At 74.7% G+C, this 50,703-nt stretch carries 42 protein-coding genes, 1 tRNA gene and 1 riboswitch; of the genes, 22 read left to right on the top strand and 21 right to left on the bottom strand.

Annotated elements, in window-relative coordinates; genetic code table 11:
• The 4 genes from ABD254_RS03745 to ABD254_RS03730 all read left to right on the top strand — a co-directional run.
• A partial coding sequence (locus tag ABD254_RS03745) for an arabinan endo-1,5-alpha-L-arabinosidase (RefSeq protein WP_344245796.1) occupies positions 1 to 980 on the top strand: 980 nt, incomplete at its 5' end.
• A gap of 88 nt (positions 981 to 1,068) precedes the next feature.
• Positions 1,069 to 1,156: riboswitch (ZMP/ZTP riboswitch) on the top strand.
• An 80-nt stretch (positions 1,157 to 1,236) separates the two neighbouring features.
• A complete protein-coding gene (gene glyA, locus ABD254_RS03740) occupies positions 1,237 to 2,517 on the top strand; it encodes a serine hydroxymethyltransferase (protein WP_344245794.1) in 1,281 nt (426 codons plus the stop codon).
• Positions 2,514 to 3,395 carry a bifunctional methylenetetrahydrofolate dehydrogenase/methenyltetrahydrofolate cyclohydrolase gene (locus ABD254_RS03735; RefSeq protein ID WP_344245792.1) on the top strand — a complete coding sequence of 294 codons (882 nt, stop codon included), beginning with the start codon at positions 2,514 to 2,516 and terminating at the stop codon, positions 3,393 to 3,395. Before glyA ends, ABD254_RS03735 begins: the two co-directional genes overlap by 4 nt.
• Before the next feature lie 84 nt (positions 3,396 to 3,479).
• Entirely contained in the window at positions 3,480 to 4,343 is an 864-nt protein-coding gene (locus ABD254_RS03730; RefSeq protein ID WP_344245790.1) for a PPK2 family polyphosphate kinase, read from the top strand.
• An 11-nt stretch (positions 4,344 to 4,354) separates the two neighbouring features.
• Here ABD254_RS03730 and ABD254_RS03725 read toward each other — a convergent pair whose 3' ends face one another.
• Positions 4,355 to 5,752, bottom strand: a complete 1,398-nt coding sequence (locus ABD254_RS03725) for a glycosyltransferase family 2 protein (protein ID WP_344245788.1) — start codon at positions 5,750 to 5,752, stop codon at positions 4,355 to 4,357.
• On the bottom strand, positions 5,749 to 7,128 hold the full coding sequence (gene wecB / locus ABD254_RS03720; protein WP_344245786.1) for a non-hydrolyzing UDP-N-acetylglucosamine 2-epimerase: 1,380 nt from the start codon (positions 7,126 to 7,128) through the stop codon (positions 5,749 to 5,751). The genes ABD254_RS03725 and wecB overlap by 4 nt, the downstream gene beginning before the upstream one ends.
• A gap of 136 nt (positions 7,129 to 7,264) precedes the next feature.
• Between wecB and ABD254_RS03715 the strand changes: the two genes are divergently transcribed.
• Both ABD254_RS03715 and ABD254_RS03710 read left to right on the top strand, forming a co-directional pair.
• Positions 7,265 to 7,747, top strand: coding sequence for a VOC family protein (locus tag ABD254_RS03715; RefSeq protein WP_344245784.1), 483 nt, complete (start codon positions 7,265 to 7,267; stop codon positions 7,745 to 7,747).
• 129 nt (positions 7,748 to 7,876) lie between these two features.
• The gene (locus tag ABD254_RS03710; protein WP_344245782.1) at positions 7,877 to 8,698 is read left to right on the top strand and encodes an exodeoxyribonuclease III; all 822 of its coding nucleotides are present in this window, start codon (positions 7,877 to 7,879) and stop codon (positions 8,696 to 8,698) included.
• A 101-nt stretch (positions 8,699 to 8,799) separates the two neighbouring features.
• On the opposite strand, the gene ABD254_RS03705 is transcribed toward ABD254_RS03710, so the two are convergent.
• The 3 genes from ABD254_RS03705 to ABD254_RS03695 all read right to left on the bottom strand — a co-directional run bounded on the left by ABD254_RS03705 (position 8,800) and on the right by ABD254_RS03695 (position 12,757).
• Positions 8,800 to 10,131 carry an alkaline phosphatase gene (locus ABD254_RS03705; RefSeq protein ID WP_344245780.1) on the bottom strand — a complete coding sequence of 444 codons (1,332 nt, stop codon included), beginning with the start codon at positions 10,129 to 10,131 and terminating at the stop codon, positions 8,800 to 8,802.
• Positions 10,132 to 10,250: 119 nt separating this feature from the next.
• Complete coding sequence (gene galK / locus ABD254_RS03700) at positions 10,251 to 11,486, bottom strand: galactokinase (protein WP_344245778.1); 1,236 nt, start codon at positions 11,484 to 11,486, stop codon at positions 10,251 to 10,253.
• Between the two features lie 125 nt (positions 11,487 to 11,611).
• Positions 11,612 to 12,757, bottom strand: a complete 1,146-nt coding sequence (locus ABD254_RS03695; protein ID WP_344245776.1) for a P-loop NTPase — start codon at positions 12,755 to 12,757, stop codon at positions 11,612 to 11,614.
• A gap of 78 nt (positions 12,758 to 12,835) precedes the next feature.
• On the opposite strand from ABD254_RS03695, the gene ABD254_RS03690 reads away from it, so the two are divergent.
• On the top strand, positions 12,836 to 13,513 hold the full coding sequence (locus ABD254_RS03690; protein WP_344248482.1) for an MOSC domain-containing protein: 678 nt from the start codon (positions 12,836 to 12,838) through the stop codon (positions 13,511 to 13,513).
• Here ABD254_RS03690 and ABD254_RS03685 read toward each other — a convergent pair.
• From ABD254_RS03685 to ABD254_RS03675, 3 genes are all read right to left on the bottom strand, one after another.
• Positions 13,500 to 14,054: a P-loop nucleotide/nucleoside kinase family protein gene (locus tag ABD254_RS03685; protein ID WP_344245774.1), complete on the bottom strand. Its 555-nt coding sequence runs from the start codon at positions 14,052 to 14,054 to the stop codon at positions 13,500 to 13,502. The two genes, ABD254_RS03690 and ABD254_RS03685, sit on opposite strands and share 14 nt — an antisense overlap.
• A 76-nt stretch (positions 14,055 to 14,130) precedes the next feature.
• Positions 14,131 to 14,637 carry a DUF1003 domain-containing protein gene (locus ABD254_RS03680; protein ID WP_344245772.1) on the bottom strand — a complete coding sequence of 169 codons (507 nt, stop codon included), beginning with the start codon at positions 14,635 to 14,637 and terminating at the stop codon, positions 14,131 to 14,133.
• Positions 14,630 to 15,901 carry a magnesium transporter MgtE N-terminal domain-containing protein gene (locus tag ABD254_RS03675; RefSeq protein ID WP_344245770.1) on the bottom strand — a complete coding sequence of 424 codons (1,272 nt, stop codon included), beginning with the start codon at positions 15,899 to 15,901 and terminating at the stop codon, positions 14,630 to 14,632. Before ABD254_RS03675 ends, ABD254_RS03680 begins: the two co-directional genes overlap by 8 nt.
• A 202-nt stretch (positions 15,902 to 16,103) precedes the next feature.
• Here ABD254_RS03675 and ABD254_RS03670 point away from each other — a divergent pair, with 202 nt between their 5' ends.
• Positions 16,104 to 16,952: a YflT domain-containing protein gene (locus tag ABD254_RS03670; RefSeq protein ID WP_344245768.1), complete on the top strand. Its 849-nt coding sequence runs from the start codon at positions 16,104 to 16,106 to the stop codon at positions 16,950 to 16,952.
• Between the two features lie 55 nt (positions 16,953 to 17,007).
• Here the strand turns inward: ABD254_RS03670 and ABD254_RS03665 are convergent, their stop codons facing one another.
• The 3 genes from ABD254_RS03665 to ABD254_RS03655 all read right to left on the bottom strand — a co-directional run bounded on the left by ABD254_RS03665 (position 17,008) and on the right by ABD254_RS03655 (position 20,622).
• Entirely contained in the window at positions 17,008 to 17,994 is a 987-nt protein-coding gene (locus tag ABD254_RS03665) for a type IV toxin-antitoxin system AbiEi family antitoxin domain-containing protein (RefSeq protein ID WP_344245766.1), read from the bottom strand.
• Between the two features lie 158 nt (positions 17,995 to 18,152).
• Positions 18,153 to 19,751, bottom strand: a complete 1,599-nt coding sequence (locus tag ABD254_RS03660) for an aminopeptidase P family protein (RefSeq protein ID WP_344245764.1) — start codon at positions 19,749 to 19,751, stop codon at positions 18,153 to 18,155.
• Positions 19,752 to 19,782: 31 nt separating this feature from the next.
• A complete protein-coding gene (locus tag ABD254_RS03655; protein ID WP_344245762.1) occupies positions 19,783 to 20,622 on the bottom strand; it encodes an alpha/beta fold hydrolase in 840 nt (279 codons plus the stop codon).
• Between the two features lie 104 nt (positions 20,623 to 20,726).
• On the opposite strand from ABD254_RS03655, the gene ABD254_RS03650 reads away from it, so the two are divergent.
• From ABD254_RS03650 to ABD254_RS03640, 3 genes are all read left to right on the top strand, one after another.
• Complete coding sequence (locus ABD254_RS03650; protein WP_344245760.1) at positions 20,727 to 21,578, top strand: PHP domain-containing protein; 852 nt, start codon at positions 20,727 to 20,729, stop codon at positions 21,576 to 21,578.
• A 159-nt stretch (positions 21,579 to 21,737) separates the two neighbouring features.
• On the top strand, positions 21,738 to 22,457 hold the full coding sequence (locus tag ABD254_RS03645; protein ID WP_344245758.1) for a FadR/GntR family transcriptional regulator: 720 nt from the start codon (positions 21,738 to 21,740) through the stop codon (positions 22,455 to 22,457).
• On the top strand, positions 22,454 to 23,650 hold the full coding sequence (locus ABD254_RS03640; RefSeq protein ID WP_344245756.1) for a CynX/NimT family MFS transporter: 1,197 nt from the start codon (positions 22,454 to 22,456) through the stop codon (positions 23,648 to 23,650). Before ABD254_RS03645 ends, ABD254_RS03640 begins: the two co-directional genes overlap by 4 nt.
• 18 nt (positions 23,651 to 23,668) lie before the next feature.
• Here the strand turns inward: ABD254_RS03640 and ABD254_RS03635 are convergent, their stop codons facing one another.
• On the bottom strand, positions 23,669 to 23,968 hold the full coding sequence (locus tag ABD254_RS03635) for a DUF1905 domain-containing protein (protein WP_344245754.1): 300 nt from the start codon (positions 23,966 to 23,968) through the stop codon (positions 23,669 to 23,671).
• Between the two features lie 152 nt (positions 23,969 to 24,120).
• Positions 24,121 to 25,782: a DEAD/DEAH box helicase gene (locus ABD254_RS03630; RefSeq protein ID WP_344245752.1), complete on the bottom strand. Its 1,662-nt coding sequence runs from the start codon at positions 25,780 to 25,782 to the stop codon at positions 24,121 to 24,123.
• A gap of 304 nt (positions 25,783 to 26,086) precedes the next feature.
• Here ABD254_RS03630 and ABD254_RS03625 point away from each other — a divergent pair, with 304 nt between their 5' ends.
• A complete protein-coding gene (locus ABD254_RS03625) occupies positions 26,087 to 26,845 on the top strand; it encodes a ferritin-like fold-containing protein (RefSeq protein WP_344245750.1) in 759 nt (252 codons plus the stop codon).
• Between the two features lie 81 nt (positions 26,846 to 26,926).
• Here ABD254_RS03625 and ABD254_RS03620 read toward each other — a convergent pair whose 3' ends face one another.
• On the bottom strand, positions 26,927 to 27,151 hold the full coding sequence (locus tag ABD254_RS03620) for a DUF3107 domain-containing protein (RefSeq protein ID WP_344245748.1): 225 nt from the start codon (positions 27,149 to 27,151) through the stop codon (positions 26,927 to 26,929).
• 373 nt (positions 27,152 to 27,524) lie between these two features.
• Between ABD254_RS03620 and ABD254_RS03615 the strand changes: the two genes are divergently transcribed.
• Together ABD254_RS03615 and ABD254_RS03610 are read left to right on the top strand one after the other, a co-directional pair.
• Entirely contained in the window at positions 27,525 to 30,920 is a 3,396-nt protein-coding gene (locus ABD254_RS03615) for a PD-(D/E)XK nuclease family protein (protein ID WP_344248481.1), read from the top strand.
• The gene (locus ABD254_RS03610) at positions 30,917 to 34,564 is read left to right on the top strand and encodes an ATP-dependent helicase (protein WP_344245746.1); all 3,648 of its coding nucleotides are present in this window, start codon (positions 30,917 to 30,919) and stop codon (positions 34,562 to 34,564) included. The genes ABD254_RS03615 and ABD254_RS03610 overlap by 4 nt, the downstream gene beginning before the upstream one ends.
• Positions 34,565 to 34,625: 61 nt before the next feature.
• Here the strand turns inward: ABD254_RS03610 and cynS are convergent, their stop codons facing one another.
• From cynS to ABD254_RS03595, 3 genes are all read right to left on the bottom strand, one after another.
• Positions 34,626 to 35,075, bottom strand: a complete 450-nt coding sequence (gene cynS, locus ABD254_RS03605; RefSeq protein WP_344245744.1) for a cyanase — start codon at positions 35,073 to 35,075, stop codon at positions 34,626 to 34,628.
• A 156-nt stretch (positions 35,076 to 35,231) separates the two neighbouring features.
• Complete coding sequence (locus tag ABD254_RS03600) at positions 35,232 to 36,092, bottom strand: formate/nitrite transporter family protein (protein WP_344245742.1); 861 nt, start codon at positions 36,090 to 36,092, stop codon at positions 35,232 to 35,234.
• Between the two features lie 191 nt (positions 36,093 to 36,283).
• On the bottom strand, positions 36,284 to 37,207 hold the full coding sequence (locus ABD254_RS03595; RefSeq protein ID WP_344245740.1) for a macrolide 2'-phosphotransferase: 924 nt from the start codon (positions 37,205 to 37,207) through the stop codon (positions 36,284 to 36,286).
• A 190-nt stretch (positions 37,208 to 37,397) separates the two neighbouring features.
• On the opposite strand from ABD254_RS03595, the gene nudC reads away from it, so the two are divergent.
• Positions 37,398 to 38,426: an NAD(+) diphosphatase gene (gene nudC, locus ABD254_RS03590; protein WP_344245738.1), complete on the top strand. Its 1,029-nt coding sequence runs from the start codon at positions 37,398 to 37,400 to the stop codon at positions 38,424 to 38,426.
• Between the two features lie 92 nt (positions 38,427 to 38,518).
• Here the strand turns inward: nudC and ABD254_RS03585 are convergent, their stop codons facing one another.
• On the bottom strand, positions 38,519 to 38,788 hold the full coding sequence (locus tag ABD254_RS03585; RefSeq protein WP_344245736.1) for a mycoredoxin: 270 nt from the start codon (positions 38,786 to 38,788) through the stop codon (positions 38,519 to 38,521).
• A gap of 62 nt (positions 38,789 to 38,850) precedes the next feature.
• On the opposite strand from ABD254_RS03585, the gene ABD254_RS03580 reads away from it, so the two are divergent.
• The 3 genes from ABD254_RS03580 to ABD254_RS03570 all read left to right on the top strand — a co-directional run bounded on the left by ABD254_RS03580 (position 38,851) and on the right by ABD254_RS03570 (position 41,880).
• On the top strand, positions 38,851 to 40,908 hold the full coding sequence (locus ABD254_RS03580) for an ATP-dependent helicase (RefSeq protein WP_344245734.1): 2,058 nt from the start codon (positions 38,851 to 38,853) through the stop codon (positions 40,906 to 40,908).
• A gap of 262 nt (positions 40,909 to 41,170) precedes the next feature.
• The gene (locus tag ABD254_RS03575; protein WP_344245732.1) at positions 41,171 to 41,344 is read left to right on the top strand and encodes a hypothetical protein; all 174 of its coding nucleotides are present in this window, start codon (positions 41,171 to 41,173) and stop codon (positions 41,342 to 41,344) included.
• A 164-nt stretch (positions 41,345 to 41,508) separates the two neighbouring features.
• A complete protein-coding gene (locus ABD254_RS03570; protein ID WP_344245730.1) occupies positions 41,509 to 41,880 on the top strand; it encodes a WhiB family transcriptional regulator in 372 nt (123 codons plus the stop codon).
• A gap of 113 nt (positions 41,881 to 41,993) precedes the next feature.
• Here the strand turns inward: ABD254_RS03570 and ABD254_RS03565 are convergent, their stop codons facing one another.
• On the bottom strand, positions 41,994 to 43,115 hold the full coding sequence (locus tag ABD254_RS03565; protein ID WP_344245728.1) for a ThiF family adenylyltransferase: 1,122 nt from the start codon (positions 43,113 to 43,115) through the stop codon (positions 41,994 to 41,996).
• Between the two features lie 101 nt (positions 43,116 to 43,216).
• Here ABD254_RS03565 and ABD254_RS03560 point away from each other — a divergent pair, with 101 nt between their 5' ends.
• A complete protein-coding gene (locus ABD254_RS03560) occupies positions 43,217 to 43,792 on the top strand; it encodes a SprT-like domain-containing protein (protein ID WP_344245726.1) in 576 nt (191 codons plus the stop codon).
• A 73-nt stretch (positions 43,793 to 43,865) separates the two neighbouring features.
• Here ABD254_RS03560 and ABD254_RS03555 read toward each other — a convergent pair whose 3' ends face one another.
• Complete coding sequence (locus tag ABD254_RS03555; RefSeq protein ID WP_344245724.1) at positions 43,866 to 45,323, bottom strand: zinc-dependent metalloprotease; 1,458 nt, start codon at positions 45,321 to 45,323, stop codon at positions 43,866 to 43,868.
• 158 nt (positions 45,324 to 45,481) lie between these two features.
• On the opposite strand from ABD254_RS03555, the gene ABD254_RS03550 reads away from it, so the two are divergent.
• The 3 genes from ABD254_RS03550 (at position 45,482) to ABD254_RS03540 (ending at position 50,101) form a co-directional block, all read left to right on the top strand.
• Positions 45,482 to 46,654, top strand: coding sequence for a YlbL family protein (locus ABD254_RS03550; protein ID WP_344245722.1), 1,173 nt, complete (start codon positions 45,482 to 45,484; stop codon positions 46,652 to 46,654).
• A 171-nt stretch (positions 46,655 to 46,825) separates the two neighbouring features.
• Positions 46,826 to 49,858 carry a UPF0182 family membrane protein gene (locus tag ABD254_RS03545; RefSeq protein WP_344245720.1) on the top strand — a complete coding sequence of 1,011 codons (3,033 nt, stop codon included), beginning with the start codon at positions 46,826 to 46,828 and terminating at the stop codon, positions 49,856 to 49,858.
• A gap of 166 nt (positions 49,859 to 50,024) precedes the next feature.
• Positions 50,025 to 50,101, top strand: a tRNA-Met gene (locus tag ABD254_RS03540).
• Positions 50,102 to 50,313: 212 nt separating this feature from the next.
• Here the strand turns inward: ABD254_RS03540 and ABD254_RS03535 are convergent.
• A partial coding sequence (locus tag ABD254_RS03535; RefSeq protein WP_344245718.1) for a TetR/AcrR family transcriptional regulator C-terminal ligand-binding domain-containing protein occupies positions 50,314 to 50,703 on the bottom strand: 390 nt, incomplete at its 5' end.

Raw genomic sequence — 50,703 nt, 5'->3', positions numbered from 1 at the left:
CGCTCGGCGTCGCCCGGCCGTGGGTCGCGGCGCCCGAGGCGCTGGAGCTGACGGGCGACCTCGCCGCCCACGACCCGGCGCTCGTCGTCGGGGACGACGGCGAGCCGTGGTTCGTGTACTCCACCGGCGACGTGCGGGTGAGCTTCGGGGCGCCGCAGATCCGGCGGTCCGACGACGGCGGTCGGACCTGGGAGATGGTCGGCACCGCCTGGGACGCCTCCGGCGACCCGGCGTGGGTGCGCGACGAGATCGACGGCGTCGAGAACTTCTGGGCGCCGGAGCTCGTGGAGCACGACGGCACCTGGTACCTGTACTACTCCGCGTCGACGTTCGGCTCGAACGACTCGGCGATCGGGCTGGCCACCGCGACGATGCTGGACCCCGACGACCCGGACTTCGGCTGGACCGACCGGGGCATGGTGATCCGCTCGCACGCGGGCGAGGACCACTTCAACGCCATCGACCCCGCGGTCGTCACCGGCGCCGACGGCAACCCGTGGCTGTTCTTCGGGTCGTTCTGGGGCGGCATCCAGATGGTGCCGCTGGAGTGGCCGAGCGGGAAGGTCGCGCCCACCGGACGCGCGGCCGCAGAGCCCGTCACGGTCGCCACCCGGTCCGGCGTGCCGGACCCGGCGATCGAGGCGCCGTACGTCGTGGAGCGGGACGGCTGGTACTACCTGTTCGTGTCGTGGGACCGGTGCTGCTCCGGCGTCGACTCGACGTACTCCGTCCAGGTGGGTCGCTCCCGCGACGTCACCGGGCCCTACCTCGACCGGGACGGGGTGGACATGGCGCTCGGCGGCGGCTCGCCGGTGCTCGCGTCGTCGGGGTCGATGATCGGCCCGGGCGGGCAGTCGCTCTCGAAGGGCTGGCTGGGCTACCACTTCTACGACGGCGACGACGGCGGCGCGCACCGGCTGGCGATCCAGCGTCTGGCGTGGCAGGACGGCTGGCCGGTCGCGACCCCCACCGCCGGTTGAGCTCGTCGAAACCAAGGACCCTGGTCTCGACAAGCTCGACCGACGGACGCCGCACCATCGACCGGCGGCGTCGTGCCGCTGTTAGGATCGCGAGGGTCGCGACTGGCGTACAGGTGGATCACCACCGGGGAGCGGCACGCTGTGCAGACGACGGGTCGTTCGCCTGGGCCCGTTCGCTCGCTGACGACATTGCCCGACCACTCGATGGCCGGCCATTGCCGGCCGACCGCCGTCCGACACAGCAGGAGAACGCCGCATGAGCACTCCCGACCCCATGAACGCGCCCCTCGCGGAGCTCGACCCCGAGATCGCCGCAGTCCTCGACGGTGAGCTGGCCCGCCAGCGCGACACCCTCGAGATGATCGCGTCGGAGAACTTCGTCCCGCGCGCGGTGCTGCAGGCGCAGGGCTCCGTCCTGACGAACAAGTACGCCGAGGGCTACCCGGGCCGCCGCTACTACGGGGGCTGCGAGCAGGTCGACATCGCGGAGAACCTCGCGATCGCGCGGGCCCAGGAGCTGTTCGGGGCGGAGGCCGTGAACGTCCAGCCGCACTCGGGCGCTCAGGCCAACGCCGCCGTGCTGCACGCGCTCATCAACGCGGGCGACAAGATCCTCGGCCTCGAGCTGGCGCACGGCGGCCACCTCACGCACGGCATGAAGATCAACTTCTCCGGCAAGCTCTACGACGTCGGCGCGTACGGTGTCGACCCGACGACGCACCGCATCGAGATGGACGAGGTGCGCAAGCGCGCCCTCGAGCACCGCCCGGACGTCATCATCGCCGGCTGGTCCGCGTACCCGCGCCAGCTCGACTTCGCCGCGTTCCGCGAGGTCGCGGACGAGGTCGGCGCCAAGCTGTGGGTCGACATGGCGCACTTCGCCGGACTGGTGGCCGCGGGCCTGCACCCGAGCCCCGTGCCGCACGCCGACGTCACCTCCTCCACCGTGCACAAGACCATCGGCGGCCCGCGCTCCGGCTTCATCCTGAGCAAGGAGGAGTACGCCAAGAAGATCAACTCGGCCGTGTTCCCGGGCCAGCAGGGCGGTCCGCTCATGCACGTCATCGCGGCCAAGGCGGTGGCGTTCAAGATCGCCGGCACGCAGGAGTTCCGCGACCGTCAGGAGCGCACGCTGCGCGGCGCGCAGATCATCGCGGAGCGCCTGTCCCAGGCCGACGTCACCTCCCAGGGGGTCTCGGTGCTCACCGGCGGCACCGACGTGCACCTGGTGCTCGTCGACCTGCGGAACTCGTCGCTCGACGGCCAGCAGGCCGAGGACCTCCTGCACGACGCCGGCATCACCGTGAACCGCAACGCCGTGCCGTTCGACCCGCGCCCGCCGCGCGTCACGTCGGGCCTGCGCATCGGCACGCCGGCGCTCGCCACGCGCGGGTTCGGCGACGCCGAGTTCACCGAGGTCGCGGACATCATCGCGGTCGCGCTGCGCGACGGAGCGTCCGCCGACGTCGACGCGCTCGCGGCGCGCGTCGCGAAGCTCACCGCCGACTTCCCGCTCTACCCCGGCCTGCAGCAGTGACGGCCCGCGTCCTGGACGGCAAGGCGACCGCGGCCGCGATCAAGGCGGAGCTGCGTGAGCGCGTCACGGCGCTGCGCGAGCGGGGCGTCGTCCCCGGCCTCGGCACGTTGCTCGTGGGCGAGGACCCGGGCTCGCAGTGGTACGTCGCGGGCAAGCACCGCGACTGCGCCGAGGTGGGGATCTCCTCCCTCCGGGAGGACCTGCCGGCGGACGCCTCGCAGGCCGACATCGAGGCGGCCGTGCGCCGCCTCAACGACGACCCCGCGTGCACCGGCTTCATCGTCCAGCTCCCGCTCCCGAAGGGCATCGACACCAACCGCGTGCTCGAGCTGGTCGACCCCGACAAGGACGCCGACGGCCTGCACCCGACGAACCTCGGGCGTCTCGTCCTGCGCGTCAACGAGGAGGTCACGTCGCCGCTGCCCTGCACGCCGCGCGGCATCATCGACCTGCTGCTGCGGCACGACGTCGACCTCGCGGGCAAGGAGGTCGTGGTGCTGGGCCGCGGCGTCACCGTGGGGCGGCCCATCGGGCTGCTGCTCACGCGCCGCGCCGTCAACGCGACGGTCACGCTCACGCACACGGGCACGCGCGACCTGGAGGCCCTGGTCCGGCGGGCCGACGTCGTCGTCGCGGCGGCCGGGGTGAAGGGCATCGTCCGCGCCGACATGGTCAAGCCCGGCGCCGTGCTCATCGACGTCGGCGTCTCGCGCGAGACCGACCCCGAGACGGGGAAGTCCCGCGTCGTCGGCGACATCGACCCGGCGGCCCGCGAGGTCGCGTCCTGGTACTCGCCCAACCCGGGCGGCGTCGGGCCGATGACGCGCGCGATGCTGCTGGCCAACGTCGTGGACACCGCGGAGCGTCAGGCCGGCTGACCGGCCCCGCCGGTCGTCCCGCCGAGCCCGGGCCCGTCGTCCCTCCGGGGCGCCGGGCCCGGGCTCGTCCGTCATCATGAGCCCATGACCGCGAAGAGCCAGCAGGGATGGACGGGCGAGCCGGGCGAGCTGCTCCGGGTGGGTGCGGGGTTCCGGCTGGCGGACGTCGACCCGGACGCCACGCCCGGGTACGACGGGAAGAAGCCGGACGGCGCTGCCGACCTCCGCGCCGGCGCCCAGCAGCTCGACGACCTGCAGGAGCGCCTCTACGCCCAGAGCGTCGAGGACCCCTCCGCGCCGTCGGTGCTGCTGATCCTCCAGGCCATGGACTCGGCCGGCAAGGGTGGCATCGTGCGCCACGTCATCGGCGCGACCGACCCGCAGGGCATCCGTCTGAAGGCCTTCAAGAAGCCGACCCCCGAAGAGCTCGGCCACGACTTCCTGTGGCGGGTCGAGAAGGAGGTTCCCGAGGCCGGGTACATCGGCGTCTTCGACCGGTCGCACTACGAGGACGTCCTCATCGGGACGGTCCGCGAGCTCGCCCCCGCCGACGAGATCGAGCGCCGCTACGGCGCGATCAACGCGTTCGAGGAGGGGCTGGCGGCGCGCGGCGTCCGCATCCTCAAGGTCATGCTCCACATCTCGTACTCCGAGCAGAAGTCGCGGCTCATGAAGCGCCTCGAGCGGCCCGACAAGCACTGGAAGTACACGCCGGGGGACGTCGACGAGCGTCTGCTGTGGCCGCGGTACATGGACGCGTACCAGACCGTCCTCGACCGGACGTCGACCGGCCACGCGCCCTGGCACGTGGTGCCCGCGAACGCGAAGTGGTACGCGCGGCTCGCCGTGCAGGCGCTGCTCCTGGACGCCCTGGAGGAGATCGACCCGCAGTGGCCCGCCGCCACCTACGACGTCGCGAAGGAGAAGGAGCGCCTCGCGGCCACGTGACGGCCGCGTCGCTACGTCGCCGGCTCGGGCTCGACGTCGTCGGGCAGGTTGGCGTCCAGCGGCTCGCGGTCGGTCTTGGTCCATCCGCGCTGCCCCCTCAGCTCACGGATGAGCGAGACGGTGATGACCGGCCAGAGCAGCCACGTGTAGAACATGTACGGGAACAGCCCGAAGACGGCGCGCAGCAGCGGGCGGCGCCCCGGCTCGGTCGTCATGAGCAGGGACAGGAAGCTCGGCACGAGAGTCAGGGTCGCGAAGAACACCAGGGACGGCCACCAGCCCGAGTAGAACGGCACGTCGCCGAACAGCCAGAACACGAGCGACAGCACCAGGCCGAGCCCCATGAGCAGCTGCAGCAGGGGCATGAGCAGGTAGGCGAGGTGGTCGAGCTTCGCGCCGATCGACACGGGCGCGCGGAACGCCCGGCCGACCAGGCTGAACGCCTGCCAGTTGCCCTGCGCCCAGCGGACGCGCTGCTTGAACAGCCGGCGCAGCTGCGTGACGCCCTGCTGGTCCACGCTGGTGAGCACCGTCTGGCCGCCGCGCCAGCCCGCGTGGATCATCCGCACCCCGATGTCCTGGTCCTCGGTGAGCCGGTCGCGCCAGGGGCCGCGCTCGATCCCGGCGGGCAGCTTCTCGGTGACGACGACGTCGTCCAGCGCCGCGAGCCGCACGTACTGGCCGTTGCCGCCCATGTTGGCCGTGCCCCACGCGGCGCGGCCGAGCTGGTAGACGTACGCCATGACGCCGAACTCGACGTCCTGGGCCCAGGTGAGGTAGTGCCGCCGGTTGTAGATGCGCACCAGCGCCTGAACGCCGCCGACCCGCTCGTCGGTGAAGTTGCCGGCCAGGGCCGCCGGTGCGTCCGGCGGGATGCGGCCGTCGGCGTCGACGACGCCGACGATCACCTGCGTCGTCGGCCAGTCGGCGTACCGGCCGGAGAGGACCTCGTCGTGCACGAACTCCCAGGCGTCGTCGAGCCCTGCCGACTTGCCCACCCGGGCGTTCGGGAGCTCGCGGCGCAGCACCTGCAGCTCGGGCACCTCGGCACGCAGCGCGGCGAGGACCTCGGGAGTGCGGTCGTCCGACCCGTCGTCGATCACGACGATCGCCTTGTGCGTGGCCTCGACGGCGACGAGCCGGCTCACGCTGTCGGCGATCGTCACCTCCTCGTTCAGCGCCGGGACGACGAAGACCCACAGGTAGTCCGACTCGTGGGCCCGCTCGACGGCCCTGCGCTGCCGGCGGCGCTCGAACCAGGCGCGCACCACGAGCCAGACGATCATCACGACCGTGACCAGCGTCAGGGCGAGCAGGAACCACATGAGCACCTGCACCGCAGGCGGCATGCCGCGGTACGGGTCCCACCAGGGTGCGGTCGTCGCGACGGTGCTCGCAGCGAGGGTCACTCGGCCACCACGTCGGTCGGGCCGTCGGACGTGAGCGGCTGGAGGACCACGTCCTCGAGCTCGGCCCGGTCGTGCTCGAGCGTCACGTCGTCGCGCTCGAACGTCGGTCCGTCGAGGGCGTCCGTGCGGTGGAAGCCGGCCCACTCCAGCACCTCGGACCGGACGAAACCGGGCCCCGAGCTGCGGGGCACGGGCGAGTTGAAGACGAGGTGCTCGACGGCGGCGACGATGCGCTCTGCGGCGTGGCCGTCGCCGTACGGGTTCGGCTGCCGGGAGAACGCGGCCCGGGCCTCCGGGTCGTCGAGCACCCTGGTGGCCGACGCCACGATCCTCTCGGTGTCGGTGCCCACCAGCTCGAGCGTGCCCGCCTCGACGCCCTCGGTGCGCTCCGTCGTCGCCCGGGTCACCAGCACGGGCACGCCCAGCGCCGGGGCCTCCTCCTGGATGCCGCCGGAGTCGGTGATCACCAGGGTCGACCGGGCGAGCAGCCGGCCGAACGGCTTGGCCTCCATGGGGCTGGTGAGCGTCACGGCGGGGAGGCCTTCCAAGACCTCCCGGACCGTCGCCGCGACCGTCGGGTTCGGGTGCACCGGGATGACGAACCGCACCTCGGGGTGCGTCTCGGTGAGGCGCCGCACCGCCCGGGCGATGTTCGCGATCCCCTCGCCCCAGTTCTCCCGGCGGTGCGCGGTGACCGTGATGACGGGGGACGTCGTGTCGGTCTCCAGCCAGTCCAGCTCCGGCCGGTCGTAGGGGACGCTCCGCTTCGCCGTCCACTGCAGGGCGTCGATGCCGGTGTTGCCCGTGACGAAGGTCCGTCCGATCTCGACGCCCTCGCGCACGAGGTTCTGCACGTTGGCGCGCGTGGGTGCCGCGTGGAACGACGCAACGCGACCGATGAGCTGGCGGTTGAGCTCCTCGGGGAAGGGCTCCAGCGTGGTGCCCGTCCGGAGGCCCGCCTCGACGTGCAGCACGGGGATGCGCAGGTGGAACGCCGTGATGGCGGCGGCCGCGGCGCTGGAGGTGTCCCCGTGCACGATGCAGCCCGCGGGGTAGTGGTCGACCTTGACCCGGCCGGTGATGTGCGCGGGGGGAGGTCCGTATCGCCGGAGGATGAACTCGTCCAGGCCCGCGACGACGCTGGAGGTGAGCTGGTTGAGGGTGAGGCCGGGCCGGCCGACGCCCAGGTCGGCCGCGACCTCGCATCCCGTGGTCTCGAGGACGTAGTCGACGAGCTCCTTGTGCTGCCCGGTGGTGACGACGACCGGCCGGAGGCGCGGGTGCTCCTGCAGGCGCTGGATCAGGGGGAAGAGCTTGATCGCCTCGGGGCGGGTGCCCAGCACGACCAGGATCTCGGGGCTGACGGGAAGCGGCATGTCATCTACCTTCGTCGAACGCGGTCGGAGCGGGGCGCACCGACACCGATGAATTTCCACCGGCCCGGGCGTCGCTAGGGATGACCCGCCGTCCGGCCCGTGGCCGGGCGGTCAGCGCATCCGAGGAGGCACCGCCATGGCGACCGCACGCGCGCACCTGTGGTTCGGCAACAACCAGGCCCACGAGGCCGCTCGGTTCTACGCCGAGCACATCCCGGGATCGACGGTGGAGTCGGAGCTCGTCGCCCCGGAGGGCGTCCCCGGCGCCGAGCCGGGCGCGCCCTTCATCGTCGAGTTCACCGTAGCCGGGCTTCCTGTGACCGGCCTGAACGCCGGCCCGGAGTTCCACCTGAACGAGGCCTTCAGCTTCTACCTGCGGGTCGACTCCCAGGAGGAGGTGGACCGCTACTGGGAGATCCTCACGGCCGACGGCGGCGAGCCCGGCCCCTGCGGGTGGTGCAAGGACCGGTTCGGCATCTCGTGGCAGGTGATCCCCAAGCAGCTCGAGGAGCTCTGCGGCGACTACACCACCGATGCCAACAAGCGCGCGATGGACGCGATGCTGAAGATGGGCAAGATCGAGGTCCCGGTGCTGGAGGCCGCCTACCGCGGCCAATGACGACGGTGGGCGGGTCGTGACGACTCTCACGCGCCGTCTCGCGCCCGGCTCCGCAGGGACCGATGGCGGCATGTGATGGGCGTCGTGGACGCGACCGAAGGTCGATGGCGGGTGTGATGAGATTGCGGCGTGCTGACCGTCGCCACCGCCAACGTCAACGGCATCCGTGCCGCCTTCCGCCGTCGCATGGACACCTGGATCGCCACCCGCACGCCCGACGTCCTGCTGCTGCAGGAGGTCCGCGCCCCCGAGGAGCTGACGCGCGAGCACCTCGACGGCTGGCACGTCGCCCAGCAGGTCAGCGAGCTCAAGGGGCGCGCTGGCGTCGCCGTCGCGTCGCGCCTGCCGCTGCACGCGGTGCGCGTCGGTCTCGCGGCGCACGGCCCGGCGGGGGAGCCGGAGCCGCCGGTGGACACGGGCCGGTGGGTCGAGGCCGACGTCGAGCTCCCCGGCGGCGGCCTCCTCACCGTCGTCTCGGCGTACCTGCACTCCGGGTCCACCGGCCCGGGCCAGGAGCACACGATGGCGGCGAAGTACGCGCACCTCGACAAGGTCACGGCGCGCCTCGCGGAGCTCGCCGTCGTCGACCACCCGGTGCTGGTGGCCGGCGACCTCAACATCGCCCACCGGAACGTGGACATCGCGAACTGGAAGGGCAACCTCAAGAACGCGGGCTTCCTGCCGGCCGAGCGGGCGTACGTCGACCGCTGGCTCGACGAGCAGGGCTGGGCCGACCTCGGCCGCGCGCACGGCGGCGAGGGCCCCGGCCCGTTCACGTGGTGGTCGTGGCGCGGGCAGTCGTACGTCGGTGACCGGGGGTGGCGCATCGACTACCAGCTTGCCAACCCGGCCCTCGCGCCGCGCGCCGTCAAGGTCGAGGTCGACCGCGCGCCCACGTACGACGAGCGGTGGAGCGACCACGCGCCCGTTGTCGCCACCTACGACCTGTAGCTCCCCGGTGTTGGGAGAGCGTGTTGTGAGCATGATTTTGGCCCTGTTCCGGGACCGGAACAGGGCCAAAATCATGCTCACAACACGCCCAGGGGGACGGCTCAGCCGCGGCCGCGCGGGAACATGGCCCGCAGCACGGCGTCGTGCACGTCAGTGTTGAGCTGCGCGCCACCGAGCCGCTCAGCGCCCGGGCCCTGGGCCGTCAGCGGGGTCGCCTCGCCCGTGTGCCCGCCGGTCGTCCAGTCGACGGTGAACTCGAGGTCCGTGCCGGGGATCGGGAACGGCCCGTCCTCCGCCGTCGCCCCCGCGCCGGACTCGTCCTCGGCGTCGACGTTCTCGATGGCCAGCCCGCCCGTCGCGTGGTCGCCCACCACGAGCACCAGCGTGTCGGGGTGCTCGCGCTGGAACTCCAGGGCCAGCGCCACCGTGTCGTCGAGCGCCTGCCCCGCCTCGATGGTGCGGGTCGCGTTGCTGCGGTGCGCGAACTCGTCGATCGCCTCCTCCTCGAGCAGGAGGAAGAACCCGTCGCGGTCGCGTGACAGGACGTCCAGGGCCGTCGCGGCCATGTCCACGAGCGGGACCTCGGGGGAGTACAGGTCGCCCTCGCCCTCGTTGCGCTGCTCGAACATCTCCTCGTTCGCGAACAGGCCGAGCAGCCGGCGCCCTTCGGCGTCCGCGAGCCCGTCGGCGTCGCTCACGTAGGTGTAGCCGAGCCGCTGCGCCCGCTCCACGAGGTTGCCCTCGGTGCCCTTGCTCTGCTCCGTCGGGTCCTTCGCCGGGTTGTCCGCCCACGCCCCCGGCTCGCCGGCCGGGAACCACCAGTCCTCGCCGCCGCCGAGGAGGACCTCCGGCCGGGGGCCGTCGAGGAACTGCCGTGCGATCTCGCTCTGGTCGGCGCGGTCCGGCACGTGCGCACCGAAGGCGGCGGGGCTGGCGTCGGTGATCTGGGCGGTGGTCACGAGACCCGTGGCCTTGCCCGCGCGCTCCGCCCGCTCCAGCAGGGTGGGCACCGGGTCGCCGTCCGCGTCGACGCCGACGGCGCCGTTGTACGTCCGCACGCCGCTCGCGAAGGCCGTCGCGCCGGCGGCGGAGTCGGTGACCGCGTCCTCGGGGTCCGCCGAGTCCGTGGCCGTCCAGCCCGCGTGCTCCAACGAGTCCATGACGAGCTGGTCGTCCTTGCCCACTGTGGCGACCCGGACCAGCTCCCGGGCCGACAGGCCCATCCCGTCGCCCTGGATGAAGATGACGTTGCGGGCACGGTCGCGATGGCCGTGCCCGTCGTCCCGGTCTCCGTAGCGTGCCGCGGACCGGTCTCCCGCGCCGTCGTGCTGCGCGGCGTCGTACGACAGCGTCGACCCGACCGCCGCGCCCGCGGCGGCCAGGATCGTCGCGCCCGCGGCCCCGGCCCTGAGCAAACCCTTGCGTGCAGCCATCGCCCCTCCTCGAAGGATCGGGCCGACGGCTCCGGTGCCGCCGGACCACGGGCACCGTAAGCACGCCCGGGGGATGCACGCCCGGCGGTCGAGTCCTGCTCGACCGCCGGGTAGGGGTGTCAGGCGGTACGGCCCGCCGCCGCGGACGGCGGGGCCAGCAGGAAGCCGGGCGCGCGCAGGCCGGCGTCCTCGAACGCCCGCTGGACGCCGGCGACGACCCGCTCGACCTCGCCGGCGCGCACGAGCGCGATGGTGGAGCCGCCGAAGCCGCCGCCGGTCATGCGCGCGCCGAGCGCGCCGGCCGCGAGCGACGCGTCGACGGACAGGTCCGTCTCGGTGACGGTGACGTCGTAGTCGTCGCGCAGCGAGGCGTGGGAGGCGTTCATGAGCGGGCCGACGTCGGCCACGCGGCTGCCGCGCACGAGGTCCGCGAACTCGGCCGTGCGGGCGGTCTCCGTGACGACGTGGCGCACGCGGCGGCGCAGCACGTCGTGCGGGTCGTGGGGTGCGAGGGCGGCGAGAGCGTCGTCCAGACCCTCGGGGGCGATCGCCCGGAGGTTCGGCACACCCAGCAGGCGGGCCGCCTCCTCGCACGACGCGCGGCGCTCGGCGTACTGACCGTCGACGAGCTGGTGCGGGGCACGAGTGTCGATGACGAGCAGCTCCAGGCCCTCGGACGCGAGGTCGAAGGGGATAGCCGACGCGTTCTCGAGGGCGGTGAGCTCCGGCCGGCAGTCCAACAGCAGCGCGTGGCCGGGCCCGCAGCGCAGCGACGCCGCCTGGTCCAGCCCGCCCGTGGCGGCCCCCGCGATCTCGTTCTCCGCGCGCACGCACGCGGCGGCGAGCTCGACCCGCCCCGCGTCGTGGCCCAGGCCCAGGCCCAGCAGCTCGTCGAGCGCCACGGCGAACGCGCACTCGAGGGACGCCGAGCTGGACAGGCTCGCGCCGAACGGCACGCACGAGTCGACGACGGCGTCGAATCCGCGCACGTCGTGCCCGGCCTGCGCCAGCGCCCACGCGACGCCCGCCACGTACGAGCCCCAGCCCGTCACCGCGCCCGGTGCGACGTCGCGCAGCCGCGCCTGCCACGGCTCGTCGGTCTGCGCCGACGCCACCCGCACGGTGTCGTCGTCGCGCAGGCGGACCGCGACGTAGGTGCGGTGCGGCAGCGCGGTCGGCAGGCACAGCCCGGCGTTGTAGTCCGTGTGCTCGCCGATGAGGTTCACGCGGCCCGGCGCGGACCAGACGCCGGCGGGCTCCCCGCCGTCCGGCCCGAAGGTCCGGGCGAACAGGTCGCGGACGCGCCGCGCGCCGTCGTCGTCGGACCAGGACTCGAGCCACTCGGGCGTGCTCATGGCAGGGCAGCTCCTTCGCGAGCGAGGGTGGGAGGGCACCGTCGTGCCACGGGCGAGGGTATCGCGGCCGGTGCGCGGCCGGTGCGCGGCGCGGCGCGAGGTCCGTTCCTGCGCGCGGCCCCGCCTCAGCCCGAGACGGGAGTGAGGCCGAGGTTCATGCCGGCCAGCCCGCGGGTGCGCCGCGCGAGCGACCGGGCGACGTCGCGCAGCACGAGGGCGCCGGGGGAGTCCGGGTCGGACAGGACGACGGGCGTGCCGTCGTCGCCCGCGGCGCGGACGGCGACGTCGAGCGGGACCTGGCCGAGCAGCGGCACGTCCGATCCGACGACGGCGGTGAGGCGGTCGGCCACACGCTGGCCGCCGCCGGAGCCGAAGACCTCCAGCCGCGAACCGTCCGGCTGCTCCAGCCACGACATGTTCTCCACGACCCCGACCACGCCCTGGGACGTCTGCGTCGCGATGGACCCGGCCCGCTCGGCGACCTCGGCGGCGGCGGCCTGGGGCGTCGTGACGACCACGATCTCGCTGCCGGGCAGGAGCTGCGCCACCGAGATCGCGATGTCGCCGGTGCCGGGCGGCAGGTCGAGCAGGAGCACGTCGAGGTCGCCCCAGAACACGTCGGCGAGGAACTGCTCGAGCGCGCGGTGCAGCATCGGCCCGCGCCACACGACCGGCTGGCCCGCGGGCACGAACATCCCGATAGAGACGACCTTGACGCCGTGCTCGATGGGCGGCAGCAGCATCGAGTCCACGCGGGTGGGCTGCCGGTCGACGCCGAGCATGCGGGGGATGGAGAAGCCGTAGATGTCGGCGTCCACCACGCCGACGGACAGGCCGTCGGCCGCCATCGCCGCCGCCAGGTTGGCCGTCACCGACGACTTGCCGACACCACCCTTGCCCGACGCGATCGCGTACACCTTGGTGAGCGACCCGGGCTGGGCGAACGGGATCACGGGGTCGCCGGTGCCGCCGCGCAGGCGGGAGCGCAGCGCCGCGCGCTGCTCGGGGGTCATGACGCCGAGCTCGACGTCCGCGCCCGTTACGCCCTCGACCGCCTCCGTCGCCGCCGTGACCTCACGCACCAGCGTGCTCTTCATCGGACACCCCGCGACGGTGAGGTCGATGCCGACGGTGACGCGAGCGCCGTCGTGCACCTCGACCGAGCGCACCATGTCCAGCTCGGTGATGGGGCGGCGGATCTCCGGGTCCACGACGGACGCGAGCGCCGCGCGCACGCGGTCGACCAGGTCGGTCGGGGTGGGGTTGCTCATGGGTCGATCCTACGAGCGAGCCGGCGGCGGCCGGCCCGCCCTGGCGGCGGCCCCGTCGGCTAGCGTCGGTCCGTGGCCATGACGATCGCGACGATCCGCCGATACCCGGTCAAGTCGATGGGCGGCGAGGCGCTGGACGCCGTGCTCGTCGACGAGCGCGGGCTCGAGGGCGACCGCTGGTTCGCCGTCGAGGACGACGACGGGCGCTTCGCGTCCGCGAAGAGCACGCGGCGCTTCCGCCGGCGGGACGCCGTCCTCGACTACGCGGCGGCGACGTCGCCGGGCGGCGGCGTCGTGGTGACCGGCGGCGCGGGGCGTTGGGAGGTCGGCGACCCGCGGCTGGACGCGGCGCTGTCCGCGGCCACGGAGGTGGCGGTGCGGGTGACGCCGGAGTCGGGCGTCCCGCACCAGGACGGCGGCGGCGTGTCCCTCGTCGGATCCGCGACGCTGGCGTGGTGCGCGGAGCGCTGGGGCCTCGATGCCGACCCCCGCCGCCTGCGCGTCAACCTCGTGGTCGCCACGTCCGAGCCGTTCGTCGAGGAGTCCTGGGTCGGGCGCGACGTGGCCGTCGGCGCCGCCGTGCTGCGGGTCGCCGAGCGCGTGGAGCGCTGCCGCACCGTGGACCTCGACCAGGACGGCGCCCGGGCGCGGGGCCGGTGGCTCGCGCCGCTCGGCCGGGAACGCGACACGTGCCTTGCCGTCTACGCCGACGTCCTCGGGACCGTGCGAGTCGGCGACGCCGTCAGCGTGCCCTGACCCCTCCCGGTTCGGCCGCGCCCGTGAGCAGCGTGCTGGCGCGTCGCGCCACGTCGCCGACGTCCGCCGGCAACGAGGTGTCCACCCGGAGCACGGGCCCGAGGCCCAGGGGCTCGGGGTCGATGCCCCACGCCGCCCAGTCGGCGGTCCTGTCACGCCCGTCGTCGTGCACGGCGTGCCGCCGCGGGCGCGCCCGGTAGCGCCGCTCGGCGAGCGCCGGCGGGACGTCGCACCACACCTCGACGACGGCCCCCGCACCGGCGGTCGCCAGGCCACGCCGGGCGTGCTCCAGGTCGCGCGGACGGAACCACCACGACTCGACGACGACGCACGGCAACGGCGCCGCCGCGAGCCGCCACACGGCCTCCATCGCGGCTGCCCCGAGGAGCGCCCCGGCGCGGCGGTCGACGGCATCGGCGAGCGCCTCCTTGACGGTGTCCTTCGAGAGGCACGGCACGCCGAGGCGCTCGCTGAGCGGCCGCGCGAGCGTCGTCTTGCCCGACCCCGGCAGCCCGTTCACCAGCACGACCTGCTGCGACATGCCGTCTCCATCCGTTTCTCGGGGCGTGCGATCGCGGCCGGCGCGGTTGCGCTGAGCCCGCCGAAGGCTGCGCCCGTCAGGACGGCGACTGCTCGCGGCCTCGCCCGCCGTCCTTCTCCTCGAGCTCCTCGAGGAGGTTGCGGATCTCCGAGCGGACGAAGTCGCGGGTGGCGACCTCGCCCAGCGCGGTCCGCAGGGCCGCCATCTCGCGGGCCAGGTACTCCGTGTCGGCGAGGTTGCGCTCGGCGCGCTGCCGGTCCTGCTCGGCGGTGACCCGGTCGCGGTCGTCCTGCCGGTTCTGCGCGAGCAGGATCAGCGGCGCCGCGTAGCTGGCCTGCAGCGACAGCATGAGGGTCAGCGCGGTGAACCCGTTCGCGGCGCTGTCGAAGCGCAGCGCCTCCGGCCCCCACGAGTTCCACGCGAGCCAGACGATGCAGAACACCGTGAGGTAGATGAGGAACCGCGGGGTGCCGAGGAAGCGGGCGATCCCTTCGGTGGCCTTGCCGACGGCGTCCTGGTCCATCTGCGGGCGCGGGATGAACGAGCGGCGGAACTCCTTCGGCTGGTCGAGGCGGTCAGCCACGCGGCACCTCCTCGAGGTCCTCGTCGACGTGCTCGCGCCAGTCGTCGGGGAGGATGTGGTCGAGCACGTCGTCCACCGAGACCGCGCCGAGCAGGCGCTTCTCGCCGTCGAGCACCGGCAGCGCGAGCAGGTCGTAGGCGGCGAGCAGGCGCGTCACCCGGCCCACGGGCGCCTCGGGCGTGAGCCACTCCGTGTCCCGGTCGAGCACCGACCCGACCGACTCGTGCGGCGGCTCGCGCAGCAGCCGCTGGAAGTGCGCGACGCCGAGGAACCGGCCCGTCGGGGTCTCCAGCGGCGGCCGCGCCACGAACACCATCGAGGCCAGCGCCGGGGGCAGGTCCTGCCTGCGGATCTGCGCGAGCGCCGTCGCGATCGTCGTCTCCGGGCCGAGGATCACCGGCTCGGTCGTCATGAGGCCGCCCGCGGTGTCCTCGTCGTAGCTGAGCAGGCGGCGCACGTCCTTCGCCTCCTCCGGCTCCATGAGCTCCAGGAGGCGCGCGGCCTGCTCGTCGGGCAGCTCGTTCAGCAGGTCGGCGGCGTCGTCGGGCTGCATGGCCTCCAGGACGTCGGCCGCGCGGGGGGCCTCTAGGCGGGACAGGATCGCGACCTGGTCGTCCTCCGGGAGCTCCTCGAGGACGTCGGCGAGGCGCTCGTCGTCGAGGGCCGTCGCGACCTCCTGGCGGCGGGCGTCGCCCAGCTCGTGGAGGGCGTCGGCCAGGTCGGCCGGGCGCATGTCCTCGTAGGCCTCGAGCAGCTTGGCGGCCCCCTGCTCCTGCGTGGATCCGGCGAGCCCGGTCACGGCGCCCACCGGCACGACGAGCGTCTCGCCGCGCCGTCGCAGCGTCAGGCCCCGGGCGTGCTGGCCGCGCCGGACGAAGAGCTGGTCCACCAGCCAGTCGCCCGTGCGCTGCCGGATGATCGACAGGTCCTCGACGGTGGCCTCGCCCGAGCCGTCCGTGAGCCGCACGCGGCGGTCCAGCAGCTCGCCCAGCACCAGCGACTCCATCGCCCGCTGCTCGAAGCGGCGCATGTTGAGCAGCCCGGTGGAGATCACCTGACCGGCGTCGATGCTCGTGACCCTGGTCAGGGGCAGGAAGACGCGCCGCCTGCCGGGCACCTCGACGACGAGCCCGACCGCCCGCGGGGCGCCCTTGGCGCGGACGAGGACGACGACGTCGCGCACCCGCCCCACCTCGTCCCCGATCGGGTCGAAGACCTGGGTGCCGGCGAGGCGTGCCACGAAGACCCTGGTTGCCGCGCTCACTGCGTCCCCTCCTTGCGAGTTCGCTGCGGTGCCTCGCTGCGGCACACCTCGTTCCTCGGCGTACCTCCGCGGGGGCTCCTCGCGTCCACGCGGGTCAGCCTACGCGGGACGGCGCCGTCGGTCCTGGTAGGCGGGCTGCGCGCGGGGCGTGCGGCCCGCTGATGTGGTGGTGCCGCCGGTCGGGGTGGTACAGACTGTGCGAATGACCTTCAGCAGGCCGAACGCTGTGCCCCGCGTCCCCACCCCGCCGCGCGGCGACGAGGTCGCCGCCTTCGACACTTACCTCGAGGCCCAGCAGGCGGTCGACTACCTGTCGGACAACAAGTTCCCCGTCGAGCACGTGACGATCGTCGGCACGGACCTGCGCATGGTGGAGCGCGTCACCGGCCGGCTCAGCTACGGGCGCGTGGCGCTCGCGGGCGCGCTGTCCGGCGCGTGGTTCGGCTTCTTCGTCGGGCTGCTGCTGTCGCTCTTCGGCGGGGCCGGGAACAGCGGGGTGCTGTTCGTCGGCATCGCGCTCGGTGCCGGGTTCGGCCTGATGTTCTCGGTGCTGTCGTACGCGTTCACGGGCGGCCGGCGCGACTTCACGTCGTCGTCGCAGATCGTGGCGTCGACGTACGCGATCCTCTGCGCCACCGAGCAGGCGGGCGACGCGCGCTCGATGCTGCTGAAGTCGCCCAACGGGCTGGGCAAGGCGCGCCGGGGCACCGCGACCGGGGCCGTGCACCCGCAGGCGACCGCCGCCGCCGGCCCGCCGTCCGTCGCGGCTCCGACCGCCGTGCCGCCGACCGGCGCCGCGCCGGCGGCTCCCCGCACCCCCGACCCCCGGTGGACGACGCCCAGCGGCGAGCCGCGCTACGGCGCCATGCGCCCGGCGTCCGACACCCCAGCCCCGGACGCCCCCGCCGCGCCGGCGGAACCGGAGCAGTCCGGTCGTCCGGCCGACCCTGCCCCGCCGGCCCAGGCGACGCCCCCGGAGCAGCCCGCGCCGTCCGACGCGCCCGGGAAGTCGGCGGAGCCCGACGACCCGTACCGGCCCCCGCAGCCGTAACCGATCAGTTCGGCAGGAACTAGATCAGTTCGGTAGACATACCTACCGAACTGATCTAGTTCTTGCCGAACTGATCGGTCGAGAGGTCTCGCATCGGCGGTAGCGGCAGCAGCGGGTCGGCGCGGAACGTCCGTCGCAGGTGGTCGGGAAATCTCGCGGCGAGGGCGTCGATCACCTTCGCCAGCCGTGCGTTGCTGGTCGCCACGACCCGGACCGGGTTGACACCCGTGGCGCGGATGGCGTCGAATCGCTCCTTCTCGCGCAGCAGCTCCTGGCGCGGGTCGTGCCCGGGACGGACGCCCCCGGCGCGGTACTTCGCCAGCCCGTCGAACTCGGCGTATACGTTCCACGCGGGCCAGCCGAGGTCGCAGTGGTAGACCCGGGCCGCAGTGGGGATCGCTGCCTGAGTGACCGGTCGGGGCAGCCCGGCACGCAGGGAGACGTAGCGCAGCCAGGTCTCCCAGGCGGAGTCGGAGCCGTCGTCGGCGTGCTCGAGGATCCATCGTGCCCGTGCGACGCCGTTGCGACGTCGGGTGCGCCCGAGGAGTTCCCGGCACGCGTCGAGGTCGAGCCCTCGCGCGAGCGCATGGTCCGAGATCACCAGCGCCTCGAGAGGATGCATCGTCAGGGCGCAGTCGACGACCGTGCGCTCGAGCGAGGTGACTGGCAGGCGGTCGACGGTGGTCCGCTGGCCGGGCTCCAGACGCATCCTGTGCCGGGTGAGGTCCCCGGCGGCGGCCCCCGAACGCCGGTAGCCCTGGATGACGTGTGTGGTGCCGGGCGGAGCCCAGAGGCGGAACCCGTGGACGAGCGCCGCCGTCTCGTGGCTGAAGACGTGGTCGGCACCGAGCTGGCGATGCACGGCCCGGACGACCGTCTTCGCCCGCCGTCGCGCGGTCTCGGCGGCATGTTCGTCCTGACGTGCAGGCGGCACCGGTCGGTAGGCACCGTGGCGCAGACGTTCCAGCTCGCCGTCACGCCGGGAGCGGTCGAGCGCGCGGCGAGGCAGGTCGCGCGCGATCACGATCTCGTCGTCGTCCACCCCAGGAGGGTGCCGCACCGGAGGTCGGTAAGGACGGCGGCCTGTGGACAATGAGGCGTCAAGGAAATCAGTTCGGCAGAGGGTGGATCGGTTCGGCAGGGAATACTGCCGAACCGATCCACCCTCTGCCGAACTGATCGAGGCGAGCCGCGCGACGCTCAGTCGCGGAGGTTCGCCATCCAGGCCTCGAGGTCCTCGGGACGGCGGGGGAGCGCGGCGGACAGGTTCTCGTGGCCGTCCGCGGTGACGAGCACGTCGTCCTCGATGCGCACGCCCATGCCGCGGTACTCCTCGGGCACGGCGAGGTCGTCGGCCTTGAAGTACAGGCCCGGCTCGATGGTGAACACCATGCCAGGCTCGAGGACGCCGTCGAGGTACAGGTCGCGGCGGGCCTGCGCGCAGTCGTGCACGTCGAGCCCGAGGTGGTGCGACGTGCCGTGCACCATCCAGCGGCGGTGCTGCTGGCCCTCGGTGGACAGCGACACCTCGGCGGTCACGCCGTCCGGCAGCAGGCCCCACTCCTCGAGCCGCGCGGCGATGACCTCCATCGCGGCGGCGTGCAGGTCGCGGAACTTCGTCCCGGGTCGCGCGACGGCGAACGCGGCGTCGGCCGCGTCGAGCACGGCCTGGTAGACGCGGCGCTGCACGTCGGTGAACTCGCCGTCCACCGGCAGGGTGCGGGTGATGTCCGCGGTGTACAGGGAGTCGACCTCGACGCCCGCGTCGACGAGCACGAGCTCCCCGGTGCGCACGACGCCGTCGTTGGTGATCCAGTGCAGCGTGGTGGCGTGCTCGCCGGCCGCGGCGATGGTCTCGTAGCCGACGGTGTTGCCCTCGAGGCGCGCGTGGGCGTCGAACGTCGTCTCGATGACGCGCTCCCCGCGGCGGTGCGCGACCGCCTGGGGCAGCGCGCGCACGACCTGCTCGAAGCCCTCGATGGTGCGGGCCACGGCCTCGCGCATGTGCTCGATCTCGAGCTCGTCCTTGACGAGGCGCAGCTCGGAGGCGGCCTCGGCGAGCTGGGCGTCGGTCGCGGCGTCCTCCTGGGACTCGACGCCGGCCTCGGTGCGGATCGCCTCGACCAGGGTCTCGACGGCCTCGTCCGCGCCGGTCACGACGAGCACCCGCACGCCGTCCGCGCCGACGTCCTTGGCGAGGGCGTCGCGCAGCTCGTCGACGTGGCGCGCCTCGATGCCGGTGAGCGTCGTGACGTCGTCCAGCGACGGCCGCGCGCCCACCCAGAACTCGCCGTACCGGGCGTCGGCGTAGAACTCCTCGGTGTCGCGCGCCGCGAGCGGGCGCACGTAGAGGACGGCGTGGTGGTCGGTGCCCGTGCCGTCAGCGGCGGGGTCGCCCTCACCCGCTGCGGTGGGGTGCAGCACCAGGACGGCGTCCGGCTCCTGGTCGGTGCCCAGGCCCGTGAGGTGCGCGAACGCCGAGTGGGGCCGGAACCGGTAGTCCGTGTCGTTCGAGCGGACCTTCAGCGGACCCGCCGGGACGACGAGCCGTGCGCCCGGGAAGCGGGCGGACAGCCCGGCGCGACGCGCGGCGGTGAAGGGGGCGGCCGTCCCGGCCTCCACCTCGAGCTCGGGGCGCGGACCCCAGTGCGAGGTGATGAACGCCTTGAAGGCGGCCGAGTCGGGGCGCTGGGAGCGGTTGTTCACCCGCTCGGACAGCTCCTCGGCGGGCTGCTCCGCGGGCTGCTCGGCAGGCGTGGCGGCGGGCACGGTCTCGTCGACAGGGGTTGCGTCGGTCATGCTGCTCAGTCTCCCACCGGATCGGGGACCCTCACGCGCGGGAGAAGTCCGCCAGCGCGCGGGTCAGGACGTGGTTGAACGCGTCGGGGGCGTCGGTGTTGACGTCGTGCCCGGCCTGCGGGACGACGACGAGGGCCCCGCGCTCGGCTGCCCTCAGGTGCCGCGACTCCTCGAGGCGCATCTGGTCGCGTGCGCCGTTGACCAGCCAGACGGGCACGCGGATGGAGCGCAGGTGCCCCACCGACGAGCGACCCGCGAGGTGGGTGAGAGCGTCGGTGACGACGTCCCAGCCGGGCCGGTGCGCGCCGGACCCGGTGTGGCTCGCGCGGCCCGCCGCCGGGCCGAGCAGCGCGGCCAGGTCGGCGCCGCCCGCGGGCCCGCCGCCCCCGACGAGCGCCGTCCGCCACGCCAGGGCCAGGTCGGTCGCCCCGCGTCGCAGGGCGTCCCGGCCGGCGACGGTCGCGCGCGCCACGTCCCGGAAGAGCGCCACCGGCTTGCCCTTCGGGTCCGCGGTGCAGGCGGCGGCGACCACGCCGGCGAGTCGTGTCCCGCCGGCTCCCGCCGCGCCGAGCGCGTGCCGCGCCGCCCACGCGAGCGAGGTGTAGCCGCCGAGGGAGAGCCCGACCACGACGACCGGGGTGCCCGGAGCGAACGACCGGGCGGCGTCGTCGATGACCTCGAACGCGGCGGGCATGGAGAACCGCTCCGTGTGCCTGGCCCCGTGCGCCGGGAGGTCCACCGCGACGGCGTCGTGCCCGGCGTCGCGCACGTGGTCGAGCTGGTGGTGCCAGATCGCCGACGACGTGCGCATGCCGTGCACGAAGACGACGCCGACGGGAGGCAGGGGCGAGGGGCGGGTCCGGGAGGGCATCCCCACGATGGTCGCGCACCCGTCGGGCCGTCCGGCGCGCGCGGGTGGCGGGGCCGGTGGAGAGGTTGTGCCGTCTCCTTCACGAGCCTCCCTACACTGGGCGCGTGATCGATCTCCACGCCCACTCGCGGGCCTCCGACGGGACGGACCGGCCCGCGCGGGTGCTGGAGGCGGCCGCGGCCGCGGGGCTGAGCGTGGTGGCGCTCACCGACCACGACACCACCGCCGGCTGGCGGGAGGCGGCCGCCGCCGTCGGCCCCACCGGTGTGGCGCTCGTGCGCGGCACAGAGGTCTCCACCCGGGTGAGCACCAGCTCCGGCGGCATCAGCGTGCACGTGCTGAGCTACCTGCACGACCCCGACGACGCCGGCCTGCGCGCGGAGTGCGAGCACACCCGCGACTCGCGCCTCACGCGGGCCCGCCGGATGGCGGACCGCCTCGCCCAGGACTTCCCGGTCACGTGGGACGACGTCGTCGCCCAGACCGGCACGGGCGCCACCGTCGGGCGCCCGCACCTGGCGGACGCGCTCGTCGCGGCAGGCGTCGTCGCCTCCCGCGACGAGGCCTTCGCGACGATGCTGCACCCTGGCGCCCCCTACTACGTGCCGCACTACGCGCCCGAGGCAGCCGATGCCGTCCGCGCGGTCCTGGCCGCCGGAGGCGTGCCGGTGATGGCGCACCCCGGGGCGGGCGCCCGGGGGCGCGTCGTGAGCGACGAGACGATCGCGGAGCTCGCCGAGGCGGGGCTCGCGGGGCTCGAGGTCGACCACCGCGACCACGACGCAGCCACGCGCGACCGGCTGCGGGGGCTGGCGGGCGAGCTGGGGCTGCTGGTCACCGGCTCGAGCGACTACCACGGGACGGGGAAGCTCAACCTGATCGGGGAGCACACCACGTCGCCCGAGGTGCTGGAGAGCATCGAGGACCGCGGGGTGCTGGACGTGCTGCGGCCGTAGCCTTCGGCCCGCGCGCCCCGTGCCCGACGGCGGCGGCGCGCGGGGCCGCAGCCTTCCGTGCGTCCCGCGGTCCCGCGTCGGCGGTGGCGAGCGCCCTGGACGGTGCGCCGTCGCGCGCGGGGGCCGTTGCGCTCAAACATGGGATGTTAGGGTCTTTCGGTGCCCGAGTCTCCCGCGCCCCCGATCGTCCCGCCCCGCCGGGTCTCCGAGCTCGTCGTCGAGCGCCTCAGCGAGCTGATCGAGGGCGGCCGCTGGCCGGTCGGCACCCGCATCCCCGCCGAGCCGGAGCTCGTCGCGGCGCTCGGCGTCGGGCGCAACACCGTGCGCGAGGCCGTGCGGGCGCTGGAGCACGCCGGCATCCTCGAGCCGCGGCGCGGGGACGGGACGTACGTGCGCGCGGTCACGGGGCTCGACGCCGCGCTCGGGCGCCGGGCGCGCACCGCCGACGCGCTGCACGTGCTCGAGGTGCGCTCGATCCTCGAGCGGGGCGCGGCGCGGGTCGCCGCCGACCGGCGCGACGAGGCGGCCGTCCGCGTCCTGCGGGCCGCCCTCGCCGACCAGGAGCGCGCAGCCCGCGACGGCGACGAGCAGGCTTTCCGCGCGGCCGACGTCGCCTTCCACGCCGAGCTCGTGCGGTCCGCGGGGAACCGGCTGCTCTCCGAGCTGTACGACGGGATCGACCACGTGCTGCTGCGCACGCTGGCCACCGACGCGCACGGCCGCCACCACCGCGACGTCCCCGGCCACCGGGAGGTCGTCGACGCCGTCGCGGACGGTGACGCCGACGCCGCCGAGCGGGCCGTTGGCGCGACGATCGAGGCCGTGCGCGCGTACCTGGTGTCCGACGGTGCCGGGTCGACGGCGGAGGCGGGCGCATGACCGGGCGACGCACCCGGCTCGGGGCGGGCGCGGTGATCGCCATCCTCCTCGCCGCGCTCAACCTGCGGCCGGGGGTCGTGGCGGTGTCCCCGCTGCTGGGCGAGATCCTTGCGGACGAGAACCTCAGCGCCACCGCGGGCGGCATCCTCACGACGCTCCCCGTGCTCTGCTTCGGGCTGCTCGCGCCGGCGGCGCCCGGCCTGGCCCGACGGTTCGGGCTGGAGCGTGCGCTGTTCGCCAGCCTCGTGCTGCTCTGCGCGGGATTCGCCCTGCGGCTCGTGCCGGGACTGGCGACGCTGCTGCTGGGCACGCTCGCGGTCGGCTGTGCCATCGGTCTCGGCAACGTGCTGCTGCCCGCCCTGATCAAGCGCGACTTCGCCGACCGCGTCGGGCTGATGACCGGCCTGTACTCGATGGCGCTGTCCGGCGGGGCGGCGCTGGCGGCGGGGCTGACCGTGCCGCTCGCCACCGCCGCAGGCCTCGACTGGCGGGCCGCGCTCGCCTCCTGGGGGCTGCTCGCCGTCCTGGGGGCGGCCGTGTGGGCCCCGCGCGGCCTGCACCCCGCGGGGGGCGTGCTCGGGCCGGTGCGGCCGGCCGGGGCCCAGCAGCACGACAACGCCGTCCGGTCGGTGTGGCGCAGCCCGCTGGCCTGGGCGGTGACCGTGCTCATGGGCACGCAGTCCCTGTCCTTCTACGCCGTCAACGCGTGGCTGCCCGAGATCTTCGTCGCGGCCGGGCGCAGCGTGGTCGTGGGCGGGTGGCTCCTGGCCCTGACGAACCTGCTCGGCATCGTCGGGTCGTTCGTCACGCCGGTGCTCGCCGGGCGGATGCGCCGGCAGCGGGCGATCGGCGTCGTCGTCGTCGCCCTCATCACGACCGGGCTGCTCGGCCTGATCCTCGCCCCCGACGCGGCGATCCTGTGGGTGGTGCTGCTCGGCCTCGGCCAGGGCGGCGGCATCAGCCTCGCGCTCACCCTCATGGCCCTGCGGACCGACTCCGCCGCGCGCACCTCGGAGCTGTCGGGGATGGCGCAGAGCGCCGGCTACGTGCTGGCGGCCTGCGGCCCGCTGGGGCTCGGCATCGCGCACGACGCCACCGGGTCGTGGACCGTACCGCTGCTGGTGCTCGTGGCCGCGTCGCTGGTGCAGGGGGTGGCCGCCTGGTTCGCCGGGCGCGACGAGATCGTGCGGTGAGCCGAGGGCCGGGGCGGGTCAGAGCCCGACCGGTTCGAGGGTGACCCGGACGGTGCCGCCCGGCTCGATGCCCTCGGCCAGCCGCACCGCCTTCTTCAGCGGCAGGATGTAGCCCTTCTGCTCGTCGCTGGGGAACACCGACGTCGACCACGTGGTGGCGCCGATCGTGGCCGTCACCTTGATCGAGCCGAACCCGCGCGGCGGCAGCGGAAGGTCCGCCAGGGTGTCCGACTCGTCGGGCGGTACGGTCAGGAACCACCATTGCGAGTCCGTGCGCACCTGCCACAGCCAGGACCGCGCGGAGAACGTCATGCGCATAGCGGCAGGGTACGGCCGGCCACCGACGCGACGGGCCGCAGACCTGGGGGCGCTCGCCGGCCGCGGAACCTCGGACGCACGAACGGCTGCGGCCCGTCGGACGGATCCGACGGGCCGCAGCCGTTCGTGCGTCAGTGACGTGCCGGGGAGGATCAGCCCTCGGCCGGGGCCTGGGCGCCCGGGGTGCCGCCCTCGGCGGGGCGCCCGCCGCGGGTCCGGCGGCGGTTGCGGCTGCGCCGGCGACGCTCCCCGCCGTCGGGCTGCTCACCGCCCGCCGGGGCGTCCCCGGCCGGGGCACCGTCGCGGCGCTCGGGCCGCGAGCCGTCCCGACGCTCGGGGCGCGAGCCGTCCCGGCCGCCGCGCGAGCGGTCGCCGTCGCGCTGCTCGCCGCCGCGGCCCCCGCGGTCGCCGCCGCGACCCCCGCGGTCGCCGCCGCCCGTCCGCTTGCCGGTCTCGCCGAGGTCCTCGAGCTCCTCGGCCTCGAGGCCGGCGAGCTTGCGCGCCTCCTTGGGCAGACGGCCCTTGGTGCCCTCGGGGATGCCGAGGTCGGTGTACAGGTGCGGCGAGCTGGAGTACGTCTCGACCGGCTCCGGGAAGCCCAGGTCGAGCGTGCGGTCGATGAGCTGCCAGCGCGGGATGTCGTCCCAGTCGACGAACGTCACGGCCGTGCCCTTGTTGCCCGCACGGCCGGTGCGGCCGATGCGGTGCAGGTACGTGCGCTCGTCCTCGGGGCACTGGTAGTTGACGACGTGCGTGACGTCGTCGACGTCGATGCCCCGCGCGGCGACGTCGGTCGCGACGAGGACGTCGATGTGGCCGTGCCGGAACGCGCGCAGGGCTTGCTCGCGGGCGCCCTGGCCGAGGTCGCCGTGGATGGCGCCGGCGGCGAACCCGCGGTCGCGGAGCTCGTCGGAGACCTTGGCCGCGGTGCGCTTGGTGCGGGCGAAGACGATGGTGCGGCCACGGCCCTCGGCCTGGAGCAGGCGCGCCAGCACCTCGACCTTGTCCAGCGCGTGCGCGCGGTAGATCACCTGGCGCGTGTCCTTGACCGTGGCGCCGGCGTCGTCCGGCTCGGCGGCACGGATGTGGGTGGGCTGCGACATGTAGCGGCGAGCCATCGAGACCACCGGGCCGGGCATCGTCGCCGAGAACAGCATGGTGTGCCGGACGGCGGGGGTGCGCGACAGGATCTTCTCGACGTCGGGCAGGAAGCCGAGGTCGAGCATCTCGTCGGCCTCGTCGAGCACGACGGTCGCCGCGCGCGTGAGGTTGAGGTGGCCCTGGTTGAGCAGGTCGACCATGCGGCCCGGGGTGCCGACGACGACCTCGACGCCGGTGTTCAGCATCTCGATCTGGGGCTCGTAGGCGCGGCCGCCGTAGATCTGCGCGATCCGCACGGAGCGACGCTTCGACGCGGTGGCCAGGTCGTTCGCGACCTGGACGGCGAGCTCGCGGGTCGGGGCGACGACCAGGGCCTGCGGCTTGCCCGGGGCGGGCAGCTCGTCGAAGCCGGGCTCGCCCGGGGCGACGACGCGGTGCAGCAGCGGGACGCCGAAGCCGAGGGTCTTGCCCGTGCCGGTCTTGGCCTGGCCGATGATGTCGTGCCCCTGCAGCGCCACGGGCAGCGTCATCGCCTGGATCGGGAACGGATGGGTGATGCCCGAGTCCGCCAGTGCCTGGACGATCTCGGGGCGCACCCCGAAGTCGGCGAACGAGACGCCCTGCGCCTGGATCGCGGCGGCGCTGGAGTAGTCGGGCTTGTCGGTGTCGCTCGCGGCGGCGGCGCCGTCGGGCGTGATGTCGGTGGTGGTCACAGGTGCCTTCGTGTGCTCGTCGGCGCGCGCGAAACCGGAGCTCCCGATCGGGCCGGAGGGCCGTCGACGGGCCGCGCTGGTTCGGGTCGCATGTGCGCCGAGGTGGTCGGCAGCCGATCGTGGAGGAAACGTCGCACGAGTACCGCGGGACGGGCCCGCGGGTCGGAGCGGTCAGGTCAGCACGTGACGACCGGGCAACCGAAGTACCCGACCATGGTACGCGACGAGGTCCCGGACCACGGGGCGGGCGCCGCGGGCGGGACCGGGGCCTGCCCGGCCACGCCCCGGCACCTATCCTGGGCGCGTGAGCGAGCAGGGCGGCACCCCGGGGACCGACGGTACGACGACGGGTGCGCCGGGGGGCGGTACGGCAGCGTTGGCCGGGCTCGCCGCGTACACGGAGCTGGCCGCGTTCGGCCTGCTCGCCAGCCGTTCCGTGGACGCGCCCGACCTGGTGACGCGGCAGGCGCTGGCCGCCGCGGCCGGCGGGGTGCTGGACCGTCAGCGCCGGCTGCTCGCCGTCGCCGCCGACCGCGGGCTCGACGCGGCGGAGGCGATGGCACCGTTCGACGGCGTGCTCGCCGACTTCGACGCCCGTACGACGCCGGGCTCCTGGCAGGAGGGGCTGCTGAAGGGGGTCGTGGGCCACGGCGTCGCGCAGGACCTGTGCCGCGAGCTCGCCGTCGGCCTCCCGTCCGACGAGGCGGACGCGCTGCGGGCCGCCGTCCGGCAGGAGGACGCCGACGACCCCGCGACGACCGTGCTGGCCGAGGCCGCCGCCGCCGACGGCGTCCTCGCATCGCGGCTCGCCCTGTGGGGCCGCCGCGTCGTGGGGGAGGCGCTCGGCCTCGTGCCGACGCTGCTGGCAGCACACCCGGCGCTGGCGGGCCTGGCCGAGGCCGCGCGGTCGCGCGCGGCCGCCGACGGCGGGACGGACCGGGCCGGCGAGCCGGCAGGCCGACGCGCAGGCGCCGACAGGTCCGCCGACGTCCAGGCCTGGCTCATGGCGCGGCTCACCGCCCAGCACACCCGGCGGATGGACCGCATGCGGCTCGCGGCCTGAGCGGGGCGACGCCGCCGGTCCCTCGGGCGGGTACGACGCAGGCCCGGGTCCGTGCGGACCCGGGCCTGCGTCGTACGGGCGTCAGAGCGCGCCGAAGCCGACCTTGCGCTGCTCCTCGGCGCCGAGCTCGATGTAGCCCAGCGTGGCGACGGGCACGAGGATGCGCCGGCCGCGGACGTCCGTGATCTCCAGCACGCCGCCGTCGGCGATCGCGTCGCGCACGGCGGTGGCGACCGCGTCGGCGGTCTCGTCGGACTCGATGGCCAGCTCGCGGGCCTGGTTCTGCACACCGATCGTGATCTCCACGTTGTCTCCTTCGCGAGCTGCGTCGGGCCTGCCGACGCGAGAGGTCTCACCGGGCTGACCCGGACGTCGTGTCGATCCTAGACAGGCGACGCCGCGCCCGGGCGCGAGAAGGCCCGTCCTTTGCGCAGGGCGAAACCCGGGCGCAGAGCGGGGGGCGGCAAGGCCCCGCTCCATGGGGCTCGGCGGACGCCCGCCGGGCCACCGTGTCGGCGGTCGATGTCGGCGGTCGATGTCGGCGGTCGATGTCGGCGGCCGGTGCCGGCGGGGCGTGTCGGTGGGGCGTGGTCGAATCGGGGGCGTGTCGTCAGCGAGCCGCCCCGCACCCCACCCGGGGTCTGCCCACCCCGGGGCGCGCTCCGCGTCCCGCCGCGAGCTGCGCCTGGTTCCCCCGGCCGCCGCGGGGGCACCGGAGCCGGACGTCGCTCTCGACCCGACCCAGGAGGCGGCGGCGGAGGCCGCGCTGGAGCACCCGGCCACGCTGGTCGTCGGTGCTCCCGGGACGGGGCGCACCACGGTGGCGACGGCGCTCGCCGTCCGCGCGCTGGCCGCCGGGACGGACCCGTCGCGCGTGCTCGTCGTCGCCGCGTCGCGCCGGGCCGCGGCCCGCCTGCGCGACCGGGTGACCGCCCGGGCCGGCCGCACGGTGGGCGCCCCGATGGTCCGCACCGCCGCGTCGGCGGCCTTCGCCGTGCTGCGCACGCGGGCGGCGGCCCTCGGCGACCCGCCCCCCACACTCGTCTCGGGTCCGGAGCAGGACCTCGTGCTCGCCGAGCTGCTCGCGGGGCACCTGGAGGGCGAGGGGACCGACCTCCGGCTGCCGGCCGGGCTGCCCGCCGAGTCGCTCGGCCTGCGCGGCCTGCGCCAGGAGCTGCGCGACCTGCTGATGCGCGCCGCCGAGCGGGGGGTGGGCCCGGTCGACCTGGACGAGCTCGGCCGCCGGCACGACCGGCCGGAGTGGACCCTGGCAGCGCACCTGTACGAGGAGTACCTCGACGTCACGACGCTGCGGCTCGGCACCCCGGACGCGGGTGCCCGGTACGACCCGGCGGGCGTGGTCGACGAGGCGGCGCACGCCCTCCAGGCCTGGGACGAGGATCTGCCGGGCGTGCCGCGGCCGGGCTGGGACCTCGTCGTCGTCGACGACTACCAAGAGGCCACGGTCGCGACCGCCAGGTTGCTGCACGTGCTGCACGACGACGGGGCCCGCCTGGCGCTCCTCGCCGACCCGGACTCGGCGGTGCAGGGTTTCCGGGGAGCGGCGCCCGCGCTGGTGGGTCGCGCGGCCGCGCCCGCGCGGTCCGGGGTCGTGGGGGCGTTCGACGCCCGCACCGTCGTGCTCGGCACCGCGTGGCGCCAGCCCGAGGCGCTGCACGTCGTGACCCGCGAGGTGACCTCGCGCATCGCCACCGTCTCCGGCGCGCTGCACCGCGGCGCGACCGCGCGTCCGGACGCGGCGTCCGAGCCCGACGGGGCGGACGGCGGGGCCGACGACGGCGCGGGCCCCGGGGCGGACGACGGCACGGCCGCCGGGGACACCGGCGTCCGCCAGCCGGGCGCCGACGTGGTCGACGCCGAACAGGCACCCGCCGGGGTGCAGGTGGCGGTGCTGAGCGGGCTCGCCCAGGAGGCCGCGTTCGTGGCCCGCGAGCTGCGCGCCGAGCATCTGCTGCACGGCACGCCCTGGCAGCGGATGGCGGTCGTCGCGCGCAGCGGTGACCGCCTCGCGTCGCTGCGCCGTGATCTCGTCGCAGCGTCGGTCCCGGTCGCCCTGCTGGGCTCCGACCTGCCGCTGCGCGACGAGCCGGCCGTGGCCCCGCTGCTCGCGGCGCTGCGCGTCTGCGCCGGCGGGGGAGCGCTCGACCGGATGATCGCGGACGAGCTCGGCGAGCCGTCGTCCGCCCTCGACGCCGAGACGGCGGCCGGGCTCCTCACGTCCCCGGTGGGCGGTCTCGACGCCGTCGCGCTGCGGCGGCTGCGTCGCGCGCTGCGCGCGGAAGAGCTGTCGGGCGGTGGCGGGCGCTCGTCGGACGCGCTGCTCGTCGAGGTGCTGGACGCCGTCGACCGGGCCGAGACGCTGCCCGCGCCCGTGCGCCGCGGGCCGGACGCGGTCGCCCGCGTCCTCGCCGCCGGCCGCGCGGCGTCGCGCGAACCGGGGGCGACGGCGCAGACGGTGCTCTGGGCGGTGTGGGCGGCCACCGGCCTGGCCGAACGGTGGCGCGACCAGGCGCTCGCGGGAGGCCCGGCGGGCGTGCGTGCGGACCGCGACCTCGACGCGGTGCTGGCCCTGTTCCGCGCGGCCGAGACCTACGTGGACCGCATGCCGGGAGCCCCGGTCGCGGCGTTCGTCGACTACCTCGCCTCCCAGGACCTGCCGGCGGACTCGCTCGCGGCGGCGGCGGTCGGCGCGCACGCCGTCGAGGCACTCACGCCCGCCGGCGCCGCCGGGCGCGAGTGGGACGTGGTCGTGGTGGTGGGAGTGCAGGACGGCGTGTGGCCCGACCTGCGCCTGCGCGACTCGCTGCTGGGGTCGCAGGCGCTGGTCGAGCTGCTCGCGGGGCGCGCCTCGGACGCGCACGGCGTGGGGCCCGAGGCGCGGCGGCAGGTGCTGGCGGACGAGCTGCGCGCGTTCGCCGTCGCGACGTCGCGGGCCCGGCGCCGGCTCGTCGTGACGGCGGTCCAGGACGCGGAGGAGTCGCCGTCCGTGTTCCTCGACCTCCTGTCGCCGCCGGGCGACCGCGCGTCGGCCGGCGACGGCGCCGAGGCGGGTGACCCGCGGCGGGTGACCGTCGGCCCGCCGCTGGACCTGCGCGGCGTCGTGGCTGCGGCCCGCGCGGAGCTGGTCCGGGAGGCCACGGGTGCCGGTGGGGCGGCGCCCCCCGACGCCGGGCCGACGCCCGGAGACGCTGCCGCGGCGCTGCTCGCCGACCTCGCAGCCGCGGGGGTGTCCGAGGCCGACCCGCGCACCTGGTACGGCGTGGCGGCGGCCTCGAGCGACGAACCGCTCTGGGGGCCTCGGGACGTCGTCACCGTCTCGCCGTCGAAGGTCGAGACCGTCAGCTCCTGCGCCCTGCGCTGGGCGTTCGAGTCCGCCGGCGCGACCGCGCCCGACGCCACCCACCAGACGCTCGGCACGCTCGTGCACGAGATCGCGGAGACCTTGCCGCAGGGCTCGCTCGGCGAGCTGCGGGCGGAGCTCGACCGGCGGTGGCCGGAACTGGCCCTGGGGGACGGGTGGCCAGCGCGCCAGCTGCGCCGCCGGGCCGAGCAGATGATCGAGCGGCTCGCCGCCTACTACGCCGAGGCGGGGCGCCCGCTGCTGGTCGAGCCGGCGTTCGAGCTCACGGTCGGCCGGGCGCGCCTGCGGGGCAAGATCGACCGCGTCGAGGAGGCCGACGACGACGCCGTGGCGGTTGCCGACCTCAAGACCGGCCGCAACGCGCCGTCGCGTGCCAAGGCGACCGAGCACCCGCAGCTCGGGGCGTACCAGCTCGCCGTCAGCGAGGGGGCGCTCGACCTGCCGGAGGGCACTCGGAGCGCCGGGGCGCGCCTGGTCTATGTCGGGACGCCCACGGTCGCGCCCACCGTGCGCGCGCAGCCCGGGCTGCCGGTCGAGGCCGACGGCTCGAGCTGGGCCCGCGCCCTGGTCGAGGGCGCCGCGGACACGATGGCCGCGGCCCGATTCACCGCGCGCGAGAACGACCTGTGCACCGTGTGCCCCGTGCGGCGCTCGTGCCCGGTGCAGCCCGAGGGAAGGAACGTGGTCGGATGACCGAGCCGGCACAGGGCGAGCCCCGCGACCAGGCGCCCGAGCCGGGCCCGGGAGGGGCCGGTCAGGACGCCCCCCGGTCCGGCGCGGCCGAGCCCGACTGGGACGCCCTGGAGCTGCCCGACCGCGGGGTTCAGCTCGGGTTCCCGGAGCTCGCTGGCCTCGTGGCCGGCCTCGGGCCGGAGCCGGGCGTGGTCGGTCCGGACCCGGCGCCGGAGACCCCGGCGCCCGGTGCGCCTGCGCCGCTCGCCCGCACCACCGCCCGGGAGATCGCCGCGCTGCTGGGGCGCCCCAGCCCCACGGACGAGCAGGTCGCGGTGATCGAGGCGCCGCTCGAGCCGGTGCTCGTCGTCGCGGGCGCGGGCTCGGGCAAGACGGAGACGATGGCCGCCCGCGTCGTGTGGCTCATCGCCAACGACCTGGTCGCGCCGGAGGAAGTGCTCGGGCTCACCTTCACCCGCAAGGCCGCGGGAGAGCTCACCGCCCGCGTCACCTCGCGGCTGGCGCAGCTCGCGCGGGCCCAGGGTCGCGCGGCGTCGGGCCTGGACCTGCTCGCCCGCCCCACGGTCGCGACGTACAACGCCTACGCGGCGTCGCTCGTCGCCGACCACGGGCTGCGCCTGGGGATCGAGCCGGGCTCCCGCCTGCTCGGCGAGGCCAACCAGTGGCAGCTCGCCGCGCAGGTCGTCGAGTCGTGGGCCGACGACCTGGGTACCGACAAGGCCGTGAGCACCGTCGTCGGGGCGGTCATCGCCCTGTCCGGGGCGCTCGGCGAGCACCTGGTGGAGGTGGACGACGCGCGCGACGAGCTGGCCGACGTCGTCTCGCGGCTCGACGCCCTGCCGCTCGGGCCGCGCCAGAAGAAGCGGACCAAGGAGGTGCAGCAGCTCGTCGACTCCGTGGCGGAGCGCGGGCGGCTGCTCGAGCTGGTCGCGGAGTACCGGCGCCGCAAGCGCGTCTCGGACTCCCTCGACTTCGGCGACCAGATCGCGTACGCCGCCGAGCTCGCCCGCTCCGTCCCCGCCGTCGGCGCGACGGAACGGTCCCGGTTCCGCGTGGTCCTGCTCGACGAGTACCAGGACACGTCGTTCGCGCAGGTCGAGCTGCTCGCGGGGCTGTTCGGCGGCGGGCACGCGGTGACCGCCGTCGGCGACCCGCACCAGTCGATCTACGGCTGGCGGGGGGCGTCGGCCTCCGGCCTCGCCCGGTTCCCCGATCGGTTCCGCACCCCCGCCGGGGCGTCCGCGGCAGTGCGCTACCTGAGCACGTCGTGGCGCAACGACGCCGCGGTGCTCGCGGCCGCCAACGTCGCCGCCGCGCCCCTGCGGGAGCAGGCGCGACACGACACGTCGGGCGTGGCCGTCCCCCCGCTCGACCTGCGACCCGGCGCCGGCGCGGGGGCGGTCACCGCGCACGTGGCCGCGACCAGCGACGAGGAGGCGGAGGCCGTCGCCGAGTTCGTCGCGGCCCGGTGGCGGCGGGCGACGCGCCCCGACGGCTCGGACCGGGTGACCGGCGCGGTGCTGTGCCGCGCGCGGTCGCAGTTCGCGGCCGTCGAGGTGGCGCTGCGCAAGCGCGGCCTGCCGGTCGAGGTGGTCGGGCTGGGCGGCCTGCTGACCACCCCGGAGGTGGTGGACGTCGTCGCGCTGCTCGAGGCCGTGCACGACCCGTCGCGGGGCGACTCGCTCCTGCGCCTGCTCACCGGCCCGCGGGTCAACCTCGGGGCGGCCGACCTGCACGCGCTCGGGTCGTGGGCCGCCGACCTCGCGCGGGCCGACGGCGCGCGCCCCGGCGACGCGGCACGTGGCGACCGAGGTTCCGGCGAGGGAGATCCTGGCGACGAGGCCCCGGCCGTGATCGAGGGCGACGTCGTCGACCATCGCTCCGTCGTCGACGCGCTCGACGACCTGCCCGCGCCCGGCCGGCCGGCCCGCGACGGCCGGGTCCTGTCGGCGGACGGGCACCGCAGGCTCGCGGCGCTCGCGCGGCTGCTGCGGGAGCTGCGCGGCCTGACGTACCTGTCCCTGCCCGAGCTGGTCGTCACGGCGGAGCGCGCGCTCGGGCTCGACGTCGAGGTGGCGACCGCCCAGGTGCTGGCCGACACGCTCATACCCGGCCCGGGCGGCCCCGTGACCGCCGCGGGGGTGAGCCTGCGCGGGCGCGAGCACCTCGACGCGTTCCGCGACGTCGCGGCCACGTTCGCCCAGTCCGCCGACGTCGCGACCCTCGGCGCGTTCCTCGCCTGGCTCGGGGTCGCCGGCGACCAGGAGCGCGGGCTCGACATGCCGGTCCGCGAGCCGGACCCGGACGCGGTGCAGGTCATCACGGCGCACGCCGCCAAGGGGCTGGAGTGGGACGTCGTCGCGGTGCCCGGCCTGGTCGACGGGGTGTTCCCGTCCCAGGCGGAGTCGTCGGCGGGGCGCACCGGCAGCGGCTGGCTCACGGACCTGTCGGCGCTGCCGTACCACCTGCGCGGCGACGCCGACGACCTGCCGGAGTTCACCTGGCGGGAGGCCTCCGACACCAAGGACCTCGCCGCGCGTCGCGACGAGTTTCGCGCCGCCTGCGGCGCACACCAGCTGGCCGAGGAGCGCCGCCTCGCCTACGTGGCGTTCACCCGGGCGCGGCGCGAGCTGCACCTCACCGGCCACTGGTGGGGCACGGGAGCCCAGCCGCGCCGCCTCTCGCCGTTCCTCGCCGAGCTCGTCGACGCGGGCGTCGTGGACGGGCGGGGCTGGGCGGACGTGCCGGACCCGTCGGCGTCGAACCCGCGCGACGCCGTCGAGGTCACCGGTACCTGGCCGGCGGCCGAGCCGGCCGAGCCCGCGGACCCGGCCGAGCCGACCGAGCCCAACGCCCCGTCCCCCCGCGAGGTGCTGCGGACGACGGCCGCGTGGGTGGAGGCCGCGGCAGCGGCCGGCGGAGGCGCGCCGCCCGGCGTCCTGCGCGACGAGTCCGGCCGGGACCTGGTGGGTCTGGCAGGCACGCTCCTCGCGGAGCGCGGTGAGCGCGACGACCGGGAGGTCGAGATGCCGGCCCACGTGTCGGCGTCGGGGCTGGTACGTCTTGCCGCCGACCGGGACGCGTTCACGCTGCAGCTGCGGCGCCCGGTGCCGCACGAGCCGACGGTGCACGCCCGCCGCGGCACGCTGTTCCACGAGTGGGTCGAGCAGTTCTACACGGCGTCCACCCTGGTGGACGTGGACGACCTGCCGGGCGCCGACGACGGGGACGTCGCGGCGGACGTCGACCTCGAGACCCTGCGCGAGCGCTTCCTCGCCTCGCCGTGGGCGTCGCGCACCCCGGTCGCGGTGGAGGTGGATGTCGAGACGCCCGTGGCCGGGGTCATGCTGCGCTCCCGGATCGATGCCGTCTTCGTCGACCCCGACGCGCCGGCCCCGCGCGACGGCGAGGCTCCGGCGGTGGTCGTCGTCGACTGGAAGACGGGCCGCGAGCCCACCGACGCGGCGGCGAGGGCCGCGCGCGAGGTCCAGCTCGCCGTGTACCGGCTCGCCTGGGCGCGGTACGCGGGCCTGCCGGTCGAGCGCGTCTCGGCGGCGTTCTGCTACGTCGCGAGCGGCACCACCGCCCGGCCGGGGAGGCTGCTCGACGAGACCGAGCTCGAGGCGCTGGTGCGCGGGGGCTGAACGGCGTCGTGCCGTCCATCCCCCGCGCAGGTGGCCGCCGGGGCCGATCCGCCGGAGGGCGTCACCAGCGGTAGTCGAGGAACTTCCCGTCGAACGTCACGACGACGCGGTCGCCGTCGGGGTCCGGTCGCCGTGAGACGTCGACCGTGAAGTTGATGGCGGACATGATGCCGTCGCCGAACTCCTCGTGGATGAGCTCCTTGAGCGCGGGCCCGTAGACGCTCAGCGCCTCGTGGAACCGGTAGATCGTGGGGTCCGTCGCCACGGCGTCGTCGCGGGTGCGGTACGGCTGCAGGCGCAGGCCCTCGGCGACGTCGTCACCGAGTCCCAGCAGCTCGCACGCCGCCGCGGCTTGCTCGGCGCTCATCGGGTGGCGCCCCAGCAGGGCGGCGGTCGTCCAGACCAGCGGCGTGCCCACCTTGTCGGCGATCTCCTGCCAGGTCAGGCCGGCGCGCAGCCGCGCGGTGACGACCTGCTCGGCGACGGCGGCCTTGGTCATGATCGGGTCCATCGGTGCTCCGTTCGGTGGGGTGCAGGTGGAGGCCTGCTGGTTGCTGGGGCCGGGCCGGTCCCTGCCTCAGGCGTGATTTTCCTGTCGCCTGAGTCTGCGGTTCCGCTGCGGGCGAGTACCTCGTTCTCGGCCCTCACCCTCCGCTGCACCTCCGCCTCAGGCGACGGGGGCGGGGGTGCGCTCCTCGGCGGAAGCCTCCACCGGCACCGGCCGACGGCGCTCGGGCCGCGTCTTGTAGTGCGTGAGGTACAGGGGCAGGCCCACGAAGGTCAGCCCGCCCACGAGGTTCCCCAGGACCGTCGGCAGCTCGTTCCACATGAGGTAGTCCATGACCGTGAAGTCGCCCCCGAGCAGCAGGCCCGAGGGGAACAGGAACATGTTCACCACGGAGTGCTCGAAGCCCATGTAGAAGAACAGGAAGACCGGCATCCACATCACGACGGCCTTGCTGATCGTGTCCTTGGACATGAGGAACGCGACGACGCCCGTGGACACCATCCAGTTGCACAGCACTCCCCGCACGAACAGCGTCAACATGCCCGCGGCGCCGTGGTCCGCGTAACCGACGGTGCGGCCCTCGCCGATCACCCCGAGTGCCTGGCCCACCTCGTTGGGCGGCGTGGAGAACCCGTACGTGAAGGTGATCGCCATGAGCACCGCCACGGTGAAGGCGCCGGCGAAGTTGCCGCAGAAGACGAGGCCCCAGTTGCGCCACATACCGCTCCAGGTGGCCCCCGGACGGCGCGCGATGACCGCGAACGGCACCAGCGTGAAGACCCCGGTGAGCAGGTCGAAGCCCATCAGGTACAGCATGATGAAGCCGATCGGGAAGAACGCGGCCCCGAGTAGCGGGTTCCCGGTGTTGGTCGTGATGGTGACGGCCATCGCGGCCGCCAGCGCCAGGATCGCCCCACCCATGAAGGACCGGATGAGGGTGTCCCGGGTGGACATGAACAGCTTCTTCTCGCCGGTGGCGATCATCTGCGAGACGAAGTCCTGCGGTATCACGTACGACATGGCGACCCTTCGGCGGGAGTGACGGCGGTCCGTGCTGCCGCCGATCCTCTCGGCCGCGGGTTGTGGCCACGTTGAGCGCGTGTTCGGGTCGTGTTTCAAGATGCCCGGAAGCGGGCAGCCGCGGGTTTCGTGCACCTCACGGCCCATGGCACCGCGACGTGAGACCGCGCGGCCGCGCGTCGCCGGACGGGTCAGGCGGGGGCGTCCGCTCGGGTCGCCTCGTCCAGGTCGGCGAGCATCGCCTCGGCGTCGGCGACGACCTCGGGCAGGCCGCGCCGCACGCCGTGCAGCAGCCACCGCGCCAGCGCCAGCTCGCCGACGAGCAGCGCCCGGTCGACGAGGCGCGTGTCGTGCAGCTCCGTCCGCCGCAGCTGGTACGCCTCCATGATCGAGTCGACCGCCTCGGGCGGTGCGGCGACGAGGAGCCAGGCGAGGTCGTCGGCGGGGTCGGCCACGCGCGCCTCGGACCAGCCGCTGATCGACGTGACGCGCCCGCGGGTGACGAGCATCTGGTCCGGCGCGAGGTCGCCGTGCACCACGACCGGCTGGAACCGCCACAGCGCGACGTCCTCGAGCGCGGCCTCCCACCGGCGCAGGAGTGTCGGCGGGACCTTGCCGGTCGCGGCGGCGTCGTCGAGCTCGACGAGGCGACGCTCCCGGTACTCGGCCGCCGTGTACGAGGGCAGCCCGCACGACTCGACGACCGACGCCGGCAGCTCGTGCACCGCCGCCAGGGTGCGACCGAGGTCGGCGGACAGCCCGGGCCCGGGCCGCAGGGACTCCAGGTCCAGCGGTGTCCCCGTCACGTGCCGGTGCACGACGGCGCGCCCGCCCTCGGGCAGCAGGGCGAAGCCCTCGACCTGCGGGACCGCGAACGGCAGCACCCCGGCGTCGACGTACAGGCGCAGCGCCTCGAGCAGCTCGATCTCCGCCTCGAGCGCGGCGCCGGCCATCGTGGTCCGCGGGGCGCGCACGAGCCACTCGCGGTCGTCGTCGGCGGTGACGACCGCGACGTCGTAGTCGCCCGGCAGCTCGTCGGGGCGGACCGAGCGGGCGTCGAGGCCCGGGACGGCGGCCGTCGCGAGCGCGGCGAGGGCGAGCGGACTGCGTGGCACCCGACCACCGTAGACGGTCGCGCCCGTCGCGCCGGCACACGTCGGCGCGCGTGTTCGGTCGCGCCCCGGCGTCGTGTGCCTCGCGTGCGGCCGGCGCGTGCCCGGCGTGCGTGGCCGGCGGCGTCGCGACGGGGACCGGCGCGGCCGCGGCGGGAGGTGAACGGCCCCGGCTCCCCAGTACGGTCGTGGCGTGACCGCTCCCGCCTGGCTCCCCGACCTCTCGTACACCCGCGCGACGCACGACCGCGCCGCCGCCCGTCGCGGCGAGCCGGGGCTGGTGCCGCGGCTGCTCGTCGATGACGCGACCCGCGTCGTGCTGGTGCACCGGGGTCGCGTGGCCGTGGACGGCGGCGGCGGGCTGCTGCTGCTCGCGCCCGAGGCCGTGGAAGGGCTCTCGGCCGGCGGCGACGGCGAGGACGTGCACGGCTCCGGGCACCGCTGGCTCTTCCTCGGGGAGCAGGGGCCGCACGAGGACGAGGGCGCGGCCGGGGGTGCGGGCGCGTCGTACCTCGGCCTCGTGCTGCCCGACGCGGCGGACGTCGACGCCGTCGACATCGAGGGGGTCGCCCCCGCGCCGCCGGCCGCGCGGCTCGTGCGCCGCCACGCGTGGGCGGGGCTGCGCGACCTCGGCGGCCGCGCGCTCGACGCCCTCGCCGCGGAGGCCGTCGCGCTGGCGGCGTGGCACGCCGCGCACGAGCGGTGCCCGCGGTGCGGGGAGCCGACGGTCGTGGAACAGGCGGGCTGGGTCCGGCGCTGCGTCGCGCAGGACCTCGAGATCTACCCGCGCACCGACCCCGCGGTGATCATGGCGGTGGTGGACGACGAGGACCGGCTGCTGCTCGGGCACGCGGCGCACTGGCCCGAGGGCCGGTTCTCGACGCTCGCCGGGTACGTCGAGCCGGGGGAGGGCCTGGAGCAGGCGGTCCGCCGCGAGGTCGCCGAGGAGACGTCGGTCGTGGTGGGGGACGGGCCGGGCGATGTGGAGTATCGCGGCAGCCAGCCGTGGCCGTTCCCGGCCTCGCTCATGCTGGGTTTCCGCGCGCGGGCGCGCACGACGGCGGTGCGGGTGGACGGTGTCGAGGTGACCGACGCGAGGTGGTTCACGCGGGCCGAGCTGGCGGACGGCGTCCGCGCGGGGGAGGTCGGGCTCCCGGGCCGGCCGTCGATCGCCCGGGCGCTCGTCGAGGAGTGGTTCGGCGGGGAGCTCGACGCGCCCTGACGACCAGGCGCTACTTCTGCGCCGAGCATGCGGTTGGTCCGGGACTCACGTCGTCGATCCCGGACCAACCGCATGTTCGGCGGGGACGACCGTCAGTTGGCCAGGCGGGCCTTCACGTCGGCCAGCGAGGGGTTGGTCGCCGCGGAGCCGTCGGGGAAGACGAGGGTGGGCACGGTCCGGTTGCCGCCGTTGACCTGCTCGACGAACTCGGCCGTGCCGGGCTGCTCCTCGATGTCGACCACCGTGTACCCGATGCCCTCGGAGTCGAGCTGCGTGCGCAGTCGCCGGCAGTAGCCGCACCACGCGGTCGAGTACATGGTGACGGTGCCCGGGTCGGGGAGACGGGGGGTGACGACGGTCATGCGGGATCCTCCTGGGGACGACGGCGCGAGGGTGTCGGCGCCGGCTGCGACAATCGCAGACGATGTCGACAGCCACCAACTCCTCGGGGAGCACAGCAGGCAACACGGGCACGGCGCCCGTTCATCCCGACGCGATCCTCGGGGCGCTCGACCCCGAGCAGCGCGAGGTGGCCCTCGCGCTCACCGGGCCGGTATGTGTGCTGGCGGGCGCGGGCACGGGCAAGACGCGTGCGATCACGCACCGGATCGCCTACGGCGTGCGCACCGGCACGTACAAGCCGACGTCGGTGCTCGCGGTGACCTTCACGGCGCGCGCCGCGGGCGAGATGCGCACCCGGCTGCGCGACCTGGGCGTCGTCGGCGTCCAGGCCCGCACCTTCCACGCGGCCGCGCTCCGCCAGCTCGGCTACTTCTGGCCCCGCGTCGTGGGCGGCGCGCCGCCGCGCATCCTCGAGCACAAGGCCCCGGCCGTGGCCGAGGCCGCGCGGCGCGTGGGGGCGAGCGTCGACCGGGTGGCCGTGCGGGACCTGTCCAGCGAGGTCGAGTGGGCCAAGGTGTCTCTCGTCACCGCCGAGGACTACGTCCGGGCGGCGCTCGCGGACGACCGGCCGGCGCCGTCGGGCTACGACCACCAGACCGTGGCCCGGCTGATCACCGCGTACGAGGACGTGAAGACCGAGCGCGGCGTCATTGACTTCGAGGACGTGCTCCTCATGCTCGCCGACATGCTCGCCGAGCACCGGCAGGTGGCGGACGAGGTCCGGTCCCAGTACCGGCACTTCGTCGTCGACGAGTACCAGGACGTCTCGCCGCTGCAGCAGTTCCTGCTCGACCAGTGGCTGGGGGGCCGCAAGGAGCTGTGCGTGGTCGGCGACCCGTCGCAGACCATCTACTCGTTCACGGGCGCGACCCCGCACTACCTGCTGGACTTCACGCGCACCAACCCGGGCTCGCAGGTGGTCCGCCTGGTGCGCGACTACAGGTCGACGCCGCAGGTGGTGCACCTCGCGAACGAGGTGCTGCGGCGGGGCCGCGTCGCCGGCGCGCTCGAGCTGCTCGCGCAGCGCCCCGCCGGCCCACCGGTGAGCTTCACGACGTACGACGACGACGAGGCCGAGGCCGCCGGGATCGCGGCGCGTGCGGGCCGGCTGATCGCGTCGGGCACCCGGCCCAGCGAGATCGCCGTGCTGTACCGCACCAACGCGCAGTCGGCCGCCTTCGAGTCGGCGCTCGCCGACGCCGGCATCAGCTACCTGGTGCGCGGCGGCGAGCGGTTCTTCCAGCGCCGGGATGTACGCGACGCGATCGTGCTGCTGCGTGGCGCCGCGCGCTCCGCCGACCCCGACCAGCCCATGCCGGAGCAGGTGCGCGACGTGCTGACCTCCGCAGGGTGGTCCGAGAAGCCGCCGGCGGCCCGGGGGGCCGCCCGGGAGCGGTGGGAGGCGATGCAGGCACTGGTCGCGCTCGCCGACGACGTGGCCGCGACGGGCACGCCCGACGTGCCGGCGACGACCGCGACCCTCGTCGCCGAGCTGGAGGAGCGTGCCTCGGCGCAGCACGCGCCCACGGTCGAGGGCGTGACCCTCGCGTCGCTGCACGCCGCGAAGGGGCTCGAGTGGGACGCCGTCTTCCTCGCGGGCATGAGCGAGGGCCTCATGCCGATCTCGCTCGCGGAGACCGACGACGGGGTGGCCGAGGAGCGTCGGCTGCTGTACGTGGGCGTCACCCGCGCCCGGGAGCACCTGGAGCTGTCGTTCGCGCGGTCGCGTAACCCCGGGGGCCGGGCCTCGCGCAAGCGCACGCGCTTCCTGGACGGCCTGTGGCCGGACGACCCGTCCGGCCGGGGGAGGTCGCGGGCCGCCCGGGGGCAGGCGCGCCAGCGGCTCACCGGGGAGCACGACGTGGCGCTCTTCGACGCCCTGCGCGAGTGGCGGCTGTCGGTCGCGCGCGAGACGGACAAGCCGGCGTACACCGTCCTGGGGGACGCGACGCTCGCGGCCGTCGCCGAGCTGAGGCCCACCTCGGTGGCGCAGCTCGCGCGGATCAACGGCATCGGCCCGGCCAAGATCGACCGCTACGGCGCCGCGATCCTCGCGATCGTGACCGGCGCCGCCGACTGAGGAGATCGTGCTCGCGCGGGGATGCGGCGATGTCGGCGCCGCCCGGGTTCCGGCCGTCCCGGGCGGCGGATCCGCGGCCCTCCGGGACGGTGCGGGCGGGGTCGGCCGGCACGTCGAAAAAACTTCCGAAGAAAGTTCGAAAAAAGAGGTGGCACGCCCCGGGGCAACGTCTATGCTCTACAGAGTCCGCGAAGGAAGCGATGCGCGCCGAGAGGCGGGGCGTCCGAGAGCAGTGAGGAGGTGGGTGCACAGGATGGACACGATGACCACGATCGTGACGGCGAACGCGTCGATCAACGCTGCGCCGGGGTACACGTCTGCCCTCGGTGTCGCGAAGACGGCTCTCGTCCCGTTCCGCGTGCGTAAGTACGCAGGAGCAGGCAACGCCGATCTCCACATCGCACCCGACTCCGCCCCCTGGAGCCATCCGGTCTAGCACCGGGTCCAGGCCGCGGAGTCCCACCGGGACCCGCGGCCTTCGTCTTTCCGCCCAGGGAAGAAGACCTCACCAGGTCGAACGAACCGGCCCTCTGACTCCAGAGGGCCACCCGCAGGTCCTGAACACCGACGTTCACACATACAGGACCTGACGGAGGAACCGTGCGACTCGCACAGCTGTTGGACGAGCGGCTGCTCGACACGATCCCCCAGGGCGGATCCGGCCCCTGGACTCCCCACCAACCCCTCACGCAGAGCCCGGCCGAGGTGGCCGAGCTCGACCGCCAGTTCAGCGCGCTGCTGCCCTGCCGGACCAACGACCCCGAGCTCTGGTTCGCCGAGCACACGGCTCAGGTCGAGCAGGCCAAGGCGCTGTGCCGTTCCTGCCCGCTCCAGGCCGGCTGCCTCGCCGGGGCCCTGGACCGCCAGGAGCCCTGGGGCGTGTGGGGCGGTGAGGTCTTCGTCGACGGCAAGGTCGTGGCCCGCAAGCGCGGTCGCGGCCGGCCCCGGAAGTCGGAGACCGTCGCGGCATGACCGCGGTGCGCACCCCGGTGCGCGCAGCAGCACCACGAGACGCCGAGGTGGAACGCCCCGGCCACCCTCTCAGGACGAGAGTGTGGGCGGGCCTCCACCTCGGCGTCTCGCGTTCATCTCGGGGGAGGTGAGGCCCGGACGGGGCCGAGCTCCCGCGGGACGCGGGTGCACCCGCACCCGGGGTGCGGCGCCACCTGCCGGAGCCGCGGCACGGCCTCGGGCAGCGCGATCTCCAGCACCGCGCCGGACGTCGCCGGCCGCGAGCCGTCGAGGTACGCGAGGACCTGCCCCGCTGCCAGCGCCGCCGCGCACGCGGCGAGTGTCGTCTCCTGCGGTGCGCGCCGGTCGTCCGCGGCGCGCAGCACCCGGGCCATGGCCGGCCAGCGGTCGTCCGCGTCGGCCGCGTGCCGCTCCTCGCACCCGACGCACGCCGAGACGCCGGGCAGCACGAACGGCCCGAGGGCGACGTCGGCCTCGCGCACGACGACCGGCAGGTGCGCGACGCCGGCGCCGAGCAGCCGTTCGTACCGGGCGGGGTCGGCGGCGTGGGCCTCGACGACCACGACGACGTCGGGCGGTGCGGCGTCGTCGAACGCGCCGCTGACACGCACGCCGGGGTGACGGGCACCGAGCCGGTCGGCGAGGCAGCGCTCGCGCGGCCGCCCGACGTCCGCCTGCTCGTAGCCGCCGATGCCGAGGTCGACCACCTGTACCGGGACGCGGTCGTCGAGCACGAGCGTCCCGACGCCCGCAGTGGCCAGGTGCTCCGCGACCGCCGCGCCGATGCGCCCGAGCCCCGCGAGGCCGACGCCGCGACCCGATCGTGCCGCCAGCGTCGCCGCGCCGGAGTCGTCGGGGCGCAGGGCGCCCAGCACGGCCGCGTCGTCCGCGCCGGCGGCCGGCGGGGCCTGCTCGCGGCCACCCGCCGGGACGAGGTGGCCGCAGCGGACGAGGAGGTCCTCGAGCCGCGCGCGGCGGTCGGGGTCCAGCCCGTGCCGGCGTGCGGCCTGGTCCAGGGACCGGTGCCGCCGCACCGAGGCCTCGCACACCCAGCCGACCTCCGCGGGGGACAGCCCGGTCAGGACGACGCTCCACCGCGGGTCGGTGCCGAGCTGCACCTCGCCGCCGCCGCGGTCGGTCACGAGGGTGCCCGCGCGGAGCCGCCACGGGTGCCGAGGCGGCGGGGTCGACGAGGCGGCCCGGACGGGGCCCTCGGAGGCGGTGCGCGGTGCCATGCGCGTCAGCCTGGCACGGGGGCGGAACGTGACCGCGGGCTCGTCCACAGGCCCGGAACGCCTCCTGAGCAGCGCGATCCGGTGTGTTCGACTGCACAAACATGACGAATCCCCGGTACGGTCGTGCCGTGGCCCACGACACCATGGCGTCGGTGGAGGTCCGACGCAGCCGTCGGCGGACCGCCACGGTGAGCGCCTACCGGGACGGCGAGCGCACCGTCGTGGCCATTCCAGCGCGCTTCTCCCGTGCCCAGGAACGTGAGTGGGTGGCGAAGATGCTGGCCCGTCTCGAGGACAAGGAGCGCCGCCGCCGTCCGTCGGACGACGAGCTCGTGGAGCGCGCGCGGGAGCTGTCCGTCAAGTACCTGGACGGTCGCGCCCGCCCCACCAGCGTGTCGTGGTCGCCGCACCAGGGCCGGCGCTGGGGATCGTGCACCCTTGTGGACGGTTCGATCCGGATCTCGACCCGCGTGCAGGGCATGCCGGAGTGGGTGCTCGACTATGTGTTGCTGCACGAGCTCGCGCACCTGCTGCACGCCGGCCACGGTCCGGCGTTCTGGCGCCTGCTGGAGGGCTATCCGCGCACGGAGCGGGCCCGCGGGTTCCTGGAGGGCGTGTCGTTCGTCCAGGACGACGGCGGCGCCACGGCGCCGGACCAGGCGGACGACGGAGCCTGACCGGAGGACAGAGTCTGACGGGACGACGGAGCCTGACCGGTCGAGGACGACGGCGAACCGTCAGGCCTGCGGATCAGCTCGCGGGCCGGGGGCCCTCGTCGCCACCGTCCCCGGGCGTGCCCTCGGCCGCGTCGAAGATCTGCGCGAGGGCCGCGTCGACGTCTGCCTGCTCCTGCGCCTGCTCGGCGCGCCGGGAGTGGTAGCCGGCGGGGTCGTCGAGATCGGCGTCGTCGGGCAGCAGGTCGGGGTGCTCCCAGACGGCGTCGCGGGCCGCGGCGCCGCCCTCGGCGAGGAGGTGCGCGAACAGCGCGGTCGCCTCCCGCGAACGTCGGGGACGCAGCTCGAGCCCGACCAGCGTGGCGAAGGTGTGCTCGGCCGGCCCGCCGGCTGCCCGGCGCCGCCGGATCATCTCGCGCAGCGGATAGGTGTGCGGCAGATGGGGGAGCGCGGCGGTGGCCGCGACCTCGGTGACCCAGCCCTCGACGAGGGCGAGCGCCGTCTCCAGCCGCAGCAGGGTCGCCTCCTGCTCGGGGGTGTGCTGGAGCCCGAACACGCCGCCGGTGAGGGCGCCGCGCAGCGCGTCGGGGTCGCTCATGTCGACGTCGCGCACCTGCTCCTCGAGCATGCCGATGTCGATGGTGATGCCGCGCGCGTACTGCTCGACGAGCCCGTGCAGGTGGGCGGGCAGCCACGGCACGTGGGCGAACAGGCGGGCGTGCGCCGCCTCGCGCAGCGCGAGGAAGTGCCGCACCTCCTCCAGGGGAGCATCGAGGCCGTCCGCGAAGGCGGCGACGTTGGACGGCAGAAGCACGGTCGCGGGCCCGGCCAGCAACGGCACGCCGACGTCCGTCGCGCCGAAGACCTCGCGGGAGAGGGTGCCGGCCGCCTGCCCCACCTGCATGCCGAAGACGGCGGACCCGAGCCGGCGCATCATCTCCGCGGGCTCGAGGCCGCCGCCGAGCGCGCCCATCGGGATGCCGGGCAGCTCCGGCATGGCGCTCGAGAGGTCCTCGGGGAGCTGGTCGCGCAGCACGGTCGCGAGCGCGTCGGCGACGGAGGTGGCGACGGGCGCCACGAGCCCGTGCCACGCGGGCAGGGTCGCCTCGACCCACTCGGACCGGCTCCAGGCGTGCTTCGGTCCGCCCGACGGGGGAAGGTCCGTCACGGCGTCGAGCCACAGCTCGGCCACGCCGAGCGCGTCCGTCGCGGCCTTCGCCTGTCCGCCGGTGAGGGACGGGTCGCCCTCGGCGACCGCGACCTGGCGGGCGACGTCGTGCGCGACGTCGGTGTTCACCGGGCCGTCGCCGGACGTCGAGAGCAGTCGCTGGACCTGCGCGAGCACCTGCTGCATGACGGCCGGGTCCGGCGCCCCGGCGCCGGGGACGCCCGCGAGCGCGGCCGGGTCGATCCCCTGGGCGCGCATCTGCGCCAGCACCTCGTCGGTGCGGTCGCCGAAGAAACCCTCGAGCATCGAGCGCAGCATGCGCTCCCGCTCCTCGGCGCCCTCGGGGTCGTCGGGCAGGTTGCTCATGCGGGCTCCTCGGCTGGCGGGCGGTACGGCGGACGCGGCCCGTTCACCGTAACCATCCCCGACGTCCGACGGCGTGGCCCGGTTCCCCCAGTTCGCTCTGGGCGCAGGAACCCCCGACCGCACGGCGGGCTGCCGGTCGGGTCGGGGATGATGGGGCGGTGACCTTCGACCGCGACATCCTCGCGCCCGACGACGCCCCCACGCCCGACGCGGACCCCGCGCCGGCGGCGCCGGTCTCGCGGCGCAGCGTGACCCTCGGGATCTCGCTGCTCACCACGGCCCTGCTCGCCGCCGTCCTGCTGGTGCTGCCCACGCCCTACGCGATCCGCGCCCCGGGGCCGACCGAGGACACGCTCGGGGTCGAGGGGCAGTCCGGGACCCAGGCCGACGGCGCGGCCGGTGCCGAGGCGGGTCAGAGCGCCACCGCCCTGCCGCTGGTCGAGGTCGAGGGGGCGTCCACCTTCGACGTCTCCGGCGAGCTGCGGCTCACCACCGTCTCGGTCTACGGCGGTCCGGGCAGCGACGTGCTGCCGGGCGACGTGCTGTGGGGCTGGGCCTCCGACGAGCGTTCGGTGCAGCCGGTCGAGTCCATCTTCCCGGAGCAGACCAGCCAGGAGGAGCAGCAGCAGGTCAGCGAGGCGCAGATGGCGAGCTCGGAGGAGAGCGCCACGGTCGCGGCGCTCACGGAGCTCGGCTACGAGGTCCCGGCCACCCTGACGATCGTCGGCGCGGCCGAGGGCTCGGGCGCCGAGGGGGTGGTCGAGGCGGGCGACGTCGTCGTCAGCCTCGACGGCGAGCCCGTGACGACCCATCAGGACCTCCTCGCGGGCCTGGACGCGGTGACCCCGGGCGACGACGTCGAGCTCGGCGTCGAGCGGGACGGCGAACGGGTCGACCTCACCGTGACGACCGGCGAGGGTGACGGCCGCGCGGCCCTGGGCGTGTTCCTCGACCCGTCGTACGAGTTCCCGGTGGACGTGACCATCCGGCCGGGCGACATCGGCGGGCCGAGCGCCGGGACGATGTTCGCGCTCGCGATCATCACCAAGATGACCGAGGAGGACGAGCTCGACGGGGCGGTCGTCGCGGGCACCGGGACGATGAGCGTCGACGGGAAGGTCGGCGCGATCGGCGGCATCGAGCAGAAGCTCTTCGGGGCGACGCGCGACGGCGCCGACTGGTTTCTCGCTCCCGAGAGCAACTGTGACCAGGTCGTCGGGCACGTCCCCGAGGGGCTCCGGGTCGTGAAGGTCGCGACGCTCGCCGACGCGCGGTCCGCGATCGAGGCGATCGGCGCCGGCGACGCGGCGGGGCTGCCGACCTGCTCCTGAGCGGGGCGCGGGGCCGCCCCGGCGAAGGCGGTGCCTGACCTCGGTCGACGTGTGGACACCTCGTGGAGGGACGGTTCCCCGCGCGCGGACGAACCGTGGGAACCTGGGGAGCAGCAGGGACGTTCACCAAGGACGTCCGTCAGCCCCGCGCACGAATGAGGTGCCCGCACAGTGTCCTTCGCCGCTCCGCCACGCCGAGGTCCCGGTGGACCCCCGGTCAAGCGTCGCCGCAGCCCGCTCGCGATCACCCTCACGGTGCTCGCCGCGCTCGTCGTCGCGTTGCTGCTCCTCGCCCAGTTCTGGACCGAGGTGATGTGGTTCGACGCGCTCGGGTTCGCGAACGTCGTCTGGACGCAGTGGGGCGCTCGCGCGGTCCTGTTCGTCCTGGGCTTCCTGATCATGGGCGCGGCGGTGTTCTCGTCGTTCGCCGTCGCGTACCGCGTGCGACCGGTGTACGCGCCCTCGACGCCGGAGCAGGCCACCCTCGACCAGTACCGGGAGGCCATCGAGCCGCTGCGCAAGGTCGTGACGATCGCGGCCCCCGTCCTCGTCGCGTTCTTCGCGGGCGTCGCGGCCTCCGCGCAGTGGCGCACGGTGCTGCTCGCCTTCAACGGGTCGTCGTTCGGTCAGACCGACCCGCAGTTCGACATCGACCTGGGCTTCTACGTGTTCACGCTGCCGGCGCTGCGGTTCGTCGTCAGCTTCCTCATGGCGGTCGTCGTGATCTCCGGCATCGCGGCCCTGGTGACTCACTACCTCTACGGCGGGCTGCGCCTGGGGCCGGTCCCGCAGGGCGGCACGCGCACGACGCCGGCCGCGCGGGTGCACCTCGCGGTGCTGGCCGCCGTCCTCATGCTGCTCATCGCCGCGAACTACTGGCTGGACCGGTACTCGCTGCTCACCGCGGCCAACGACAAGTACGACGGCGCGTCGTACTCCGACGTGCACGCCGTCATCCCGTCGAAGGAGATCCTCACCGCCGTCGCCGTGCTCGTGGCGGTCCTCTTCGTCGTCGCGGCCGTGCGGGGCACGTGGCGGCTGCCGGCGATCGGCGTCGGGCTCATGGTCGTGTCCGCGATCGCGATCGGCGGCATCTACCCCGCCGTCGTGCAGCGCTTCCAGGTGAACCCGAACGCCCGGGAGCTCGAGGCCGAGTACATCCAGCGGAACATCGACGCGACGCTCGACGCGTACGACATCGAGGACGTCGAGACCCAGCCGTACGACGCGACGACGGAGGCCGAGCCGGGCGCCCTGCGCGACGACGCCGAGACCACCGCGTCCGTGCGCCTGCTCGACCCGCAGGTGGTCAGCCCGTCGTTCCGTCAGCTCCAGCAGAACAAGCAGTACTACGACTTCCAGAACTACCTCGCGGTGGACCGGTACGACATCGACGGAGAGTCGCGCGACACCGTGATCGCGGTGCGCGAGCTCAACCTCGGCGGACTGGGCGAGAGCCAGCGCAACTGGGTCAACGACCACACGGTGTACACCCACGGGTACGGCGTGGTCGCGGCCTACGGCAACCAGCCCGGCCCGGACGGGCAGCCGGCGTTCTACGAGGGCGGCATCCCCACGCAGGGCGCGCTGACGGACAAGGGCTACGAGCCGCGCATCTACTTCAGCCCGAAGACCACCGAGTACTCGATCGTCGGCGCCCCCGAAGGCGCCGAGCCGCAGGAGCTGGACTACCAGGCGGACGAGGCGGAGGACGGCGGCCAGGTCAACACGACCTTCCCCACCGACGAGATCGCCGCCGGGCCTGACATCGGCACGTTCGGCGCCAAGCTGCTGTACGCGCTGAAGTTCGGCTCCGAGCAGATCCTGTTCTCCGACCTCGTCAACGAGGAGTCGCAGATCCTGTACGACCGCGACCCGCAGACGCGCGTGCAGAAGGTCGCGCCGTGGCTCACCGTGGACAACCGTACGTACCCCGCGGTGGTGGACGGCCGGGTCAAGTGGATCGTGGACGCGTACACGACGTCTGAGGCCTACCCGTACTCGTCGTCGATGCCGATGCAGGAGGCGACCACGGACTCGCTCACGCAGGCCGCGGCGGGCGTGCCCGTCGCGACGCCGCCGGAGGTCAACTACATCCGCAACTCGGTGAAGGCGACCGTCGACGCGTACGACGGCACCGTCACGCTGTACGCGTGGGAGCCGGACGACCCGATGCTGCAGGCGTGGTCGAGCATCTTCCCGACGTCGGTGAAGCCGATGTCGGAGATGTCCGGGGACCTGATGAGCCACGTGCGGTACCCCGAGGACATGTTCAAGGTCCAGCGCGCCCTGCTCACCCAGTACCACGTCGAGGACGCCGGCCAGTTCTTCTCCGGCCAGGACTTCTGGGCGAACCCGGAGGACCCGACGATCGGCGGCGAGAGCCCCAAGCCCCTGCAGCCGCCGTACTACATGACGCTGCAGATGCCGGGCACGGAGAGCTCGTCGTTCTCGCTGACGAGCACCTTCATCCCGGGCGGCAACACGGACCGAGAGATCCTCACGGGCTATCTCGCGGCCGACGGGGACGCCGGGTCGACGCCGGGGGAGAAGGCCGAGGACTACGGGAAGCTGAAGCTGCTCGAGCTACCCCGCGACTCGACGGTGCCCGGGCCCGGCCAGGTGCAGAACAACTTCGACTCGAACCCGACGATCTCGGAGCAGCTGAACATCCTCGAGCGCGGCTCGTCGAGCGTCGTGCGAGGCAACCAGCTCACGTTGCCCGTGGGCGGGGGCCTGCTGTACGTGCAGCCGGTGTACATCCAGTCGTCGGAGGGCACACCGTTCCCGCTGCTGCGCCGCGTGCTCGTGGCGTTCGGCGACCAGACGGGCTATGCCGAGACGCTGGACGAGGCGCTCGACCAGGTGTTCGGGGGCGACTCCGGCGCCAACGCCGGCGACGCCAGCGGCGAGGTGGACACGGAGGTGCCCACGGCGCCGGTCGACGGCGAGGAGCCCGTGACGCCCGAGGAGCCGGAGCCCACCGGGACCGCGGAGCCCACGACCGAGCCGGAGCCCACCGGGACACCGGCGGACGCCCAGGCGCGTCTGGACGCCGCCCTGCAGGAGGCCAACCAGGCCATGCAGGACGCGGACGCCGCCCTCGCCGAGAGCGACTTCGCCGCCTACGGCGAGGCGCAGGACCGGCTCCAGCAGGCGATCGAGGACGCGATCGCGGCCGAGGGCGAGCTGGGCGGCAACTGACCGGTCACCCGGCGGAGGTCCGAGCGCCCCGAGGGCCGTCATCCACGAGGATGGCGGCCCTCGGGCCTTCCCGGGGACGCGAGCCGTCGGCGGGTGTGACCTGCGTCCCATCTGCCCGGATTGATTTGTCTCGCCAGGATGGATGCCGTAATGTTCAGGGAGTCGACGCGGGGTGGAGCAGCTCGGTAGCTCGCTGGGCTCATAACCCAGAGGTCGCAGGTTCAAATCCTGCCCCCGCTACCACGGAAGGGCCCCTGACCAGGCGAAAGCCAAGGTCAGGGGCCCTTTGCCTTGCCCGCTCCCGAGCCGAGCACGCACGAGGTAGCACAACGGCCGAAGCCGCCGACGTGTGTGCACCGCCCCGTGCACACCATCGCCGCGACGAGACCCCGTTACCTTCTGCGCTCCCGGCGTGAAGGTGGTCGCGTTCAGTCCCGTGATCACGCACCCACGCGTCAGCGCCGGGGCCGCTGCTGGGCGACGGGCGCGGATGCTGGTCCGTCGACGAGAGGCCCGGAGGGCTGGCGGTGGGCAACAAGATCGAGGAGTCGATCAACGAGCCGTGCGGCTTCCGTCTCGGTCAGTGGTTCGGCGAACAGCGCGTAGAAGTACAAGGGCGCGAGGACGAGCTCGAGGAGCTCCGTGAGCGTCGGCACGGGTTCACCGCGGCGCTCCGACTGGTCGAGCATCGCCTGGAGCTGGCGCCCCCGTTCGGTGAACGCCGGCGACGCCTCACGCGGCTGACCCGGACGGATCTCCATGACGATGGCCCGGAGGATCAGCGGGACGTGCCCATCTCGCAACGACGCAGCGACCGCCGCGGCGTGGACGTGGAGGTCGTCGCG

It is taken from the genome of Isoptericola hypogeus, assembly GCF_039531145.1.
Classification (GTDB): domain Bacteria; phylum Actinomycetota; class Actinomycetes; order Actinomycetales; family Cellulomonadaceae; genus Isoptericola; species Isoptericola hypogeus.
Note: the sequence above shows the minus strand (reverse complement) of the source record. Positions and strands in the feature narration are given on the sequence as shown.

Bases quoted from the DNA above. Each gene is read 5' to 3' on its own strand.
- glyA (WP_344245794.1), top strand. From the start codon at position 1,237: ATGAGCACTCCCGACCCCATGAACGCGCCCCTCGCGGAGCTCGACCCC.
- ABD254_RS03730 (WP_344245790.1), top strand. From the start codon at position 3,480: ATGACCGCGAAGAGCCAGCAGGGATGGACGGGCGAGCCGGGCGAGCTG.
- wecB (WP_344245786.1), bottom strand. From the start codon at position 7,128: ATGCCGCTTCCCGTCAGCCCCGAGATCCTGGTCGTGCTGGGCACCCGC.
- ABD254_RS03715 (WP_344245784.1), top strand. From the start codon at position 7,265: ATGGCGACCGCACGCGCGCACCTGTGGTTCGGCAACAACCAGGCCCAC.
- ABD254_RS03705 (WP_344245780.1), bottom strand. From the start codon at position 10,131: ATGGCTGCACGCAAGGGTTTGCTCAGGGCCGGGGCCGCGGGCGCGACG.
- galK (WP_344245778.1), bottom strand. From the start codon at position 11,486: ATGAGCACGCCCGAGTGGCTCGAGTCCTGGTCCGACGACGACGGCGCG.
- ABD254_RS03695 (WP_344245776.1), bottom strand. From the start codon at position 12,757: ATGAGCAACCCCACCCCGACCGACCTGGTCGACCGCGTGCGCGCGGCG.
- ABD254_RS03690 (WP_344248482.1), top strand. From the start codon at position 12,836: ATGACGATCGCGACGATCCGCCGATACCCGGTCAAGTCGATGGGCGGC.
- ABD254_RS03685 (WP_344245774.1), bottom strand. From the start codon at position 14,054: ATGTCGCAGCAGGTCGTGCTGGTGAACGGGCTGCCGGGGTCGGGCAAG.
- ABD254_RS03670 (WP_344245768.1), top strand. From the start codon at position 16,104: ATGACCTTCAGCAGGCCGAACGCTGTGCCCCGCGTCCCCACCCCGCCG.
- ABD254_RS03660 (WP_344245764.1), bottom strand. From the start codon at position 19,751: ATGACCGACGCAACCCCTGTCGACGAGACCGTGCCCGCCGCCACGCCT.
- ABD254_RS03655 (WP_344245762.1), bottom strand. From the start codon at position 20,622: ATGCCCTCCCGGACCCGCCCCTCGCCCCTGCCTCCCGTCGGCGTCGTC.
- ABD254_RS03640 (WP_344245756.1), top strand. From the start codon at position 22,454: ATGACCGGGCGACGCACCCGGCTCGGGGCGGGCGCGGTGATCGCCATC.
- ABD254_RS03635 (WP_344245754.1), bottom strand. From the start codon at position 23,968: ATGCGCATGACGTTCTCCGCGCGGTCCTGGCTGTGGCAGGTGCGCACG.
- ABD254_RS03610 (WP_344245746.1), top strand. From the start codon at position 30,917: ATGACCGAGCCGGCACAGGGCGAGCCCCGCGACCAGGCGCCCGAGCCG.
- cynS (WP_344245744.1), bottom strand. From the start codon at position 35,075: ATGGACCCGATCATGACCAAGGCCGCCGTCGCCGAGCAGGTCGTCACC.
- ABD254_RS03600 (WP_344245742.1), bottom strand. From the start codon at position 36,092: ATGTCGTACGTGATACCGCAGGACTTCGTCTCGCAGATGATCGCCACC.
- ABD254_RS03585 (WP_344245736.1), bottom strand. From the start codon at position 38,788: ATGACCGTCGTCACCCCCCGTCTCCCCGACCCGGGCACCGTCACCATG.
- ABD254_RS03580 (WP_344245734.1), top strand. From the start codon at position 38,851: ATGTCGACAGCCACCAACTCCTCGGGGAGCACAGCAGGCAACACGGGC.
- ABD254_RS03575 (WP_344245732.1), top strand. From the start codon at position 41,171: ATGACCACGATCGTGACGGCGAACGCGTCGATCAACGCTGCGCCGGGG.
- ABD254_RS03565 (WP_344245728.1), bottom strand. From the start codon at position 43,115: ATGGCACCGCGCACCGCCTCCGAGGGCCCCGTCCGGGCCGCCTCGTCG.
- ABD254_RS03560 (WP_344245726.1), top strand. From the start codon at position 43,217: ATGACGAATCCCCGGTACGGTCGTGCCGTGGCCCACGACACCATGGCG.
- ABD254_RS03555 (WP_344245724.1), bottom strand. From the start codon at position 45,323: ATGAGCAACCTGCCCGACGACCCCGAGGGCGCCGAGGAGCGGGAGCGC.